This is a genomic window from Oricola indica (assembly GCF_019966595.1).
GTDB lineage: Bacteria > Pseudomonadota > Alphaproteobacteria > Rhizobiales > Rhizobiaceae > Oricola > Oricola indica.
Window position 1 is genome coordinate 181,392 of sequence record NZ_JAINFJ010000006.1, and the last position, 57,392, is coordinate 238,783.

53 protein-coding genes and 1 pseudogene (1 of these 54 only partly in view) are annotated in these 57,392 nt (G+C 60.9%); 37 read left to right on the forward strand and 17 right to left on the reverse strand.

From position 1 onward, the window contains the following. The 4 genes from LC343_RS16585 to LC343_RS16600 all read left to right on the forward strand — a co-directional run. Window positions 1-208: the 3' portion of a sarcosine oxidase subunit delta gene (locus tag LC343_RS16585; protein ID WP_223478275.1), read on the forward strand. The gene continues 125 nt to the left of window position 1, outside the view; only the last 208 of its 333 coding nucleotides appear in the window; the start codon falls outside the window, past its left edge; its stop codon occupies window positions 206-208. Next, the gene (locus tag LC343_RS16590) at window positions 205-3,207 is read left to right on the forward strand and encodes a sarcosine oxidase subunit alpha (protein ID WP_223478276.1); all 3,003 of its coding nucleotides are present in this window, start codon (window positions 205-207) and stop codon (window positions 3,205-3,207) included. Before LC343_RS16585 ends, LC343_RS16590 begins: the two co-directional genes overlap by 4 nt. Continuing rightward, window positions 3,200-3,745 (forward strand): sarcosine oxidase subunit gamma, encoded by a 546-nt coding sequence (locus tag LC343_RS16595; protein WP_223478277.1) that lies wholly within the window; start codon window positions 3,200-3,202, stop codon window positions 3,743-3,745. Before LC343_RS16590 ends, LC343_RS16595 begins: the two co-directional genes overlap by 8 nt. A gap of 88 nt (window positions 3,746-3,833) precedes the next feature. Then, a complete protein-coding gene (locus tag LC343_RS16600) occupies window positions 3,834-4,382 on the forward strand; it encodes a hypothetical protein (RefSeq protein ID WP_223478278.1) in 549 nt (182 codons plus the stop codon). Window positions 4,383-4,403: 21 nt separating this feature from the next. Here LC343_RS16600 and LC343_RS16605 read toward each other — a convergent pair whose 3' ends face one another. Next, entirely contained in the window at window positions 4,404-4,871 is a 468-nt protein-coding gene (locus LC343_RS16605) for a MaoC family dehydratase (RefSeq protein WP_223478279.1), read from the reverse strand. 474 nt (window positions 4,872-5,345) lie between these two features. On the opposite strand from LC343_RS16605, the gene LC343_RS16610 reads away from it, so the two are divergent. From LC343_RS16610 to LC343_RS16620, 3 genes are all read left to right on the forward strand, one after another. Beyond that, entirely contained in the window at window positions 5,346-6,332 is a 987-nt protein-coding gene (locus LC343_RS16610) for a DUF2156 domain-containing protein (protein ID WP_223478280.1), read from the forward strand. Between the two features lie 301 nt (window positions 6,333-6,633). Beyond that, window positions 6,634-7,716: an ABC transporter ATP-binding protein gene (locus tag LC343_RS16615; RefSeq protein ID WP_223478281.1), complete on the forward strand. Its 1,083-nt coding sequence runs from the start codon at window positions 6,634-6,636 to the stop codon at window positions 7,714-7,716. Then, window positions 7,709-8,425, forward strand: a complete 717-nt coding sequence (locus tag LC343_RS16620; protein ID WP_223478282.1) for a hypothetical protein — start codon at window positions 7,709-7,711, stop codon at window positions 8,423-8,425. The genes LC343_RS16615 and LC343_RS16620 overlap by 8 nt, the downstream gene beginning before the upstream one ends. Here the strand turns inward: LC343_RS16620 and LC343_RS16625 are convergent. The 6 genes from LC343_RS16625 to LC343_RS16650 form a co-directional block, all read right to left on the reverse strand. Then, complete coding sequence (locus LC343_RS16625) at window positions 8,422-9,264, reverse strand: carbohydrate ABC transporter permease (protein ID WP_223478283.1); 843 nt, start codon at window positions 9,262-9,264, stop codon at window positions 8,422-8,424. The genes LC343_RS16620 and LC343_RS16625 overlap by 4 nt on opposite strands. After that, the gene (locus LC343_RS16630; protein ID WP_223478284.1) at window positions 9,261-10,145 is read right to left on the reverse strand and encodes a carbohydrate ABC transporter permease; all 885 of its coding nucleotides are present in this window, start codon (window positions 10,143-10,145) and stop codon (window positions 9,261-9,263) included. The genes LC343_RS16625 and LC343_RS16630 overlap by 4 nt, the downstream gene beginning before the upstream one ends. 67 nt (window positions 10,146-10,212) lie before the next feature. Then, window positions 10,213-11,493, reverse strand: a complete 1,281-nt coding sequence (locus LC343_RS16635) for an extracellular solute-binding protein (protein ID WP_223478285.1) — start codon at window positions 11,491-11,493, stop codon at window positions 10,213-10,215. A gap of 51 nt (window positions 11,494-11,544) precedes the next feature. After that, window positions 11,545-13,053 (reverse strand): arabinosylfuranosidase ArfA, encoded by a 1,509-nt coding sequence (gene arfA / locus LC343_RS16640; RefSeq protein WP_223478286.1) that lies wholly within the window; start codon window positions 13,051-13,053, stop codon window positions 11,545-11,547. Window positions 13,054-13,163: 110 nt separating this feature from the next. Further along, the gene (locus LC343_RS16645; protein WP_223478287.1) at window positions 13,164-14,087 is read right to left on the reverse strand and encodes an ArsR/SmtB family transcription factor; all 924 of its coding nucleotides are present in this window, start codon (window positions 14,085-14,087) and stop codon (window positions 13,164-13,166) included. 289 nt (window positions 14,088-14,376) lie between these two features. Further along, complete coding sequence (locus LC343_RS16650) at window positions 14,377-15,960, reverse strand: IclR family transcriptional regulator domain-containing protein (protein WP_223478288.1); 1,584 nt, start codon at window positions 15,958-15,960, stop codon at window positions 14,377-14,379. Window positions 15,961-16,168: 208 nt separating this feature from the next. Here LC343_RS16650 and LC343_RS16655 point away from each other — a divergent pair, with 208 nt between their 5' ends. The 10 genes from LC343_RS16655 (at window position 16,169) to LC343_RS16700 (ending at window position 24,898) form a co-directional block, all read left to right on the forward strand. Further along, window positions 16,169-16,906 (forward strand): ribonuclease activity regulator RraA, encoded by a 738-nt coding sequence (locus tag LC343_RS16655; protein ID WP_223478289.1) that lies wholly within the window; start codon window positions 16,169-16,171, stop codon window positions 16,904-16,906. Next, window positions 16,903-17,367: a nuclear transport factor 2 family protein gene (locus tag LC343_RS16660; RefSeq protein ID WP_223478290.1), complete on the forward strand. Its 465-nt coding sequence runs from the start codon at window positions 16,903-16,905 to the stop codon at window positions 17,365-17,367. The genes LC343_RS16655 and LC343_RS16660 overlap by 4 nt, the downstream gene beginning before the upstream one ends. Then, window positions 17,367-17,666 (forward strand): YciI family protein, encoded by a 300-nt coding sequence (locus LC343_RS16665; RefSeq protein ID WP_223478291.1) that lies wholly within the window; start codon window positions 17,367-17,369, stop codon window positions 17,664-17,666. The genes LC343_RS16660 and LC343_RS16665 overlap by 1 nt, the downstream gene beginning before the upstream one ends. 102 nt (window positions 17,667-17,768) lie before the next feature. Then, a complete protein-coding gene (locus LC343_RS16670; RefSeq protein WP_223478292.1) occupies window positions 17,769-19,292 on the forward strand; it encodes an aldehyde dehydrogenase (NADP(+)) in 1,524 nt (507 codons plus the stop codon). Window positions 19,293-19,374: 82 nt separating this feature from the next. Further along, a complete protein-coding gene (locus tag LC343_RS16675) occupies window positions 19,375-20,343 on the forward strand; it encodes a C4-dicarboxylate TRAP transporter substrate-binding protein (RefSeq protein ID WP_223478293.1) in 969 nt (322 codons plus the stop codon). A 60-nt stretch (window positions 20,344-20,403) separates the two neighbouring features. After that, on the forward strand, window positions 20,404-20,892 hold the full coding sequence (locus LC343_RS16680; protein ID WP_223478294.1) for a TRAP transporter small permease: 489 nt from the start codon (window positions 20,404-20,406) through the stop codon (window positions 20,890-20,892). Further along, complete coding sequence (locus LC343_RS16685) at window positions 20,892-22,178, forward strand: TRAP transporter large permease (RefSeq protein ID WP_223478295.1); 1,287 nt, start codon at window positions 20,892-20,894, stop codon at window positions 22,176-22,178. Before LC343_RS16680 ends, LC343_RS16685 begins: the two co-directional genes overlap by 1 nt. A gap of 1 nt (window position 22,179) precedes the next feature. Continuing rightward, window positions 22,180-22,992, forward strand: a complete 813-nt coding sequence (locus LC343_RS16690; protein ID WP_223478296.1) for an NAD-dependent epimerase/dehydratase family protein — start codon at window positions 22,180-22,182, stop codon at window positions 22,990-22,992. After that, the gene (locus tag LC343_RS16695; RefSeq protein WP_223478297.1) at window positions 22,989-24,077 is read left to right on the forward strand and encodes a mandelate racemase/muconate lactonizing enzyme family protein; all 1,089 of its coding nucleotides are present in this window, start codon (window positions 22,989-22,991) and stop codon (window positions 24,075-24,077) included. Before LC343_RS16690 ends, LC343_RS16695 begins: the two co-directional genes overlap by 4 nt. Next, window positions 24,077-24,898, forward strand: coding sequence for an aldose epimerase family protein (locus LC343_RS16700; RefSeq protein WP_223478298.1), 822 nt, complete (start codon window positions 24,077-24,079; stop codon window positions 24,896-24,898). Before LC343_RS16695 ends, LC343_RS16700 begins: the two co-directional genes overlap by 1 nt. Window positions 24,899-25,948: 1,050 nt before the next feature. Here the strand turns inward: LC343_RS16700 and nagA are convergent. After that, entirely contained in the window at window positions 25,949-27,040 is a 1,092-nt protein-coding gene (gene nagA / locus LC343_RS16705; protein ID WP_223478299.1) for an N-acetylglucosamine-6-phosphate deacetylase, read from the reverse strand. A 108-nt stretch (window positions 27,041-27,148) separates the two neighbouring features. On the opposite strand from nagA, the gene LC343_RS16710 reads away from it, so the two are divergent. The 16 genes from LC343_RS16710 (at window position 27,149) to LC343_RS16785 (ending at window position 43,813) form a co-directional block, all read left to right on the forward strand. Continuing rightward, on the forward strand, window positions 27,149-28,432 hold the full coding sequence (locus LC343_RS16710) for an ABC transporter substrate-binding protein (protein WP_223478300.1): 1,284 nt from the start codon (window positions 27,149-27,151) through the stop codon (window positions 28,430-28,432). 66 nt (window positions 28,433-28,498) lie between these two features. After that, on the forward strand, window positions 28,499-29,389 hold the full coding sequence (locus LC343_RS16715) for a carbohydrate ABC transporter permease (protein WP_223478301.1): 891 nt from the start codon (window positions 28,499-28,501) through the stop codon (window positions 29,387-29,389). Beyond that, on the forward strand, window positions 29,386-30,255 hold the full coding sequence (locus LC343_RS16720) for a carbohydrate ABC transporter permease (RefSeq protein ID WP_428982580.1): 870 nt from the start codon (window positions 29,386-29,388) through the stop codon (window positions 30,253-30,255). The genes LC343_RS16715 and LC343_RS16720 overlap by 4 nt, the downstream gene beginning before the upstream one ends. Then, the gene (locus tag LC343_RS16725; protein ID WP_223478302.1) at window positions 30,252-31,133 is read left to right on the forward strand and encodes an ROK family protein; all 882 of its coding nucleotides are present in this window, start codon (window positions 30,252-30,254) and stop codon (window positions 31,131-31,133) included. The genes LC343_RS16720 and LC343_RS16725 overlap by 4 nt, the downstream gene beginning before the upstream one ends. Continuing rightward, window positions 31,130-31,873 carry a GntR family transcriptional regulator gene (locus tag LC343_RS16730; protein WP_223478303.1) on the forward strand — a complete coding sequence of 248 codons (744 nt, stop codon included), beginning with the start codon at window positions 31,130-31,132 and terminating at the stop codon, window positions 31,871-31,873. Before LC343_RS16725 ends, LC343_RS16730 begins: the two co-directional genes overlap by 4 nt. Window positions 31,874-31,900: 27 nt before the next feature. Beyond that, window positions 31,901-32,695 (forward strand): sugar isomerase domain-containing protein, encoded by a 795-nt coding sequence (locus tag LC343_RS16735; protein ID WP_223478304.1) that lies wholly within the window; start codon window positions 31,901-31,903, stop codon window positions 32,693-32,695. 38 nt (window positions 32,696-32,733) lie between these two features. Next, the gene (locus LC343_RS16740) at window positions 32,734-33,762 is read left to right on the forward strand and encodes an SIS domain-containing protein (RefSeq protein ID WP_223478305.1); all 1,029 of its coding nucleotides are present in this window, start codon (window positions 32,734-32,736) and stop codon (window positions 33,760-33,762) included. A gap of 23 nt (window positions 33,763-33,785) precedes the next feature. After that, window positions 33,786-34,913 carry an ABC transporter ATP-binding protein gene (locus LC343_RS16745; protein ID WP_223478306.1) on the forward strand — a complete coding sequence of 376 codons (1,128 nt, stop codon included), beginning with the start codon at window positions 33,786-33,788 and terminating at the stop codon, window positions 34,911-34,913. A 559-nt stretch (window positions 34,914-35,472) separates the two neighbouring features. After that, window positions 35,473-36,672, forward strand: a complete 1,200-nt coding sequence (locus LC343_RS16750) for a mandelate racemase/muconate lactonizing enzyme family protein (RefSeq protein ID WP_223478307.1) — start codon at window positions 35,473-35,475, stop codon at window positions 36,670-36,672. Further along, window positions 36,653-37,369, forward strand: coding sequence for a GntR family transcriptional regulator (locus LC343_RS16755; RefSeq protein WP_223478308.1), 717 nt, complete (start codon window positions 36,653-36,655; stop codon window positions 37,367-37,369). Before LC343_RS16750 ends, LC343_RS16755 begins: the two co-directional genes overlap by 20 nt. A 40-nt stretch (window positions 37,370-37,409) precedes the next feature. Further along, entirely contained in the window at window positions 37,410-38,723 is a 1,314-nt protein-coding gene (locus LC343_RS16760; RefSeq protein WP_223478309.1) for an ABC transporter substrate-binding protein, read from the forward strand. A 76-nt stretch (window positions 38,724-38,799) separates the two neighbouring features. After that, window positions 38,800-39,657, forward strand: coding sequence for a carbohydrate ABC transporter permease (locus LC343_RS16765; RefSeq protein WP_223478310.1), 858 nt, complete (start codon window positions 38,800-38,802; stop codon window positions 39,655-39,657). A gap of 98 nt (window positions 39,658-39,755) precedes the next feature. Continuing rightward, window positions 39,756-40,559: a carbohydrate ABC transporter permease gene (locus LC343_RS16770; RefSeq protein WP_223478311.1), complete on the forward strand. Its 804-nt coding sequence runs from the start codon at window positions 39,756-39,758 to the stop codon at window positions 40,557-40,559. Continuing rightward, on the forward strand, window positions 40,556-42,298 hold the full coding sequence (locus tag LC343_RS16775) for a GMC family oxidoreductase (RefSeq protein WP_223478312.1): 1,743 nt from the start codon (window positions 40,556-40,558) through the stop codon (window positions 42,296-42,298). Before LC343_RS16770 ends, LC343_RS16775 begins: the two co-directional genes overlap by 4 nt. Then, on the forward strand, window positions 42,298-42,729 hold the full coding sequence (locus LC343_RS16780) for a GlcG/HbpS family heme-binding protein (RefSeq protein ID WP_223478313.1): 432 nt from the start codon (window positions 42,298-42,300) through the stop codon (window positions 42,727-42,729). The genes LC343_RS16775 and LC343_RS16780 overlap by 1 nt, the downstream gene beginning before the upstream one ends. A gap of 25 nt (window positions 42,730-42,754) precedes the next feature. Beyond that, the gene (locus tag LC343_RS16785) at window positions 42,755-43,813 is read left to right on the forward strand and encodes an ABC transporter ATP-binding protein (protein ID WP_238484344.1); all 1,059 of its coding nucleotides are present in this window, start codon (window positions 42,755-42,757) and stop codon (window positions 43,811-43,813) included. A 70-nt stretch (window positions 43,814-43,883) separates the two neighbouring features. On the opposite strand, the pseudogene LC343_RS16790 reads toward LC343_RS16785, so the two are convergent. Both LC343_RS16790 and LC343_RS16795 read right to left on the reverse strand, forming a co-directional pair. After that, window positions 43,884-45,022: pseudogene (locus LC343_RS16790) on the reverse strand (IS3 family transposase). A 913-nt stretch (window positions 45,023-45,935) separates the two neighbouring features. After that, the gene (locus LC343_RS16795; RefSeq protein ID WP_223478314.1) at window positions 45,936-46,802 is read right to left on the reverse strand and encodes a sugar phosphate isomerase/epimerase family protein; all 867 of its coding nucleotides are present in this window, start codon (window positions 46,800-46,802) and stop codon (window positions 45,936-45,938) included. Window positions 46,803-47,037: 235 nt separating this feature from the next. Here LC343_RS16795 and LC343_RS16800 point away from each other — a divergent pair, with 235 nt between their 5' ends. From LC343_RS16800 to LC343_RS16815, 4 genes are read left to right on the forward strand one after another with little or no spacing between them, the layout of a single operon-like run. Beyond that, window positions 47,038-47,925: a sugar phosphate isomerase/epimerase family protein gene (locus tag LC343_RS16800; RefSeq protein ID WP_223478315.1), complete on the forward strand. Its 888-nt coding sequence runs from the start codon at window positions 47,038-47,040 to the stop codon at window positions 47,923-47,925. A gap of 29 nt (window positions 47,926-47,954) precedes the next feature. Next, on the forward strand, window positions 47,955-49,121 hold the full coding sequence (locus LC343_RS16805; RefSeq protein WP_223478316.1) for a mandelate racemase/muconate lactonizing enzyme family protein: 1,167 nt from the start codon (window positions 47,955-47,957) through the stop codon (window positions 49,119-49,121). Window positions 49,122-49,137: 16 nt separating this feature from the next. Next, the gene (locus LC343_RS16810) at window positions 49,138-49,830 is read left to right on the forward strand and encodes a FadR/GntR family transcriptional regulator (protein ID WP_223478317.1); all 693 of its coding nucleotides are present in this window, start codon (window positions 49,138-49,140) and stop codon (window positions 49,828-49,830) included. Window position 49,831: 1 nt separating this feature from the next. Further along, on the forward strand, window positions 49,832-50,809 hold the full coding sequence (locus LC343_RS16815; RefSeq protein ID WP_428982581.1) for an NAD(P)-dependent oxidoreductase: 978 nt from the start codon (window positions 49,832-49,834) through the stop codon (window positions 50,807-50,809). Window positions 50,810-50,815: 6 nt separating this feature from the next. Here LC343_RS16815 and LC343_RS16820 read toward each other — a convergent pair whose 3' ends face one another. From LC343_RS16820 to LC343_RS16850, 7 genes are all read right to left on the reverse strand, one after another. Next, entirely contained in the window at window positions 50,816-51,874 is a 1,059-nt protein-coding gene (locus tag LC343_RS16820) for an ABC transporter ATP-binding protein (protein WP_223478318.1), read from the reverse strand. After that, the gene (locus tag LC343_RS16825) at window positions 51,874-52,965 is read right to left on the reverse strand and encodes an ABC transporter ATP-binding protein (protein ID WP_223478319.1); all 1,092 of its coding nucleotides are present in this window, start codon (window positions 52,963-52,965) and stop codon (window positions 51,874-51,876) included. The genes LC343_RS16820 and LC343_RS16825 overlap by 1 nt, the downstream gene beginning before the upstream one ends. Next, entirely contained in the window at window positions 52,965-53,177 is a 213-nt protein-coding gene (locus LC343_RS16830; RefSeq protein WP_223478320.1) for a hypothetical protein, read from the reverse strand. Before LC343_RS16830 ends, LC343_RS16825 begins: the two co-directional genes overlap by 1 nt. After that, entirely contained in the window at window positions 53,174-54,136 is a 963-nt protein-coding gene (locus tag LC343_RS16835; protein WP_223478321.1) for a carbohydrate ABC transporter permease, read from the reverse strand. Before LC343_RS16835 ends, LC343_RS16830 begins: the two co-directional genes overlap by 4 nt. A 1-nt stretch (window position 54,137) precedes the next feature. Further along, complete coding sequence (locus tag LC343_RS16840; protein ID WP_223478343.1) at window positions 54,138-55,028, reverse strand: carbohydrate ABC transporter permease; 891 nt, start codon at window positions 55,026-55,028, stop codon at window positions 54,138-54,140. Window positions 55,029-55,112: 84 nt separating this feature from the next. After that, complete coding sequence (locus LC343_RS16845; RefSeq protein ID WP_425419996.1) at window positions 55,113-56,372, reverse strand: ABC transporter substrate-binding protein; 1,260 nt, start codon at window positions 56,370-56,372, stop codon at window positions 55,113-55,115. A 340-nt stretch (window positions 56,373-56,712) separates the two neighbouring features. Further along, window positions 56,713-57,339, reverse strand: coding sequence for a TetR/AcrR family transcriptional regulator (locus tag LC343_RS16850; RefSeq protein ID WP_223478323.1), 627 nt, complete (start codon window positions 57,337-57,339; stop codon window positions 56,713-56,715). Window positions 57,340-57,392 lie beyond the last annotated feature (53 nt).

Genomic DNA, 57,392 nt, shown 5'->3' on the forward strand with positions numbered 1-57,392 from the left:
TTACTTCTTCTATCGCGATAATCCGAAGGGTGTGACGTTCGAGCGTTGGCGGCACATGCATGGATGCGGTCGTTTCTTCAATGCGGTGCGTGACAGCGTGTCGGACAAGTTCCTGACGACCTACAAGGCCGGCGAACCGAAGCCCGATATCGCCGATGCGGCAAACGAGAACCAGATCAACACCAGCAAGGGACAAGGCGCGAAATGAGTGCCGCCGGAGCCAATCGCATCGCCGGAGCGGGCCGGCTGACGCCCGCCAATACCGTGCGCTTCACCTTTGACGGGAAGAGCTATACCGGCCTTCAGGGCGACACGCTTGCCTCGGCACTGATCGCCAACGATGTGCATCTGGTCGGCCGCTCCTTCAAATATCACAGGCCGCGCGGCATCCTTTCGGCAGGCCCCGAAGAACCCTCCGCGCTTGTCGGCGTGCGCAGGGACGCATCGCGCCATACGCCCAATATCCGTGCGACCGTGCAGGAGATTCATGACGGGCTCGATGCCGTCAGCCAGAACCGCTGGCCGTCGCTCACTTTCGACATCGGTGCGCTCAACGACATCGGGTCTCCGATGTTTTCGGCCGGCTTCTACTACAAGACGTTCATGTGGCCGAAAGCGGCCTGGAAACACATCTACGAGCCGGTGATCCGCAACGCGGCCGGGCTCGGCGTCGCGCCGAAAGAGGCGGATCCCGACAACTATGCAGCGCGCTATGTTCATTGCGACGTTCTGGTGATTGGTGGCGGCGTCGCCGGCCTGACGGCCGCGCTGTCGGCGGCGGAATCCGGCGCGCGCGTGATCCTGTGCGACGAGAATGCGCATCCCGGCGGGGCGCTGCGCTTCGAAGGCGAGGCGCGGCTCGACGGTATGGCGGGCCATGACTGGGCCGTACAGGCCGCGGGCCGGCTTGCCGCGATGGACAATGTACGTCTGCTGACGCGCACGACAGCGTTTGGCTATTACGCACAGAACTTCGTCGGGCTTGTCGAGCGCGTGACGGACCATCTGGCCGCGCCGGAACCGGACATGCCGCGCGAGCGCGTGTGGCAGGTGCGTGCCGGCAAGGTGATCATCGCCGCGGGCGCGATCGAGCGGCATATGGTGTTTGCCAACAACGACCGGCCGGGCATCATGCTGGCGTCGGCTGCGCGCACCTATCTCAATCACTACGGCGTCGCGGTCGGTCGCAAGGTTGGCGTCTATACCGCGAATGACAGCGCCTATGGCGCGGCGTTCGATCTCAAGCGGGCCGGCGCGGATATTCCCGCCATCGTGGATCTTCGCGACGAGCCCGATGCCGGTCTCGTCGAGGAAGCCGGCGTTCTCGGTATTCGGGTCCTGACCGGCCATGCGGTGACCGGCGCGGGCGGAAAGCTGCGCGTCGCCTCGATGTCGGTGGAACCGAAAAAGGGCGGCAGGACCGAGGTCATCCCAGTCGATGCGCTGATCATGAGCGCGGGTTGGACCCCGTCGGTGCACATGTTCTCCCAGTCGCGCGGCAAGGTCGCTTGGGACGAGGAAACCGGGCGTTTCCTGCCCGGAACCTATGCGCAGGAATGCGCAAGCATCGGCGCATGCAACGGCACGGACGGGCTGGAAGCCACCGTGAACGAGGCGCTCGCCGTGGGCGAGGCAGCGGCGAAGGCCGCTCATCCCAAGGCGAAGAAACCCTCCGTTGCGATCAGTGTCGGCAGCGCCGGAAAATGGGCCGGCGGCATGGTCGGTGCCGGGCCGGGCGCCGAAGCGGGCAAGGTGGTCAAGGCATTCGTCGATTTCCAGAACGACGTGACCGCCAAGGATATCCGATTGGCCGTGCAGGAAGGCATGCACTCCATCGAGCACGTCAAGCGGTTTACCACCAACGGCATGGCGACCGATCAGGGCAAGCTGTCGAACCTTCACGGGCTCGCCATCGCCGCGGAAGCGCTCGACAAGCCGATCCCGAAAGTCGGCCTGACCACCTTCCGTCCGCCCTACACGCCGACCACCTTCGGCGCGATCGTCAATCATGCGCGCGGCAAGATCTTCGATCCGATGCGGCGAACGCCGATGCACGCGGCGGAAGCAGCGGCGGGCGCCGTGTTCGAGGATGTCGGCCAGTGGAAACGCGCCTGGTACTATCCGCGCGCCGGCGAGGACATGCACGCCGCGGTCAACCGCGAATGCCGGACGGTGCGCGAAGTCGCCGGCATGTTCGACGCGTCGACGCTAGGCAAGATCGAGGTCGTGGGACCCGACGCTGCCAAGTTCCTGAACATTCTCTACACGAACCCCTTCCTCAAGCTCGGCGTCGGGCGCTTGCGCTACGGCATCATGTGTCGCGAGGACGGCTTCATCTATGACGACGGCGTCGTCGGGCGCCTCGCGGAAGACCGTTTCCACGTCACCACCACGACGGGCGGCGCACCGCGCGTGCTCCATCACATGGAAGACTATCTCCAGACGGAATTCCCCGACCTGAAGGTCTGGCTGACCTCGACCTCCGAGCAGTGGGCCGTGATCGCCGTGCAGGGGCCGAAGGCGCGCGAAATCGTGGAACCTTTCGTGGAAGGGATCGACCTCTCGAACGAGGCCTTCCCGCATATGAGCGTTGCCGAGGGAACCGTCTGCGGCGTGCCCGCGCGGGTTTTTCGCATGTCGTTTACCGGCGAGGCCGGCTACGAGATCAACGTACCGGCCGATTACGGACGCATGGTCTGGGATGCGATTTACGAACGCGGCGCGCCGATGGGCATGTGCCTGTACGGCACTGAAACCATGCATGTGCTGCGTGCCGAAAAGGGCTACATCATCGTCGGCCAGGACACCGACGGCACCGTGACGCCGCATGATGCCGGCCTTTCCTGGGCCATCGGCAAGAAGAAGACCGATTTCGTCGGCGTTCGCGGGCTGAAGCGTCCGGACCTTGTCGCGGAAGGCCGTCGCCAACTGGTCGGACTCAAGGTTAAGGATGGCAAGTCCGTGCTGGAGGAAGGCGCGCAGATCGTCGACAATCCGAAACAGGCGATCCCGATGAAGATGATCGGCTGGGTTTCATCGTCCTACTGGTCCGAGAATTGCGGCGCTCCGATCGCGATGGCTCTGGTCGAGAATGGCCATAATCGCATGGGCGAAACGCTTTACGTGCCGATGCCGGACGGTGTCATCGAAGTCGAAGTTTGCGGCACCGTGTTTTTTGACGAAGAGGGAGGCCGGCTCCATGGCTGAGGCCCAGATCGCGCGTGAATTGCCGTTGGCAGGACGGGCTGCCGGCGGTGCGTCCGTCTCCATCACGCCGGCGGAACCGGCGATGCGCGTTTCGTTGCGCGCGCCGCAGGAGTCGATTGCTGCCGTGTCCAAGGGTCTCGGGATCGACTTGCCGACCCGGCCCAAGCAATCCGCGGTCGCCGGGGCGCGATCCGTGCTCTGGCTGGGGCCGGACGAATGGCTGGTGATCGAGGAAGGCGACCGGGATCCGATGGCCGATCTCGCCCGCGCGACCGCGCTTCATTCGGCGGTGGACGTGTCGCACCGCAATACCGCGATCCTCGTGACCGGAACGCAGGTGGCCGATGTGCTCAATGCCGGCTGCCCGCAAGACTTGTCTCTCGAGGCGTTTCCCGTCGGCGCATGTTCGCGCACGGTGATGGGCAAGATCGAGGTCGTCCTTTTCCGTACGGCGGAGGATGCGTTCCGGGTCGAGTGCTGGCGGTCGTTTTCCGATTATGCCTTCGAGTTTCTGCGAGACGCCGCGCGCGGACTCTAGGCACCGTCATCGCGATTTCCGTACGGTCAACTCCGTCTTAAGCCGATTGTGTTCGACTCGCTGCGGGGCTGACACACCGGGATGAGACATGCTGGACACGATAGCCGCCAGAATGGCGAAGGAAGCGGGCGTACGGCCCGTCGCGGATTTTGGCGAGGTTCATGCGGGCAAAGTCGGCCACACAGATTGCACCGTGCTCGCCGGTCTCGAATCCTGGAGCGGGTGCGAGTTCATGCGCATCACCGTCGTGCATACGCGCGGCAGGACATCGCGACGGACGCGTGTCATCAAGTGGCCCTATGCAAAGGGCGATCCCCGCGCGCTTGGACCGGTTCTGCGCGATCTCGATGCGTTTCTGGATGCGCCGACAACCGGTATTCTGACCGATGACCGCGGTGCGGTCGGCCGGGTTTTCGACCGGCTCACGCGGACGGACTATCTCGGCCGGTACGATTTCAGATCGCCGATCGATGAGCCATACGAGAATTCCCTCGATGGCACGGTCGTCCGGTTCTGGGATCAGACCGAGGCGACGCTGACGGCGCGGCGGCCGGGACGCGGGTTCATCTTCGGGCAAATGCCGCTCGCGGCGATCGGCGAGGTCGCGAAAGCGCTTCGCGCATATCAGCAGGGCTGACGACCGGCCGTACCTGCCGTGTCAGTCGCGTTCCAGAATGGACATGGTGATCCATGTCGCGGTCAGGGCAGGCTTGACGCTGTTCTCGATCTCGATCTTGACGTCATACGTGTTGAGAACACGGCCCGACGGGCGAATGTCGGCTTTCGTCAGAATGAAAATGGCACGGATGCGCGATCCCGTGCGCACGGGCGCCATGAAACGGACCTTCTCGAAACCGTAATTGATGCCCATCACCGATCCCACGAGGGTCGGCAGGGCCTCGAAGGCCAGGGTCGACAGCATGGACAATGTCAGGAAGCCATGCGCGATGGTGCCGCCATAGGGCGTTTCCTTCGCTGCGCGCTCGGGATCCTGATGGATCCACTGGTGGTCATTCGTCGCGTCCGCGAAACGGTCGATCATGTCCTGGGTGACGGCGCGCCATTCGGACCGGCCAATCTCGGTTCCGACTGCGCCGGGGATTTCGTCGACGGTGATTGTCTTCATGTTGATTGCGAACGCGCTTTCCCTGCTGAGAGCCTCATGCCTTACGCATCGCAGGGTTGGCGATCAACCCCAAGACCTGTGGACAGGGCCGGCGCGATCCGATCCCTGATCGCGACATGGGGGCAAACGGTGGGTTGCCCCTGCCGAATCCGGTCTTCGAACGCGCTGAGAAGCCTCTGCCAAACCGGTGTCGCCAACCCGCTCGAGATCGGTCATAATCGTGCACGATTTATGTCGTGTTGGTTGCATTCTGTTTGAAACGGCAGGTTATCCCTCGATGTTTACCGATCTGAGTTTCCAGAATTACGAGGCGCCAGCAGTATTTTTGGTGACGCTGTCGGGCGGGCTTTGATGATCTGTATGGTCGTGAAGAGATTGCGGTCGTCTTGTTGCCGGGAAATGCACTGGTTGCTTCCGGCACGGGTTCCCCGCGCTTTCGCTCCGCATTGCGAACGATCCTGAGCTCGCCGCGCGATGGAGACTATCCCGGAGGACATTCGCTACAGGTTGCTTGAACAGCATGGCGGATTCGCTCTCGCCTATTCGGTCGCATTCCAGCCGGAGCTTTCGCATTTCGGAGACGAGCGGGGTTTCCTGTCTTACTGCAAGGTCGGAAATACGGCGTTCGTACTTGCTGATCCGATTGCCGACCGCGCCCGACATGAGGAACTGATAGACGCCTTTATCGCCGCGCACCCGGATGCCGTCTTTTGCCAGGCATCCCTGAATACGGCGGAAATCCTTTCGCGGCGGTCCTTCTGGGTGAACCAGTTTGGATGCGAGAATATCATCGATCTCGACACCTATTCCTTCGATGGTCCGAAACGGCGCAGTTTCCGGACTGCTTCAAACCGGTTTTCCGCCGGCGGATACCAGGTGCGGGACATGTCGTTGAGCGACCTCGATCCCGCTGACGTGCGGGCAATCTCGGATCGCTGGCGACGCACGAAAGTGACAAAGCGCCGGGAGTTGCACTTTCTCGTTCGCCCCGTAGTGCTAGCCGACGAACCGGGCGTCAGAAAGTTCTTCCTTCTCAACCGCGATGGCGAGCCGGAAGGATTCGCCTTCTTCGATCCGGTTTTTGAGAAAGGACGGATAAAAGGCTATCTCTCGACGACACGGCGCTGGTTGCCGACGACGGATTCGCTTGCTTCCTATTTCATGGTTCGCACCGCGATCGAGACGTTTCAGTCCGAGGGCGTCGCAACGCTGAACCTCGGTCTCTCGCCGTTTCACCACATCGAAGACAAGGTCTTTCAAAGGAACCGGTTGGCAAGGCGCGCCTTCAGGTTCATGTACCGCAATTCTCTCACAAACCGCTTCGTCTACCCCGTGCGAAACCTCGCGAAACACAAGGCGAGTTACGGCGGTGTCGAGAGCCAGACCTTCTATGCCTTCAACACCTTGCCGAGCATACCCAGGCTGCTGAAACTGATCCGGGCCTGCCGGATCATCACTTAGGCCGCCCGGAGGAGGCTTCCATGAAGGAATCCGGCCTGTCGAAACAATCGCAGAGCTACTTGTCATCGAGTGAATCGGGTTCGCAATGGCGAACCGAATTGCACTTTGGCAAGCGGCGGTATGCCCCCGAGGCTGTCTCGCATTGAAACGCCACAAGCAGGTCGTCTCGCCGATGCGTGACGCCCGTGACCGATGACCCGTTGGTCGCCGAGCCGGAAAGCGGTGTAGTGCGAACAGTTAAATACCTTGACTCTGGATGTGTACCCGAAAAAGTGGTTTCATGATCGCTCGGGAGGAGTTCATGGCGAATATCGAATTGGCGAATGTGTCGAAGAGTTTCGGCAGCGTGAAGGTCATCGACGACCTGTCGCTGGTGGTTCATTCGGAGGAGCTTGTCGTTTTTCTCGGTCCTTCGGGGTCGGGGAAGTCCACGCTTTTGAGAATGATCGCGGGCCTCGAGACAATCGACAGCGGCACGCTGACCATCGGCGGGAACAGATGCGAGCAACTCGCGCCGGGCCAGCGTGGCGTCGCCATGGTGTTCCAGAACTACGCGCTCTACCCGCACATGACGGTCCGCGATAACATGGCGTTCGGGCTCCACAATATCGGGATGTCCAGCAGCGAAATTGAGCGTCGGGTCAAGGACGCGGCGCGTATCCTCGAGATGGAGGAACTGCTCGAACGGCGGCCGTCGCAGCTTTCGGGCGGGCAGCGCCAGCGCGTTGCGATCGGCCGTGCCATCGTGAAGGAGCCGAAGGCTTTTCTTTTCGACGAACCGCTGTCCAACCTCGATGCGGCCTTGCGCGTGCGCACCCGGGTCGAACTGGCGGAACTTCATCAGCGCATGAAGGCGACGATGATCTACGTCACCCATGACCAGACCGAGGCCATGACGCTCGCCGACCGTATCGTCGTCCTGAACAACAGGCGGATCGAGCAGATCGGGACGCCGATGGAGGTCTATCTGCGACCGGCTTCGCGATTCGTGGCCGGCTTCGTCGGCAGCCCGGGGATGAATTTCCTGAAAGCTGACGTGGCGGCGAGCGACAACACCGTGGCACGGCTTCCCGACGGGACGGAAGTGCCGCTTCATGTCGACCATCCCGGCTCTGGCGCTTACGAACTCGGCATCCGTCCTGAAGGCATACGCGTGGCAGGTGCCGGCGGCGATCCAGCCACCACCCGCGCCACTGCCGGGGTCGTTGAACGGCTCGGCGAACGGACGCTGATCCATTGCGCCTTGCGGGACGGCAGCGAACTCATCGCGCAGGACAGCGGCAAGTCCGAAGTGGCTCCGGGCGACGACATCGATCTGACCTTTGATCCGTCAGCCGTGCACCTGTTCGATCAGTCGGGCCAAGCCTACCACGCCCATGGGTGAGCGCGGCGATCCGCGCATCGCCCTGGCGTGGGAGAACAACGCCGATCTCTACGAAATTGTCTTTAACGCCAACGGTTTACGCTATTGGCGCGAAGAACGCGCGTTCGTCGCAATGGACCCGCCGCCTCCATACTATTCGGACCTAAGTCTCCTGCCGCGAGCGGATACGAGCGACGCATTGGACGCCATCCGGACGCGCCTGACGCGGAATCCGGACCCTTTCTCTGTCAAGGACGGCAACAACCGGCTCGATCTGGCCCCGCTCGGCTTCCGTGTCCTGTTCGACGCATCCTGGGTCCGGGCGGATGGCGATGCGATTTCACACGCAGACGAAGGATGGATGCGGATCGAAACGTCGCCCGCCCTCGAGCACTGGGAGACTGCGTGGAACCGCGGCGGATCACCCGCAGACCGGCGTATCTTCGTGCCCGACATCCTGAATGACCCGCGGATCGCCATATTCGGGCGCGCGGACGGCGTGGGCTTCTTGGCCGGGTTCATCGCCAACCGGTCTTCGGACTGCGTTGGCCTCTCAAACCTGTTTGGCCGTCCGGACTCGGAGGTAATTGCCACCGCGGCCGCTTTGTCCTCCGATTTCGGGGACGGACTGCCGGTCGTCAGCTATTCCAGCGGCGATGAACTCACGGCAATGATGCGATACGGATTTCAGGAACTCGGGCCGCTCAGGATCTGGATTAAAGACCTCTAGCCCTTGATGCCGGCCGATAGCGTGATCGCTTCGGTCACCCTGCGTTGGAACAGAAGATAGGCCAGTGCGACCGGCAAGCCCGCCAGCACCGCGGCGGCCAGTTCGCTCGCATAGTAGACGCCAAAGCTGTCATTCGTCTGCGTAATACCGACCGTGATCGTCATCATGTCGGTCTTGGTGACCGCGAGGAACGGCCACAGGAATGCATTCCATGCCCAGATGAAGGTGACGATCGACAGGGCCGTCGTGACACCCCAATTCATGGGGATGTAGACCTTGAAAAGGATCCGCCATTCCGACGCGTTGTCCATGATAGCCGCTTCGCGGAAATCATGCGGAACCTGGTCGAAGAATTGCTTGTAGACGATGATCACGACCGGATGGATGAGCTGCGGCAGGATGATACCGGCCCAGGTGTTCAGAAGGCCCATATTGGCCATCAGCACGAAGTGGTTGATGATCAGCACTTGGGTCGGCACCATGAAGCTGGCGAGGATCAGCCACCACAGCGGACGCCTGAGCGGGAAGCGCAGCTGCGAGATCGCGTAGCCCGCGAAGACCGATGTGCCGACGGTGAGAACCGTGACGCCGATCGCGGTGGCGATCGAGTTCACGTACCAGTAACCGATTTGCGTTTGCGTCAGGGCGAATATGTAGTGCTCGAAAGTGAGTGTGTCGGGCCAGAGTTCGATGTAGGACCGTACGACCTCGTCGTCGGGCTTCAGTGAGCTGACGATGCCCCAGTAGATCGGAAACGCCCAGATCATGGCGCAGATCACGGTAATCGCGGTGATCGCCGCGCCGGCGGCGTTGAAACGGCGGGCGTTGGCGGCGTTCATCGGTTGCGGCCCCCGCTTAGCCGCATCAGCTGGAAGTTCAGCACCGACACGATGATGACCATGATGAAAAGCACAACCGCCACGGCAGCGGCGCGGCCGCCCTGGTCGGACTGAAACGCGCGCTGGAAAATATAGTAGACCATGACGAGGTTGTCGTTCGGCCTGCCGCCGGTCGAGAACAGGTAGACCTGGTCGAAGATCTTGAGCTGCACGATCAACTGGATCGTCAGCACCAGCGACGTGACCGGCCAAAGCAGCGGCCATGTCACCTTCCGGAACGTGGTCCAGCGCGTGGCGTTGTCCAGCGACGCGGCCTCGTAGATTTCGCGCGGGATGGCGCGCAGTCCGGCGAGGAACAGCAATACGGAAAAACCGCAGGTCCACCAGACCGTGACAAAGGCGACCGCCGGCATGAACCAGGCTGTCACCTTGAAGATCGGCACCCGGTCCATGCCGAAGAAGTCGAAGAGATGCATCGCAATGCCGAACTGGAAATTCAGCGTCCAGTCCCACAGGCGATAGACCACGGATACGGGCAGGATGTAGGGCAGGAAGAAAAGCGCCAGGACCAGCGCCTGCAGCCGCCCCGACAGCCGCGTCACACCCAGCGAAATGCCGAGCGCCACCACTGTACCCGGGATCACGGTGAGCAGGACGAAATAGGCGGTGTTCCAGAACGCGGTGTCGAAGCGTCGATCGCGCGGCAGCCGTTCGTAATTGTCCAGCCCCACAAAGTCCCCGCCGCCGATCAGCCCGGCGTCGGTGAACGAAAGCAGGAACATCTGCACGGTCGGATAGATGAAGATCAGTGCGTAGACCGCGACGAACGGTGCGATCAGCAAATAGGCGACCAGCGCTTCTTTTCCGGGATTACGGATCAATTTCCTTCCCCTGCGCCGCTAAATGGAAATCCGGGGCGACACAAAGGCCGCCCCGGCCGGGAGTAACCTACTGCATGTCGTTCAGTTCATACTGGATTTCCTCGACCGCCTCGGACGGTTCCATTTCGCCGTTGAGCGTCGGCACAAAATAGGTCGACATGACGTCGAAGATCGGGCCGGCGACCCCGGCAAGCGGCGTCTTCGGGTCGAATATCATGTTCTCGGTCAGGCTGGAGTAGGTGGCGTTCGGTTCCATCGCCTTGTACTCGTCGGACGCCGTGACCGGGCCGTAGGCCGGGATGTGTCCGGCGGTTGCCCAGAACAGCGAATTCTTCGAGATCCAGCTCATTACTTCCAGAACCGCCGCCCGTTTCTCGGGCGTCATCTCCTTGCCCTTGTTGGCCGGAATGGCGAAGGCGTGGCTATCGGCATAGGTCGACGCATGGTCGAAGATCACCGGCAGTTCCACAGCTCCCCATTCGAACAACTTGCCCTGCTCGTGCAGGTCGGTCATCGTCGGAACTTCCCAGACGCCGTTGATCATCATCGCAGCTTCGCCGCTGGTGAACAGCGCCACGGTGGCGGGATAGTCGGTGTAGGTGGATTGCAGGCCCTCATTGGTCCATTCGGCCAACACGCCCAAGGCGTTCTGCAGCTTTTCCTTGTTGTCGCCGGCAAGGAACTCGCCGTCGGTCATCAGTTCGCCGTCCTGCTGGCCCATCAGGGAATAGATGGTGCGGAACATGAAGTTGCCGTCGGCTGTCACGCTGCCAAGCGGGAACTTGACGGAACCGGCATCCTTGAGCGCCTGCAATGTCGCGGTGAAGCCCTCGCGGCTATCGATGCCCTTTGGCGTTCCGTCGTCGTTGAGAAGGCCTGCCTCGGCGAGCACGTCCTTGTTGTAGTAGAGAACGATGGGGTGGGTATCGAGCGGCACGGCGTATTGCTTGCCGTCGATCGTCACGGCATTCCAGGTCGCATCGGCATAGTCGTCCTCGGACAGGCCCATCGTGGCCCAGTCGTCGGCGGTGATTTCCTGCAGGATACCCTGGTCGACGGCCAGCGGAATGCGGCTGGCATGGTAGGTCATGATGTCCGGCGCCTCTCCCACGGCAGCCGAAGTCTGGACCTTCGAGTAGAACGGAACGCCCCATTCCAGCGTGGTCGCGTCGATGGTGATCTCGCCTTCATGCGCGGCATTGAAATCCGAGATCATCTGTTTCATGCGCACGCCGTCGCCGCCGCCGAGAAAATCCCACCAGACAACGGTTTCCTGCGCCTGCACGGATGTGGTCATCAACGCCGTGGCGACCAGCGCAGTTTTTGCAAAGCTACTGTAGTTGAACATCTGCTTCTTCCTCCCTGGGTGTGCGGCCTCCCAGCCGCGGTAAAGTCTTTCCTAGAGCTGCACCCTGATCATTGAGTAGGAATGCTGCGGTACGGTGACCGCGACCTTGCCGCCGGAGATCGAAGCTCCTCCCTTCGTCTCGGGCTTCACGTTTTCAGGGTTCGCCTCGGTATTGGTTGCTTCGAGATCGTCATGCTTGATCAGCGTGTGCTCGATAGATTTCGCCTCCCCGAAACCTTCGACGGAAATCTCGATATCCATCGGCTCCGCGCCGTTTCGGTTGACGGCGAAGAAGGTCAGCGTTCCGGCATCGCTGTCATGGACGCCGGCGATATCCAGATAGCTGACGCCGCTTGCTATGTCGGCGTCGTAGGACGGGCAGTCCACATCGAGCTGAAGCGCGGTGCCGCGCCCGAAGCGCGAGGCGAAATGGAAGGGATGGTAAATCGTCTGCTTCCACGCGCCGCCGCCGGGCGAGGTCATGATCGGCGCGATGACGTTCACGAGTTGGGCGATACACGCGATGCGGACCAGGTCCGAGCGCCGGATGAAGGTGTTGAGGATGCAGCCGACCTGCAGCACGTCCTCAAAATTGTAGATGTCCTCCAGAAGCGCCGGGGCATGGGGCCATCCCCATTCCTTCATGCGTTTCGCGTCGTTCTTGCGCTCGTGGTACCAGACATTCCATTCGTCGAAGGAAATCTTGACGTCGTGCTTCGCGCGCCGCTTCGCCTTGACGTAATCGATCACGCCGCCGACCGTGCCGATATAGCGGTCGAGTTTCTCCGGCAGGGCGAGATACTCCGCCGTGTTTTTCTCGTAGTTCTCGAAATACATGTGCAGCGAAATGAAATCGACCTGATCGTAGGTGCTTTCCAGCACCGTCGCTTCCCACTGCGGATAGGTGGCCATGTCCGAATGCGACGAGCCGCAGACAATCAGGTCCAGCTTGTCGTCGAATGCACGCAGCGCTTTGGCCGTCTCGTTGGCGAGATGGCCGTATTCCGCGGCGCTCTTGTGTCCGACCTGCCAGGGGCCGTCCATCTCGTTGCCGAGGCACCAGAGCCTGACATCCCACGGGTCTGCCCGACCGTTCTTCTTTCGAAGGTCGGACCAGTAACTGCCGCCGGGATGGTTGACATATTCCACGAAGTTGCGGGCGTCATCGAGCCCGCGCGAACCGAGATTGACGGCCAGCATCATCTCGGTGTTGGCGGCTTTCGCCCATTCGGCGAATTCGTGAATGCCGACCTGGTTCGATTCCGAGGTATGCCACGCCAGGTCCAGCCGGGTCGGGCGTTCGTCCTTCGGCCCGATGCCGTCTTCCCAGTTGTAAGCCGAGACGAAATTGCCGCCCGGATAGCGGCAGATGGGCGTGTCCAGTTCACGAACGAGGTCGATGACGTCGCGGCGCATGCCGTTTTCGTCGGCTGTCGGGTGATCGGGTTCGTAGATACCGGTGTAGACCGCGCGCCCCAGATGTTCGAGGAACGATCCATAGAGGCGGTTGTCGATATCCGCGATCACATAGCGCGCATGCGCCGTGACGTGTGCCTCCACGCCGCTCCTCCCATATTTAAAACACAAAATCCGGTTTGTACCGGCTATTGCGTTAGAGTAAGCGTGAGGAGCGGAGCTTAGTCAAGCCCAATTTCGAGGGGTTCACCCCCTCAGGTGGTGATGCGCAGCACGATATCCTGGTCGTAATTGCCGAAGCCCTTGCCGAAAATGTTCATCCCTCCGGGATGTTCGGCGTCTTCCTTCACGCCGATCCGCATGCGTATGGATCGGTGGTGGTCGATCTGCAGATCGTCGAGCGTCACGTCGGAAATCTGAACGCCGTCGATGAAGCTGCCGCTGCCGTTGATCCGCCAGTTCTTCAGCTTCCCATACTGCGATCCCGCGAGCTTCCACCAACTGGGCGTATGAACGCCGCGCTTGTCTCCGAAGTCGCCCGGTGATGTCCACGTCCCGATTTCGACGCCGTTGACCTGCAGGAATATGTCCGACGGCCAATCGGCCGCCGTGCCCGGCACCTCCGAACTCAGCTCCATGGAGAATTCCAGCGCTGTCGGCTTCGTGCGGTTGAGCTTGGTATTGTTCGGGAACTGGTACTCGACATATCCCCTGGTGAACCACAGCAAACCGGCCTTCATGCGATCCGGCTCGAGGAAGGTGTTGGGCACGTCGAGCAGTCCGATGACGCCCTCCGCCGAGCACAGGCCGCACGGCGCCGTCACCTCGCAGGTCGTATAGAGGCCAAGCGGCATGGAGACTTCGATCGAGCCATCTCCCGCCTCCTTGAGGTCGTCGTGAAAGCCCACCAGGATCTCCGAAAAGGCCGTCCGGCAAACCTTCTGGCTGCCCTTGCGCGCCTTTCTGCTCTCCGTCGTCACGAGGCCTACGTCCTCCAGCACCTGGAGGTTGGAGGAAACCGTCGATTGCGGAAGCCCCAGCCGTTCGGCGATCTGGTTGACGTTCTTCTCCTCGCCGTCCCGAAGGAGCTTGAGAATGGAAATGCGAACCTCGCTGGCGAGTCCCCGTATGAGGTCGGGCCGCTCCGATGGATCGACTACAAGGACGTTGCCGCTCATGTCTGGTCCGTGTGATTGATGGAAAATGTTGGATATCAGCATATCTGATATAAATAAAGTGCCGTTGATGAGTCGATCTGTGCCTCAATTTCTTCGCGTCACGCTAACTCGTTGCGAAGATCTGTTCGATCCGCGGTTCCTGCCGTGTCGCCGCCTGATTGCTCAAGCGCAAGCTTGGACTACAGAGCCTGATCGCAGTCCAACGCCTCTATCAGGCTAGGTGCGATCCAGCAGAAGCCATATGGCTTTCGGAGCGGGCGCTCTGGTTACCGGCCCGTCCTCTGGCTACCTAGCGGACGTGCACCTGCAGGAGGTGCCCGGAAAGCGGAGCGGTGGTCAGGTCGTCCTGTGTGAGTTCGTAGCGCGACGAGGTGACGAACAGCGTGCGGTTGTCCTCTCCTCCGCAAGCGATGCCCGTCGGATGCCTAACGGGCAGGGGCAGCGAGGCCTCGATCTCGCCGACCTCGTCCAGTTGCACCACGTTCCAGCCGTCTTTCAAGGCGAGCCACAGTCGCCCCATGCCATCGACGGAGAGGTCCACGGGCTGGCCGGCGGCGCGGGGGATCTCGGCAAAGCGCCGAAGGCGTCGCGTCGGCAGGTGTAAGTGGTAGATCGTACCGGTGTCTTCCAGGCAGAGATATATTTCTTCGTCGTTCAACACGGCAACCCCCGCGATGGGACCGGGAACCTCGACATGATCGCCGAACTGGCCACTCGCCTCGATCCGCGCAAGCGCGGAATGCCGCGCCGGCGATGACAGTCCGGCCCAGAGGGTTTTTCCGACCGTGGCACTCGTGGTCACTCTCGTTCCCGTAACGGCTTGGCTGCGGGACAGGTCCAGGAAATCGATCCTGTCGGGAAAAAAGACCACCGTGCCCCAGTGAGGATGAACGCTGACCGCCCGGATCGGGTCTGCAAAGCCGGCCAGTTCCCTGGTCGTTTCGCCTTGCGTTTCGAAGAGCGCCGGAGCGAAACGGTCCGCCCAGACCAGTCTTCCGCCCATCGCGTCCCACTGTGGAGAAATGCCGTGAAACGCGGGCGCGGAGGTGAGGGCCTGATGTCCATCGACCAGATCTGTCCGCGCCGTGCGGGCGTTGAATATCTCCGAGACCTGCTGGGCGACCGCGGCGACCTCCTTGCCCAGAAACTCGGCGCGTTCCATCGTCATGCGAAAGGTCGGTCCGGCGACAGAGATCGCGGCGACGGGAGCGCCATTCTTGTCGAGGATCGGCGCGCCGACGCAACGGGTTCCCATAAGGATTTCCTCGTCGTCGATGGCGAAGCCGCGATTACGGATGCGGGCAAGTTCAAGCTTGAGGAGTGTGGCGTCCGTGATGGTTTTTTCGGTCATTCGCTCGAGCGGTGAGGGTAGCAAACGCGCCCGCTGATCGTTCGGCAGATAGGCGAGAATCGACTTGCCCTGGCTGGTGCAATGCAACGGCTTGACCGCGCCAGGCTGTGCCGCAGAGCGCTGTGTATGCGCGCCCTCCGACCGTGCGATTGAAAGAACGCCGCCTTCGCGCATGACGGCCAGATAGGCCGTTTCGCCGGAAAGGTCGCGCAGCCGGCGCAATTCCGTCGCCGCGAGGATTGGCAGATCCGAGCTTGCCCACACATTCATCGCCATTTCGACGATCTGGTATCCGAGTGAATAGCGATGTCGGTGGCCGTCCGAACGCACCAGTCCGCGCGCCGAGAGCGCCGCGAGGATGCGGTAAAGCGTCGGCTTCGGGATGCCTGTCAGTTCGGCCAGTTCGGAGCTCTCGATATCGCCTGGCCGGCCGGCGATCATTTCCAGGACATCGATTGCCTTGGTGAGCAGTCCGGTTCCGGCAGGCGTTCTTGCCGGCGGATGGAAGATCTTGTCGTTCACCTTATCCTCCCGCTAAATGTATTACATTATGATATTGTGCTTAATTTATCCGAGCATCAATGCACCCAAAACTTAATGCATATCACATGATGATACAAAGCGATTGCGCTCCGTTTGCCTCCAACTGACCTCGCGGTTACGAGTTTCTCCGAAACGCGAGCCGATGTTGAGGATCCGCTCGCCGCAATAGCAGCAGGAGGAGCAAGCGGTGCAGCCGGCGATCGACATTTCCAGGGATACGTTGGAAAAACTCAAGAAATGCAGCCAGGGCACCCTGACCACCCAGCTTTTCAAGCGCGGCTTTCGGCAGCAATTCCTGGTAGGATTGTCGCCGCTCAATCGCGACGCGGGCGCCTTTGCGGGTGAGGCTTTCACGCTTCGGTTCATTCCGAGCCGCGAAGACAAGGACTGGAGCCTCGAGGACCTGAAGGTTCGCGGTGAGGACAACCTGCAATGGGAGGCGGTCGAGGCAATCGGCGAGGGCCAGGTCATGATGATCGACAGCCGCAACGATCCTTCGGCTGCGTCGGCCGGCAACATGTTGATCACCCGCATGATGCGCAAGGGCGTTGCGGCGGCCGTCACGGATGGCGCTTTCCGCGATGGCGCCGAGATCGGCACGATGCCCTTTCCCGCCTATTGCCGCCTGAATACCGCGACGACGCGACCTGCCTATCACCGGGCAATCGCCATGCAGGAGGCGATCGGCTGTGGCGGTGTTGCCGTCTATCCGGGGGATATCGTTGTCGGAGACGCCGATGGCGTCACCGTGATCCCGCGCGCGCTGGCGGCGGAGATCGCCGAGGACAGCTACGAGCAGGAGCGGCGGGAGCGTTTCATTTTCACCAAGATCGATGCCGGCGCTTCGCTCTTCGGCACCTATCCGGCGGGTCCGGAAACGCTCGAGGAATACAAGGCCTGGCTGGCCGAGGGGAACGACCTGTGACCGCGGCGGCCGCCAAGGCGGAGGCGCTGATCCGCCATTACTTCGACATGTGCAATGCGGCCGATCTCCAGGGGTTGATCGATTGCTTCACGCCGGATGCCGTACACTACTTCCCGCCCGGCTTGCCCGGCGCGCCCTGGCGAGGCGCGAAGGCGATTGCCGAGGGGTGGGGCTGGTGCGTGGAAACCCTGGGCAGCAAATGGACCATCGAAAAGGTGTTGTGCACGGCCGACGGGCGTGAAGGGGTGATCGAGTGGACCCATTGGAAGACCGCGATCGGTGAAGTGCTGCGCGGTGACGAGTGGTACGTGTTCAATGACGACATATCCCGCATCGTGGAGATCCGGGCTTATTACGCCAGTCCGGTGGACAAGAGCGCACCGGTCAACAAGCTCCATGAGTTCGACTACGAGAAGCGCGGCTATCATCTTGGGCCCCCGCTCGTGAAGGGGAGGGCGTGATGGATTTCGCCCTGATCTGTCGGGATGCGCCCGGCCGACTGGCCCAACGCATGGCCGCCCGGGCCGAGCACATGGCCGGCCTGAAGGACGAGAAGCTGGCGGGCACGATTGTCGATGGCGGCGCGATTCTGGACAGCGATGGCGAAATGGCCGGGTCTGTCGTCCTGTGCCGCTTTCCTGACCGGGCTGCGCTGGACGCCTATCTGGAGCGCGAGGTTTACAGCCGCGAGGGCATTTGGGGCGATATCGAGGTCCTTGAGATGCGCTTCGTCGACTGGGGGAGCCTGATGGATGCATGACATGCGCAACATCCCGGCTCGACCGTCCGGGAGAGTCTACGGCGTGCAGAGGTGGCGATCGGTGCCGACTTTCGGGGCGGCGCGGTCCGCGGGGGTATGACAATGATTGACGCGCCTCATGGCCGGAACCTGATCAATGGAGAGTGGGTCGCCACTGACCGGACGTTCATGTCGAACCCGGCCAGCGGGAAGGCGCATCAGGTCTTTGCCGGCAATGCCGGGCTGGTTGATCGGGCCGCACAGGCTGCGGAAGAGGCGTTCTGGTCTTATGGCTTCAGCCGTCGCGAGGACCGTGCGGCGTTCCTGCAAGCGATCGCCAACGAGATCGAGGCGCGCATCGAGCCGATCACGCGGATTGGCTCGCAGGAAACCGGTCTTCCCCTTGTCCGTCTGCAATCCGAATTCGGACGCACCACAAGTCAATTGAGGCTGTTTGCCCGGCACATCGTGGACGGCGCGTATCTGGACCGCCGGGTCGATCCTGCGCTTCCCGATCGCCAGCCGGCCCCCCGGCCTGAAATCCGAATGATGCAGCGTCCCGTCGGACCGGTCGCGGTTTTTGGCGCCTCGAACTTTCCGCTCGCCTTCTCCACGGCGGGCGGCGATACGGCGGCCGCGCTGGCGGCGGGCTGCCCGGTGCTGGTCAAGGGGCATCCCGCGCATCCGGGGACGGGCGAAATCGTGGCCGAGGCCATTCTCGCAGCAATCAAGTCGCAGGGGATTGCGCCCGGCGTCTTCAGCCTGATCCAGGGAGACGACCGCAGCGTCGGCGAGGCGCTTGTGCTGCATCCGCTCGTCAAGGCCGTGGGTTTCACCGGTTCGCTGGCGGGTGGTCGTGCGCTTTTCGACCTTTGCGCCTCGCGCGCCGAACCCATTCCGTTCTTCGGCGAACTCGGATCGGTCAATCCGGGTTTCGTGCTGCCGGCCGCGCTCGATGCGCGGGCGGAAGAGATGGGCCGGGGCTGGGCGGCGTCGCTTACCATGGGCGCCGGGCAGTTTTGCACCAAGCCGGGCATTGCCTTCGTGCCCGCCGGCGATGCCGGTGATGTCTTCGTGGCCGCTGCGGCCGACGCGCTCGCCGCCGTCTCGCCCCAAACCATGTTGACGGACGGAATCGTTGCGGCCTTCTGCGCTGGCAAGAAGGCTTTCGACGACTCCGATGTCATTCGCAAGGTGGTGGCGAACAACGTTCAGGGACGGGCCGCCGGGGCCAGCCTCTACGAGATCTCCGGCGATGCATTCGGCGCGGACGATACGCTCGCTGAAGAGATATTCGGTCCGATAGGTCTCGTGGTTCGCGTGGCGGGCCCGGAGGCAATGCTGCCCCTGGCGCATGGTTTGAGCGGACAGTTGACCGCGACTCTCCAGATCGATGACGGCGACATGCCCCTGGCGGGCCGGTTGCTACCGGTTCTGGAACGAAAGGCAGGGCGCGTGCTCGTCAACGGCTATCCGACCGGTGTCGAGGTCGTCGACTCGATGATCCATGGCGGCCCTTATCCCGCTTCAACGAATTTCGGCGCGACGTCGGTCGGCACTCTGTCGATCCGTCGCTTCCTTAGGCCGGTCGCATATCAAAACGTTCCGCTTGATCTGCTTCCGGAAGACCTGGCTGCATTCTCATGACGGCCAGAACTCCCATGCATTGCGGAAAATTCATCGCCGAAGGGGTTGAGCCACGGCGTACCATCCAGAAGAGGAGGAAAACATGAAACATTTTGTGCTTGCAACCGCGCTCGCGGTCTCTGTGGTGGCGGGGCCTGCCATGGCCGCCGACGTCACGCTGCGGATCGGTTCCGTCCAGGCCGAGAGCGATCCGATCATCAAGGGCTTCAATATCTTCAAGGATATTCTGGCCGAAAAAACGGACGGTCGTATCGAGGTCAAGGTGTATCCGAACGGTCAGCTCGGTGACACGCAGGAACTGATGGACCAGGCGCTGGCCGGTGCCGACGTGGCGGCCTTCACCGATCCCAACCTGCTCGCGGCCTTTACGCCGGAACTGGGTATCATCGGTGCGCCCTATGTTTTCGCGAGTTACGATGAGGCTGATCGTTTCACCTCGTCGGCAACGTTTGACGAATGGGCCGAGCAACTGCGACAGGACAGTGGTTTCGTCACGCTGGCTTTCAACTGGTATCAGGGTCCGCGTAACCTGATGACCAACAAGCCGATCAATGCCAGGGCCGATATGGAAGGTGTCCGTCTGCGCACGCCGGGTGCGCCGGTCTGGGTGGCCGCCGGTCGGGCCCTCGGCGGTGTTCCGACGCCGCTTGCCTGGTCCGAGATCTACTCGGCGCTGCAGCTGGGCGCGATCGACGCCGTGGAGTCGCAGCCCGCCGGCGCGGTAGGCTCGCGCTTCTACGAGGTGACCAAGTATCTGACGAAAACGGAGCACATTCAGCTGATCACCGGAATCGTTGTGGGCGACGTCTGGTGGAGCCGGCTCAGCGCGGAGGATCAGGCAATCGTCGCCGATGCAGCCAAGGAAGCCGGACGGCAGATGTCGGCCATGACCATTGCCCAGATGGATTCGGACTATGCCTTCATGGAAGAGAAGGGCATGACGATCTCCGACATCGACAAGACCGAATTCCGCGCCGCGGCGGAAGCGGAGATCGAGGGGCTTGGCCTGTCTGACGCTCTTGCCGCCGTCCAGGCGGAATTGAACCAGTGACATCATGCCCGCTTCCCGGCCGGGTGGCCGGGGAGCGGGGCTTCTTGAGGGGAGGACGATGTGAACCGCGTCTATAACGCCTTCCGTTTTGCGGAAGTCATCGCTGCGGCCGTTTGCCTGGCCACGGTCATCGGTCTTGTCTTCTGGGCGACCGTGACCCGGTTCCTCGCCACCCCGAATATTTGGGTTATCGAGATCACGCAGATCTTCTTCGCGTGGACATGCGCCCTGTCGGCGAGCATCGCCTTCCGGCGCTCGAGCCATTTTTCGGTGGACCTGTTGAGCGGCTGGCTCCCCGAAGGCAATAAATTCTGGATGGGCATCCTCCGGAATGTCCTCGTTTTCTGCCTGGTCATGGGCGTGGTCTATGTCTCGCTCGACTTCGTTCATCTGTCGCGGCGGCGGCCTCTGCCGCTGACCCGAATTCCGTTTTCATGGGTCGCGGCCAGTATCAGCGTCGCCTTTGCGATGATGGGCGTGACCTGCATCGAGAATATCGCGAGGCTCGTGACGGAGCGCCTCGGTTCTCGTGCAAAGGGAGAATTGTAATGCTCCTTCTCGGCGTCGCTCTGTTTGTCGTGGCCGTGATCCTGGGGCTTCCGGTCGCAATCGCCCTGCTTCTGGCCAGCGCTCCAACTTTTCTGACAGGCGACTATCTGCCCAGCTCCATCGCCGTCCAGAAGATGGTCGCCGCCACACAATCCTATCCGCTGATGGCCATTCCCTTCTTCGTGATGGCCGGCAACATCATGGTTGCATCGGGTATCGCCGGACGTCTTGTGCGTTTCAGCCGGGTTCTTGTCGGCTGGTCGGTTGGCGGACTGGCGCAGATATCGATCGTACTCAGCCTCCTCATGGGCGGTATTTCGGGCTCTGCCGTCGCCGATGCGGCGATGCAGGCGCGTTTGCTGGGCATGCCGATGATCGCCAGGGGGTACTCCAAAGGCTTTACCGCCGGTGTGATCTGTTATTCGTCGATCATCACGGCGACGATCCCTCCCTCCATCGGCCTGATCGTCTACGGCTTTATCGCCAATGTCTCGGTCGGCAAGCTGCTTCTTGCCGGCATCATTCCGGGCATCCTCCTGACGAGTGTGCTCATGGGCTATACCTATTTTGCCGCGCGCAAGCATGGCTATGGGGCCGATGACATGCCTGTGCCGACGCTGCGTGAAGTCGGCAGCGCGGCGCTTAGCGCCTTCTGGGCGTTGATGTTCCCGATTTTCCTTCTGATTGGGTTTCGGTTCGGTCTGGTGACCGCGACCGAGGCGGGCGCCTTCGTGATCTTGTACTCGATCATTGTCGGTGCCCTCATTTACCGCGAGCTCACCTGGGCGAAGCTCTGGGATGCGACCATGCAATCGCTCTCCGATATTGGCATGATCATGCTGATCATTATCGTGGCGGCAGTGCTTGGCTACGTCATCGTTCTGGAACAGGCGCCGGCGCAGCTGGCGGATGCGATCACGCATCTGACCACGAATCCGACGCTTACGCTTCTGCTGATCCTCGGCTTTCTGGTTCTCGCCGGCACGGTGATGGAGGCGACCGTGAATGTCCTGCTCCTGACACCGCTCTTCACACCGATTCTTGTCAATATGGGCTTCGACCCGATCCATTTCGGTGTGCTCATGGTGACGATCGTGACGATGGGGTCGAACACCCCGCCAATCGGTGTTTCGATGTTCACGGTTTGCGGCATGCTCGATTGCTCGGTCAAAGAGTATATTCGCGGCAGCACGCCGTTCCTGCTGGTGATGCTGGCCACCTTCCTGTTGATGGCGCTGGTGCCGGGGATCGTGACCTGGCTGCCGAACACCGCGATGGGGAACTGACATGAAAATTTTGGTGACCGGAGCAAGAGGCATTGTCGGCACGGGCCTGCGCGAAGAGCTGGCCCGCGACCACACGCTGAGGCTCTCGATGCGCGCGCCGTCCCCGGAGTGCGAAGGATACGAGGTCGTCGTTGGAGACATCACGGACCCGGCCGTGATCGAACGCGCCGTCGAAGGCGTGGATGCGATCCTGCATCTTGCGGCCTCGCACGGGGAGGCGATCACCTTCGAGGAAACGCTCGACGTCAACTATCGTGGTCTGGTCGCAATGATGGACGCCGCAGTGCGTCATGGGGTCGGGCAGGTCATTTACACCAGCTCGAACCACGGTTGGGGGTTCTGGCCCCGCAGTTCGACGCCGCTGGCCGAGACCGCGCCTCCGCGCCCTGACGGATGGTACGGCGTCTCCAAGATTTTTGGCGAGGCGGTGATGGCCTATTATGGCGACGCGCACGGCCTCAGTACGACCAGTCTCAGGATCGGTAATTGCGGCTCGGAGGTGCCGGACGAACGCCGCCGGCATATGTGGATCAGTTTCCGGGATCTTGCGCGCCTGATCGGCAAGGTTCTCGAAAGGCGCACGCCGGGGCATGCGGCGCTTTTTGCAACCGCGCCCTGCGAGGCTCCCTTCTTCGATAATTCGGGTCTTGCCAGACATGGTTTCCAGTGCGCGGACCATCCCGATGATCACCTCGCGGACCCCTCCATTCGCGGCGCAGTGCCTGTGTCCGGTATTGCGGGGCTCGCCGTTGGCGGTGGATATGCAGCGGCAAACTTCGCGGCCGATATCAACAAATGGAGATCGGGCGAATGAAGATCGCCGAGGTCGAAACGCTGCTCCTGTCGATCCCGTTCACCGACGGCGGAAAGGGCGAGGGGCTGACCCCCGGAACGTGGAACACGTTGGAGACAGTACTCGTTCGCGTCGTTACCGAAGACGGTATCGAAGGTTGGGGCGAGGCGTTTGGATATTTCTGCGGTGCGGCGGTCAAGGCCATGCTGGACCGTTCGGTCGTACCGCTTCTGATCGGCTGTGAGTTTGAAGACCCGGCCGAGATTTCCGGGATGTTGCAGCGTCGGCTGGCGCTTTTCGGGCGGTATGGCATCACGATCTTTGCCCTGTCCGGGGTCGATCTTGCTTTGTGGGACATCAAGGCCCGCGCGGAACGGGTGCCGCTGCACCGGCTGATCGGGCCGCAGTGGCGCGCGAAAGTGCCGGCTTACGCCAGTCTCGTGCGCTATGGCGATCCGCAAGTCGCCGCCGGTTTCACCGAACGCGCCGTTCGAGAAGGCTATCGTCACATCAAATTGCACGAGATCACGCGCCCGGACATCGAGGCCTGTTACGCGGTCCGCGGTGACGCCGAGATGATGGTCGATGTGAATTGCAGCTGGAGTGCGGAGGAAGCGTGCGACATGGCCGCCTGGCTGGCGGAGCGTGACACATTATGGCTCGAGGAGCCGACATTTCCACCCGAGGACATGACGCCACTTGCCGAGGTTTCTCGTGCGGGGGTCGCCCTGTCGGGCGGAGAGAATCTGTGCACCTCCTGGCAATTTCGCGAGATGATCGCTTCCGGGCTGGTGCGGTATCCGCAACCGAGCGTGACCAAGGTTGGCGGTCTTTCGGAGATGACGAAGGTGCTGCGGATGGCGGAAGAGGCGGGTCTGTCGGTCATGCCGCATTCGCCTTACTTCGGGCCCGGATATTTCGCGACGCTGCATGTGTGCGCCACTTTGCCGGAACCGGTGCTGTTCGAGCACCTTTATGTCTGGCCGGACGCTTATCTCTATGCGGACATGCCGCTTCCCGTCGACGGTGAGATCACCGTTCCCGATGCACACGGCCTCGCTCCTGCGCCAGACGCCGAAACGATCCGTCGCTATCGCATCGCCTGATGCGTGTTCGGCTGGTCAATGGCGGTCTCGAAGTTGAACTCGCGCCCGACCTCGGTGGACGGGTTGCGCTGTTGCGCCATGACGGGCGAGACGTACTTGTGCCGATGGGTACGGAGCCTTTCGATCCGGACTTCTGGCCCAAGGCGGGCGCCTATCCGCTCATCCCGTTCCACAATCGCATAGTCGAAGCGCGGTTGGCGTTTGGAGGTCGAGTCGCGCATCTGCCCGTCCATCCGGAAAGCGCGCCGCATGCGCTCCATGGCATGACCAGCCGGTTCGCCTGGGAGATCGAGACGTGTTCGGAGACTGCCGCAACAATGCGGTTTGACTGGACCGCCTCGCCGGTCTGGCCGTGGTCATTTCGCGCCTGGCAACAGTTCGAACTGACCGGGACTTCATTCGTGCTGACCCTTTCGATCGAAAACCGCGACACAGTGCCGATGCCGGCCGGGCTCGGCTGGCACCCCTATTTCAGGGGTCCGCTGAATATGACGGATGATGCTTCGAGGCTCTGGCCGATGGGTGCGGACTATTTGCCGACCGGGCAAAGCCGCAATGCGCAGCCTGTCGATGCGGAGATGAAGACCCGTTACCTGTCTAACTGGCGCAGGGTGGCTGTCCGTTGGGCCGGGGGAACAAGCATGGAGCTCCGCGCGCGAGGGCTTTCCCATCTTGTGATTCACGCGCCGGACAGCCGCTACACATGCATTGAGCCGGTTAGCCATTTGGCGGGGTTGGTCGATCACGAGATCGAAGGGATGAGTTCCTTGTCTCCCGACGCCGTTCAGACGTCCCAAATTCGCCTTTGCTTTGGCGTTTGACGGAGAGTTTCGGCACGTAAGGATTTATCGGCAGTGCCGGCAATCTGGCGGGGCATCGTCGTGACCTGCCACTTAGCTTTTGTCTCGCGTAGCGGGGTGGACTATTGCTATGCTCAGGAGCGGCGCGTTCGCCTTTTTTCTTTTCGCCGAACAATGTTTGTAGATGGCGCGACAGATGTCCTGCATGACTTTCTGGGCGACTGTTTCTGTGTCGCGGATTTCCGGCTCATCCTCGCTTCTTGAGAGGCTGAGGTGAGCTGGAGGCTCTCCTCCAATCATTGAGCCGATATAATCCGTCAGGCGCTGAACCCGGACAGAGGACAGGCCCATAAACCTCAATCCCAAAGGTCGAAAGCAGACCAACAAATTCCGTCCGGTTGTTCCGATAACAAGCACCCTGCTGCCGTTCCTGCAAAGCCGCGAACTGCGGAGGTTCGTCAATTGGCATGGGAAGCCGATAAAGAGGATCGGTAAGAGGTTCAAAAACTGTCGTAAGAGCCGAAGGCCTCTCCGAAGAAATTGCTCCCTGCAGCCTCCTTCACACGATGGCATTCGAGCTCCGGAAAGATGCTGTACCACCTTGGGAGGTTGAGGGGCTCCTGGGTCACCGGAGACCGGGCCCCACGGAAGTTTATACGCAATTCTCTCCCGACTATCTCTCGTTGGGTCGGGAGGCGATTGATGCGTATTTCGCGGAATTGGGGCTTGAGCTTTCAGCGCCTGCCTATCTGCGTGTCAGGCAAACATTGAAGGCACTCCGCTGAATGCGGAAAACTCAATTTTATCAAGGGGTGGAATGGTGGGCGGTACTGGGATTGAACCAGTGACCCCTACGATGTCAACATTCCGGCCCTACCGGAACTCTCTGCAATTCTGGGAAAAGAGCACTTCGTAGAAGGGCGTTTTAGGCAATTTCGGCATGAGATTGAGGTTCAGAAGGTTCAATGACCCTACCGGGAACTACGTATGCCGAGTGTTTTGACCTGGAGCGGATGTTCGATGACGAACCGGTTTGTGAGCCGGTTGTTCTGAACGGCTAAGCTCAATTTACTATCCGCTGAACTCCGTTCCCCGCAAGATAACTGTCTTCAACTCGAGAGATCCGTCGAGAACTACGAGATCCGCAACCGCACCGGTTACGATACGGCCTCGGTCGCCAAGGCCCAGATACTCCGCCGCAATGGTTGATGTCCTGCGCGACGCCTCTTCCGGCGAAAGCCCGATTTTCACAAGATTGCGGAATGCCTGGTGCATCGTGAGGCTGGAGCCGGCGAGCGTTCCGTCCTCGAGCCGGACGCCATTGCCGCATTTGCGCACATGCTGCGTGCCCAGACGGTAATCGCCATCGGGCATACCCGATGCCGGGGTCGCATCGGTGACGGCATAGACGTTCGGGATGGCCCGGAGAGCCGCCCGAATGGCGCCCGGATGGACGTGCAGGAGATCGGGAATGAGCTCGGCATGGTCCGCATGGGCGAGAGCGGCGCCGACAATGCCCGGTGCGCGATGATGTAGCGGCGACATCGCGTTGAACATATGGGTAACGCCGTGGCGACCGCCCTCGAAGCATTTCGCGGCAGTTTCGTAATCGCAGGACGAATGCCCGATTTGTACGCGGACGCCACGATCGCGCAGCCAGCCTGTCATCGCGCCGTCCGGATCCGCTTCCGGCGCGCAGGTCACCACGCGGATATCAGCAAGCGCCATCAGCCGCTCCATCAGCGCCGTGTCGCCCTCGATCGCGAAGTCCGGCTGCGCGCCGAGCTTCTCGCGATCGATGAAGGGGCCTTCGAGATGGACGCCGAGAATCGCGGCCTCGTTATTCCGCAGGTTGTTTGCGCAATCGTGGACGGAAATTAAAGCTGCCTCGATGTCGCCGAGCGGTGCGGTCATCGTGGTGGCCAGAAAAGATGTGGTGCCGTTTGCCGCGTGCGCGCGTGCGACACGGCTTGGGGCGTCGCCGGCCTCCATCACATCGGCTCCTCCGCCGCCGTGGCAATGCAGGTCGATAAAGCCAGGCAGGATCAGGTTGTCTCCCGCCACGCTGCGCTCCTCGATCCCGGTGATCTGTCCCTGCTCGACCGACACCCTGGCGTTACGGAGGCCGTTCGGCATGAGCACCCGCCCCTCGATGACTGTCATGGCAAATTTTCTCCGAGATGATTTACAGGTGAGTTGTTATGTGGTTATAACCTATTTCAGGATTGGTTGTCACCACCTATCCACGTCACATTCCGAGGGAGAACCGGCATGAACGCAATGACCAAGATCCGCATGGCAGCTTTCGCCGCCACTGTATTGACGCCCTTTGCGGCCGCCGCGCAGGACGTAGAACTCACCTATTTGACGCACTGGGCTCCGGACACCGTCAAGCTGCTCGAAGAGGCTGCAAGCGCCTATAGCGAGCAAAATCCCGGTGTTGCTATTTCCGTCCGCGCGGTGCCATTCGGGGATCTTCTGACGACGATTCGCTCCGGCGGTTCGGGCGATGGACCGACCATCGCGAGCATCTACGATCTTTGGCTTCCCGAACTTGTTCGTGACGGACTTGTCGCGCCTGCACCGGACGCAGTTTCCGGCGAAGTGACGTCCGAGTGGCCCGAGGGCATTGCAGCCGCGGCGGCCGTTGATGGCCAAGTCTACGGCATCCCCAACGAAATCAACGTCTACGCCCTGAACTACAACAAGGCGATGTTCGAGGAAGCGGGCATTTCCGCGCCGCCGAAAACCTGGGCCGAACTCCAGGATGCGGCCGCGAAGCTGAGCACGGACGGTAAGCAGGGCTTTGGCCTGATCAATTCCTGGGCGGCGGGCGTTGTTCATCCCTTCGCATCTCTTCTTGCCTCCAATGGAGGAGCGCTGATCGCCGATGGCAAGCCGCAGCTCGACAGCCAGAAGGCGCTCGAGACGTTCGAACTCTACGAGACCATGATCAAGGAAGGGTACACCGACCCCGCGATGGGAACGTCGGATGCCAACACGACCGGTCCGTTCCTCGACAATTTCGTGTCCGGCAATACGGGTATGATCATCATGGCGAACTGGTGGGAAAGCGCGCTGCGGGCCGGCATGGGCGACGATTTCGCCAATATCGGCACCGCGCCGATTCCGGTCGGACCGAGTGGCGATACGGCGCGCTCGATTTCCTATTCCTGGATGACTGTGGTCAACGCCGGAGCCGAGGACGCGGAACAGGCAGCCGCCTGGGACTTCCTACAGTGGCTGGACGGACCTGATTCCGGCGAGAACGGCGCTTCCGCGATGGCTGGAATCCTGCAGTCGATGGGTATCCTGCCGTCGAGGACCTCCGATGTCGCGGCGTTCGAAGAAGCGCTGGGCCGCCCGTTCCTTGAAGGCTACGTCTCGTCACTCGAGAATGCGCGTGCGTTCCCGGTCGTTCTTGGTGGCCAGGAATTTTCCGACGCGCTCCAGCAGGTGATCGAACAGCTGGAGTATGGACAGATTTCGGCGCAGGAGGCTCAGCAGAACGCACAGGCCGACGCCGAGTCCATCCTCGAACGCGCGCAGCGCTAAGTCGAGGCGATAACCTCACCGGCGGGCGCGTTTCGGCGCGCCCGCGTTTTTCGGGTCTGTAAATCGATGCGCGCTGGGAAAAAGTCGGCCTGGATCATGGTGTCACCCGCGGTGGCGCTGATCGGCGTCTTCATTTTCGTGCCGATGGTGCTGACGATCTGGTTGTCGTTTCACCAGTGGTCGACGCAGACCGGGTTCGAGGCGGCGCGTTTTGTCGGACTGCGTAACTACGAAGATATTCTCGGTCCGATATCGGTGGGGCGCGATTTCAAGCGTGCTTTCCTGAACACGGCCATCTACACGGCTCTCTCAGTCGTCGCGATCCTGCCGCTTTCGGTAATTTTCGGGCTTCTTGTCTATCAGAGCCGTGTCGCAGGAGGACAGTTCCTGCGTACGATCCTTTTTTCCACATACATGGTGCCGATGATCGCCGTCGCTCTGGTCTGGTCGAAGCTCTACTCGCCAAGCGAGGGGCCGTTGAACCAGATTCTTTTCTGGGTCGGGATCGGGCCGCAGTCATGGCTGTCATCGCCAGATACGGCCCTCTATTCCATCGTCATTTTGAATGTGTGGCAGCAGGTCGGTTATTTCACGGTTCTCGCCATCGCGGGTCTTACGCAGATTCCGTCGTCGCTTCATGAGGCGGCCAGGATCGATGGAGCGAACCCGGTACAGGAATTCTTCGGAGTGACCCTGCCGCTTTTGCGACGGACCTTGCTGTTCTCGGCGGTCATTGCCGTGATTAACGCGGTCCAGGTCTTCGAACCAGTTGCGTTGATCACCCAGGGCGGCCCCGCCAATTCGACGAATGTGCTGACTTTCCATATCCGACGCGTGGGCATCGAGCGCGCGCAGGGCGGGCTTGGTTCTGCCATGGCGGTGATGCTGATGCTCTCGTTGATCGTCGTGATCGTGCTGATCTTCTCGCTCGCGCGTCAGAAGGAGGAGAGGGCATGACTGCGATGTCGCCCGGAAGGCGCAGCCTGCGCAGAATTCGCCGTCGCACCGGCAATTCTCTTCTCTTTGTCGCGATCGTCGCCATTTCGGTGATCGCCGCGTTTCCGCTGGTCTGGATGCTGCTGTCGAGCCTGAAGACGCCCGCCGAAAGCATGCAGACTCCACCTGTCTGGATCCCGTCCACGCCGTCACTGACGGCCTATCGCGAAGTCGCCGACGTTATTGATGCAGCACGATCATTCTGGAATTCCGCAGTGATCGCCACGGTAACGACGGCCGGTATCCTCGTGACCAGTCTCATGGCGGGCTATGCCTTTGCGAAGTACCGTTTCCGCGGCCGGGATTTGCTGTTTGCCGTCCTGATATCGACGATGTTCCTGCCCCCGATCGTGGTGCTGATCCCGCTGTTCCGGATGGTCACCTATATGGGTCTCGATGGCCACCTTTTCGGTGTTATCGTTCCCTATCTGGCAAACGCGTTCGGCATTTTCCTGATGCGGCAATTCATTGCCGGCGTACCGGACGATCTCATCGATGCCGCGCGCGTCGATGGCGCGTCGGAGTTGCGGATCGTTTTCTCGGTGGTCGCGCCTGCCGTGATCCCGGCTATTGCAGCCCTTGCACTGTTCGCGTTCGTCTATCACTGGAACACATATCTCTGGCCGCTCACCGTGTTGCAGGGCAACACGGAAGACTACCCGATCGTGCTCAGCCTTGGCCGTCTCCTGAGCTACAACAGAGGCGCGATGAACACCGGTCTCGTGATGGCGGGGGCGACGCTGGCCGTCTTGCCGCCGCTGGTACTCTTCGTGTTCCTCCAGCGCTTCTTCGTCGACAGTATTGTCAGCACGGGGGTCAAGGGATGAGCGTGACCCTGTGCATCGATCTCGGAGGGACAAATCTCCGCGCCGGCGTGATTGCCGAGGGTTCCGCGGCGGAGCCGCAGCCCGCCGGCCACTGGTCCGCCCCCGAGAGCCTCGGCGCTCTGCGTGACCGAATCCATGGTCTCGTCTCCGCACACAGTGCTTCCCGCATCGGGATTGCAGTGCCCGGTCTCGCGACCGGTTCGCGCTGCGTCTGGGTACCCAATCTTCCCTATCTCGACGGGGTCGATCTGGCCTCCGCCTTCCCGGATGTCCGGCTGGCGCTCGGAAACGATGCCCAGCTGGCGCTTCTGGCCGAGGCGGCACATGGCGCGGCGCAAACCGTTTCCAATGCTATCCTCCTGGCCATCGGCACAGGGATCGGTTCGGCTGTTCTTGCCGACGGGCGCATCCTTCGTGGGGCGAACGGCGCCGCGACATCCTTTGGATGGGCCAATGCCGACATGCGCGACGGCGGCGACGACTCGCATGGCTGGCTTGAGCGGCAGGCTTCGGGGCGGGCGCTCGATGCCCTTGCCGGTCGCGCGCAATTGAAAAAGGGGGCCGATCTCATCGCCGCGGCGACTGACGGCCAAGCCGACGCCAAGGCGATCCTGGCAGGTCCGGCGAATGCCCTTGCCTCTACGCTTGCCGGAGCGGTCGCTCTCCTGGGCAGCGAGGCGGTGATCGTTTCCGGAGGCGTCGCCGAGGGCATCGGTGTGCTTGCGCCGATGATCCTGCCTGCATTGAGGCGTCAATTGCCGCCGCATCTGCGCGCAATCGAAATCGTGACAGGACGTTTTGGGCCGCGCGCGAGCCTGTATGGCGCCGGGCTTGCGGCATGTGAGCATGCACTTTGGACGGGCAGGGGGACCTCATGAAAATCGGCAATATCGCTCGGCCGGACCGGAAGCGTCCGGAACCGCTCTGGCACCAGGCGGAATCGGCGCTGCGGTCGCTTATCGCCGACGGGACCTGGCCGGACGGCACACAACTTCCCAACGAGGGGAAACTTAGCGAGATGCTGGGTGTCAGCCGCATCACGATCCGGCACGCGCTCAGCAACCTTGAGGAATCGGGCCTGCTGCGACGTGAACACGGACGCGGAACCTTCGTGCGCAGCTCGACGGTTATCGCCGGTGTTCGCGGTCTGACGAGCTTCACGCAGGAGATGTCCGATCGGGGACTGGTGGTCGGCTCTATGATCCTGGAGATGATCGAATTGCCTGCCGATACGGAGGTCGCGTCCGCGCTGGAAATCCCGGAAGGCTCGCCCGTCGTCAAGCTCCGCAGGTTGCGGGCGGGCAACAATCAGCCCATCGGCATCCAGACGGCTTACCTGCCGTCCGGCCGCGTTGAAGGGCTGCTGGAAATCGCAGAACCCATTCTCTCGCTCTACGACATCCTTCGCGACCGGTTCGCGATCGAGCCGAAGCTGGCCCGCGAAATCTATCGCGTGGGTACGGTGTCGGAGCAGGACGCGGCGCTGCTCGATGTCGAGACCGGCAGCCCTGCCTTCATCGTTCGCCGGATCACCTCCGACAGCAAGGGTCCATTCGAGTTCGCGGTCTCGACCATGCGGGGAGACCGTTACGAGATCCGTTCCAAACTGCACATTTGAAATTGTAAAAGAAAGGCATCCATTACAATGACCACACTCTATATCAGCCGTTTGCTCGAACTGGCGGAACGCGCAGCCAAGGAAAACGCACAGGCGTTCGAGGCCGCATCGACCGCTCTTGCCGAGACCCTCGCGGGCAAGGGTCTGATCCACCTCTATGGTTCCGGCCATTCGGTTCTGCCGGCACAGGAAACTTTTCCGCGCTATGGCAGCTATGTCGGCTTCAATCCGCTCACCGATCCGCGCCTGATGTGGCACAATGTGCTGGGTGCCGGCGGCGTGCGGGAGCTCCTCTGGCTGGAGCGCACAGAAAACTACGCCGAGAAGTTTCTCGATCACCAGCCGCTTAATCCCGGCGACAGCATCGTGATCTTCGGCCACAGCGGACGCAATGCTTCCGGCATCGATACGGCGCTCTATGCGAAGAAGCGCGGCATGACCGTCATCGCAATCAACGCGAAAGCCAATCTGGACAAGCCGGCGACGCACTCCTCCGGCCAGCGTCTCGCCGACGCCGCGGATGTGGTGATCGACACCTGTGCGCCGATCGAGGACGCCATCGTGCCCGTGGACGGCTGGTCGCGTCCGGTGGCGGGATCGTCGACCGTGCTGGCGATGATGATGATGCATGAACTGGTCGCGCAGACGGCCCAGAAACTCGCCGACAAGGGCATTGAATTGCCGACATTCGCGTCGCCGACGATCGAAGGTGTGACGCTGCACGACACCGATCAGATCTACGGCGAGTATCGCGCCCGCATGATCGACGCCCAGGAGAAGCATCTCGACTTCTTCAAGTCGCGGATGAAAGGGGATGCCTGATCCAGGCGGCTCGCGCGCGGCATGGTTCGGAGACCCGAATGGCTGAGACGATGATGGCGCGCGAGACCCGGGAGATTCCCGAGGTCTCGCGCCGACAATTGGCAGACGGGCTGGACGCCTACCGCGAGATCGGGGCGCGTTTTCGGCGCCTCGATCCGCCGGTGCTCGTGACGGCTGCACGCGGTTCTTCGGACCATGCCGCGGCCTACCTGAAATATGTGGTGGAGACGCATGTCGGGCGGCCTGTCGCGTCGCTCGGCCCTTCAGTGGCTTCGGTTTATGGAAGCCGGTTGCGTCTGGACGGCGCGGCGCTGATTGCGATCTCGCAGTCCGGCGCTAGCCCCGATCTTCTGTCGCTTGTCACCGCGGGCGCACAGGGCGGGGCGACGACGGCCGCACTGGTCAATGCCGGCGGATCTCGGCTCGAGGAACTGGTCGACCTGCCCGCTCCGCTGCTTGCGGGACCGGAGGTCTCGGTGGCGGCGACGAAGAGCTATGTGGCGTCGTTGATCGCGATGGCTTGCATCGTTGCGGAATGGACAGGCGACAGCGCCCTGGAAACGGGGCTCCAGGCCTTGCCGGACGCGCTCGACCGCGCAGTTGCAGCTGACTGGATAGCGAGCGACGAGGCTTTTCGGGCGCACGGACCGATTTTCTGCGTGGGTCGCGGTATGGGCTTTGCGGTCGCGGCGGAAGCGGCGCTGAAGTTCAAGGAGACCTGTCGTCTCCATGCGGAGGCATATAGTTCCGCGGAAGTCCTTCATGGTCCGATCGCGCTCGCCGATACGGGATTGCGCGGGCTCTTCTTCGTGCCGTCGGACGAGAGCCGCGGAGGTGTCCTGGAAACTGCCCAAAGTATGCGTGACGCTGGCGCAGATGTCTGGCTCGTCGACGATGTCGATCGGGAGAATGCCGGCCATCTTTCAAGCGCCGCTGCTCCGCATCCGCTCTTAACGCCGATCTGCCAGGCGGTTTCCTTCTATGTCTTCATCGAGCGTCTGTCGCGCAAGCTCGGAAATGATCCCGACAATCCGCGCCATCTCAGGAAAGTGACGCGGACAGTGTAGGTCCGCCTGGAAAGACGAATTTCATGGCCACGCTTCAACTGGAAAATATCTCGAAATCCATTGGCGCCATCGACATTATTCGCAATGTCGATCTCGAGGTTGCCGATGGCGAATTCATAGTTTTCGTTGGGCCTTCGGGCTGCGGAAAATCGACACTGTTGCGGATGATCGCCGGTCTCGACGACGTCAGCGACGGCAATATTCGCATCGGTGGCGAGATCTGTAACGACGAGTCTCCCAAGGAGCGCGGCATTGCCATGGTCTTCCAGACCTATGCGCTTTATCCGCACAAGACGGTCTACCAGAACATGGCGTTCGCCCTCAAACTGTCGAGACGACCAAAAGACGAGATCGACCGGCGCATCAGGGACGCAGCGAAGATACTCCAGATGGAGCAATTGCTTGAGCGAAAGCCTGGGCAACTTTCGGGCGGCCAACGGCAGCGCGTTGCGATCGGGCGCGCGATCGTCCGCAATCCAAAAGTATTCCTGTTCGACGAACCGTTATCGAACCTTGATGCGGCCTTGCGCGTGAGCATGCGCCGAGAGATCGCCCGGCTGCATGCCCGACTCGAAGCAACGATGATCTACGTTACCCATGACCAGGTGGAAGCGATGACACTCGCGGACCGCATCGTCGTGCTGGATGCCGGCGAAGTGCAGCAGGTCGGAACGCCGCTGGAGCTCTATCATGCGCCACGCAATCTGTTCGTTGCGGGGTTCCTGGGATCTCCGAAGATGAACTTCGTCGATTGTCGAGTGGTCTCAGCGGATGCGACAGGTTTACGCGTGGCGAGCGACGAATTCGGCGAGAGCCACATCCCGGTTGGAGACAGTCGGGGGGCGAGAGCGGGGGAAGGTGTGACGCTGGGTATCCGGCCGGAAGATCTGGTTCTCGAGCCTGCGGAAAAAGAAACAGGAAACGCGACAATTTCCCTTGTCGAAGAACTCGGTGACGAAACGCTTGTGGAGGCGGTTTCTCCGATGGGTACCGAGTTGGTCATCAAGGCGCGCGAGCGATCCGAATTGCATGCGGGTGACGAGGTCCGTCTGACTTTCCCGTATTCTGCCGCACATCTCTTCGATGCAAATGGACTTGCCTTCGAGAGAAGCGAGTCAGCGCATGCAGAACTGCCTGTGGTTTCCTCGTGACCGTATATCGGCGCCGCGAGGCACCGGGTGTCGGCGTCGACCAGTCCTTTCGTCATGCAGAAACCTTCCCTGTTGGCATCGTCGATCGCCTGGATGAAATTATCCAGTTCGATTTTGCGCATCGGGAAGGACAAGATCTTCCGGTGAAACGAGGTTTTCGATTTCCGCTCGGCCCAAGGCAGGCAATAGTCGGCCCGATGCGGTACAATGAATCGGTATCTGTAGGCCAACGGCCGAACTGATCCAGAAGAGGCTCGAACCGGGCGCCATCTGGATGATCGTGTAGCGCCCGCTCGGCGTCATTCAGAATTCGGCGGTCTTGGGGGCTCCGATCAGGTGGTCCAGGCTGAAGGTTAGCGCATGGTCGCTGTCGGTCCATGTGGATGATGATGCTTTCCGGTGCGGTTGGACCGTCTCACGAATTCAAGGAATCAGATTCTCGGGTGATCGCCTGCTGTGCCGGGAGATTGGCGCATGCAGACATCGGCTGCAAATTTCCGTTTGATTTTTTATTTTTTATTTTTTACAAACTGCGAAACGATATGGGAGGCCGCCTCGAATGCGGATCAAGTCTGTTCGCGCAATTCCGCTTTATGTTTCCTTCGCCAAGATGTGGGGTGGGGCGGACAAGGTTCCGGACTCCGTGCTCCGACCGGCGGCGCATTTTCGGCGCATACCTCGTTCCGGTCAGTTCTCCACGATCATCCTTGTCGAGGAGGAGGGCGGGGTTACGGGGACCGGCGAAGCGTTCGGTCTTCCCTACTCTCCGGCTACGACCGCGCTGATCAACAATCTGATCGCTCCGGCGCTCGTGGGGCGTGAACTGGACAGTCCGTCCGAGTGTCTCGCGGATTTCTACAATTACTTCATTTCGATGGGGCACACTCGGGGGTTCTCGATGGAGGCCCTCGGTGGCATCGACATCGCGTTGTGGGACCTTAAGGCCCGGGCGGCGGGGCAGCCGCTGGCGGTGCATCTCGGCGGCAAGATCGCGCCTGTGCCGCTCTATGTCAGCCCTATTCCGTTTCTCGAGAAGGAAGAAGAGTCGGCGCAACGTGCGCGCGAGTTCGTCGAGAGCGGATACCGTGCGGTCAAGCTCAAGATCGGCCGCGCGGTGGCGCAGGACATCGCCCATACGGCTGCCGTAAGGGATGCTGTCGGCCCGGATGTCCAGGTGATGCTGGACGCGAATTGCGGCCACGAAGTCGACGACGCGATTGATCTTGCCAAGGGTCTCGACGGTCTCGATGTCGCATGGCTCGAGGAGCCGATAAAGCCCGAGCGCTCCCGTGATCTCGCCCGCATTCGCGAGGTTGCGACCATGCCCATCGCAGCCGGTGAAAACGACTATGTTCTGCCGAGTTTCGAGGAGCTCGTGCACAGCGGGGCCGTCGATGTTCTGCAGCCGAATATCACCCGGGTCGGCGTTTCCGGCATGATGGCGATTGGCGAATTGTGCAAGAGGCACGGCCTTGATCTTGCGCCCCACGGAGTGGGGTCCGGGATCGGGGTCTCGGCCGCTCTCCATACCTGTTGTGCGGCGCAGGCGTTCAGCATCTACGAGGCCAATCGTCTCCCCAATCCGCTGCGTGACGACATTCCGGTGTACCCGATCGATATACGAGACGGTCTCGGCTTTCTGTCCGACAGGCCGGGCCATGGTTGCGAAATCGATTGGGATCGCGCGGCGGAATACGAGGTCGCCGACGGTAACATCCTTGGTGAGCAGGAGGGCCGGAATGCAACAGTCAAACAGTAGTGATGATGACCGCGGGACGCTGATGGGCGCGCCGGGAGAGAAGCTCGCCGATGCGCTTTACGCGAGCATCCGCGACGAGGTTATCTTCGGAACCGATGTCGGCGCCGGAGAGCGCATTTACCCCAAAGGTTTGTCGGAACGGTTCAACGTCAGTCCGACGCCCGTTCGCGAGGCGCTCATGCGGCTGGCCGCTGAGGGTTATATCGAGAGTATCCCGCGTCGGGGTTTTCGAATCCGCAAGCCGTCACCGCAACAGGTGCGGGATCTTTGGGAGGTCCGTCTCGGGCTGGAAGTGAATGCCGGAGAGCTTGCCATCATGCGAATGAAGGCCGGCGAAATCGTCGCCGATGTCGTCAAGCCGCTGCTGCAGATCGTGGAGCAGGCGGATAGCGACTGGGAGCGGCTTTCGGGGCGTCAGCAGATCGAACTGAATACGAAGTTTCATTCGCGGATCGTCGAATTGTCCGGGAACGCGATGCTTCAATCGATCTACCAGAGCATCCAGCTTCAGTATGTCAGCAGCCGCGTGCGCCATGGCGTCGACAGTTGGCGCGAACGGCGTGAAATCGAAATCCGCGAACATCGCGCAATTGTCGCCGCACTCGCCGATCGTGACGAGGACGCGTACCGCATCGCGGCAAAGTCTCATGTCCTGCGATCGCTGAACGACGCTCTGAACGACGTTACCGCGCTCTGAGCGTCAGTCTGCATTCACATCAAACAGGGAGGAAAATGTGATGAAACGAACGATGAAAACCATGCAAAGGCTTGCTGTTGCGGGCTTGCTCGCGGCATCGACTCAATTGAGTGCCGTCGCCGCGCAGGCCGAAACGACAGTGCGCATGTGGACATTCCTCAATCCGGAAGGCACGTCCCCGCGCGAACTTGCGCTCAATCAGATCATCGAGAATTTCGAAGCGGCGAATCCTGAAATCGACGTCGTCGTCGAACCCCAGGTCTGGGATCAGATGACGCCGAAATTTCTTGCCGCACATGGTGCGGGGAATGCGCCGGATATCATCTGGGTCGTAACCGACCTGCTGGGCGAGGCCCTGGGATCGGGCGCCCTTGCCGATCTCAATCCGCTGTTTCTCGACTCGTGGCCGGAAGAGGCAATCAAGGAGCGTCAGGACGGTTACTGGGAACGCTGCGCATGGGAAGGTGGAGTCCATTGTCTGTTCCACTCCCGTAATTACTACGGCGTGATTTACCGGAAGGATTTCCTTTCCGAGGCCGGTATCGATCCTGCTTCTCTGACCGACTGGCCGACCTTCATCGAAGCGGGCAAGAAGCTCACCATACGCGACGATTCGGGCAATGTGAGCCGGTGGGGCTTTGGGCAGCAGTTCAGCGAGGACCGTGCCGACGCCCAGATGATGACATCCGTGATGCTGTCCCGACAGGGCGATCTCTTCCATGAGGACGGTCGTGCCATGTGGGCCAACCCGATCGGCGCCGAAGCGCTCAAGCTTCAGACCGAGATGGTGACCGAACACGAAATCACGCCGCCCCAGGCCGTCACCTGGAGCGCGGAGGATCTCTACGAGCAGTTCGCGGCCGGACGTCTGGCGATGTTCACGGGCGCGGTCGTTCGCGTGTCGACCATGCAGGCGAAAGTTGGCAAGGAGAATGTCGGGTTCATGATCTGGCCGGGCGTCGACGGCAAGCCGCATTCCCCCGCGGTGATGGCTGGCTGGGCTGTCGGTGTGTGGTCGGGCAGCAAGCAGATCGATGAAGCAGCCAAATTCCTCGAATACATGGCGGGCCCGGAAGCCGACAAACTCTGGATAGAGGTCGGTGGGCAGATCCCTGCCTCCGCGAAGAACATGAGCGAAATGACCGATTTCTTCGCCAAGCCCGAGAACCAGTACATTGTCGAAGCAGCCAAGGGCATCGCCAATTACGGATGGATCAGTCCGGTCAAGTTCGCGGTTGGCGGTTACCGCCAGGCTTTGAACAAGGCCGCGCAGAATGTCCTTTCGGGAGGAATGGACCCGATGGAGGCCCTCGAGGAAGCCGAGAAGCGGTTTAATCAGCAAAACCGGCGCTGATCGCCGGAAAAACTGGCGCGTCGCGAAGCTGAGGCTTGCGCGACGCGCTTCTCAAACCGTCCCAGGGAACCTTGAAATGAAGTCGAATACCGCGGCCTTCACGTCCGTAGCGCCTGCCTTCGTGTTGACTGGCTTCGTGCTTTTCTCGCCAGTCGTCTATGCGATCTGGTTCAGTCTGCACGACATCCGATATGGCGCGGTTGGGCCGTTCGACGGGGGCGCGAACTATCTTCGGTTGTTCCAGGACTACACGTTGCCCGGGACAATGCTGCGCACGGTCATCCACACGGGTGCGTCGGTCGTGATCACGGTGGCCATTGCCCTGGCTATTTCGGTCGGAATCGACAGGATGAAACCGCGTGCGGCAATGATTGCGAAGATGATCGTGATCCTGCCCTGGATCACGTCCGCGGTCGTCGCCACGCTTCTGTTCAGATGGGTGTTCATCAACGATATCGGCGTTGCATCCTATGCAGTCGGAACGTTGGTTGGCGGTGAATTCACGCCGATGACCAATTCGACCGGCGCCATGGGGCTTCTCATCTTCGTATCGGTATGGAAGCGGCTGGGCTATGCCGTGATCGTTCTCCTCGCCGGTCTCAAGAGCATTCCCAACGAGTGCATCGAGGCGGCGCATGTCGATGGGGCGACACCCTGGCAAGTGTTCCGGCTGGTCACGCTGCCGCTTCTCAAGACCCCCATGTTGCTCGTCGTCGTCGTGCTGATGCTGGCGAATATCAATACGGTCGAAACTCCGCTTGTCCTGACCGGGGGTGGCCCAAACGATGCCACCCGCATTCTCGCCCTCGAGGTTTATGAGCGTGCGTTCGCCATCTTCGATCTCGGCTCCGCTACGGCGCTTGCCTTGGTCATGTTCGCCGCGAACATCTTCATGGTTCTCGCTTACGTCCGCCTGACCGGCTGGAAGGCTTGAGGAGAATGTCCGTGCAAGCTCAAACTGCTCGCAAGTCTGCTCCAGGCACGCGCATGTCGGCCCGGCGCAGGGCGGCGAAGGTCTCGACTCAGACGCTCGTGGTCGCGCTCGTCATACTGCTGGTTGTCCTCAATGGGCTCCCGTTTGTTTGGGGAGTTCTGACCTCGCTGAAGTCCGAGCAGGATCTGTTCCGTTTTCCGCCTGCATTCTTCGATTTCGCGCCGACCCTCGACAACTATCATCGTGTCGCCGCGACGGGCTTTTTCGGTAACATGCTCACGAGCTTCATCTATTGCGTCGTTGCGGTTATCACGGTTGTCGTGGTGGGGTTGCCGGCTGCATACGCATTCGATCGATACAGTTTCCCGCTGCGGCGCCCGCTGTTTCTGCTGATCATCGCCAGCATTCCGCTTTCCATCGGAGCCGCCGCGCTGCTGATCCCGACCTATATCTACTTTGTACGTCTCGGTTTGACGAATACGCCATACGTATTGCCGCTGATCTATGCTGCACACCAGCTGCCGATGACGATCTGGATCTTGAAAGGGGCCGTCGAGAGCATTCCGCATGAGCTCGATGAGGCTGCCATTGTCGATGGCATATCCAGGGTTGGCCTGTTGTGGCGCATCGTGCTGCCGCTTTCGCGGCCCGCGCTCGCTGCGGCAAGCATCCTGGCGTTTGTCGGAACCTGGAATGAGTTCGTTGCCGGCTCGGTCATGGTCGATAGCCCCCAGCTCAAGCCGATCCAGCCGCTGGTCTACGGTTTCATCGGATTCTTCGGTCGCGAATGGGGACCTCTGACCGCCTCTGCGACCCTCGCCATGCTCCCGATCCTCTTCATTTTCATACTTTTCGGTCGGCAATTCGTAGCCGGCCTGACCAAAGGAGCAGTCAAGGGATGAGTGTTGTGTGGGATGTTGTCATAGTCGGGGGAGGAAGCGCCGGATGTGTATTGGCCAATCGCTTGTCCGCGTCCCCGAACCGCAAGGTCCTTCTGATCGAAGCGGGGGCGGATATCCCGCCGGGCTCGGAATCGGATGCCATTCGCGACATCTATCCTGCACGAGCGGCATTCGATCCGGATAACCATTGGCCCGAGCTCAAGGCCTACCGCCAGCCATTCGGAAACAACACCGCAGACCGCCCGCCACTGCTCAAATACGAGCAGGCGCGCATTCTTGGCGGCGGTTCGAGCATCAATGGGCAGATGGCGAACCGCGGAACGCCGGACGATTACGACGAATGGCAGGAACTCGGTGCCGATGGCTGGACATGGGAAACGGTTCTCCCGTTTTTCCGGAAACTGGAAACAGACATCGATTTCGACGGCCCGCTGCATGGTAAGGACGGTCCGATCATCATTCACCGGGTGCCTGAGGCGCAGTGGCCGGAATTCGCCAAGTGCGCGAAGTCTGCCATCGAAGCCGCCGGCTATCCAAATCTGGGTGATCAGAACGGCGTTTATACGGATGGCTGCTTCCCGATGTCGCTGTCGAACGATGGTAAGGACCGTGTCTCGACGGCGCGCGGATATCTCGGCTCGGACGTGAGAGCTCGGTCGAATCTCGAAGTCATGGCGGACACCTGCGCGAGGCGGCTCCTCACGGAAGGCCGGCGTGTCACGGGTATCGAAGTCGTCCGCAACGGCCAGCGTGTACGGATCGCTGCCCGACGTGTGGTCCTGGCCGCGGGCGCATTGCATTCTCCCGCGCTGTTGCAGAAGGCGGGTATCGGCGATGCCGGGCTTCTGCGCGAATTGGGCATCGACGTGCTGACGGATCTGCCGGGCGTCGGCGAAAACCTGCAGGAGCACCCGGGTATCTCGGTATCAGCGTTTCTCAAGCCCCATGCGAGGCTTGGTGACACGACAAGACGTCATATGCTGTTCGGTCTCCGCTACAGTTCCGACCATGCGGAATGCCCGCCATCGGACATGTACATGGCGGTAGTCGCGCGCTCTGCATGGCATCCTCTCGGACACCGTATCGGCACGATGATCTCCTGGCTTAACAAGGTGCATTCGCGCGGCTGGGTTCGAATCCAGAGCGCGAGCCCGGACGACGAGCCGGTCGCGGCGCTCAATTTCCTGAGCGATGTTCGCGATACGAACAGGCTGATCGACAGCGTGCGTCTGATGGCGACGATCCTCGCACGCCCTGAACTCGCAGAGGCAATTCAATGTGCGTCGCCATCGGCCTATAGCGGATTTGCAAAGGCGCTCGGAAAGGTAACTTTGCGCAACTATCTGCTGACCGCACCTGCCGCTGCGGCGCTCGACGTCATGCCGTTCATAAGGGACCGGTTTTTCCGCACCTTTCTCGGCAACGGTAGGTCGCTCGCGGAGATCGTCGATGATCGGGAGGCTCTCGAACAGTTCGTAAAGGCCAATGCCATCGCGCAATGGCATGTTAGCGGCACCTGCCGAATGGGTCGTTCCGACATCCGCGAAGCCGTCGTGGATCCCGCGACGATGGGAGTACACGGTGTTGAAGGCCTCCACGTCGCGGATGCGTCGGTGATGCCAACGGTCCCGCGCGCAAACACGAACATCCCGACAATCATGATTGCCGAACGTGCTTCCGAACTGATCATCGCGGAAGAGGAGGCGGCACGGCCTTCTGTCGCAGGAGTATCCGCCTGATGCAGACGAGCTTCAACCTGGACTCAGCTGATGCCACCCTTCTGATTCAGGGCGCGATCGCGCGTTCAAACGAAATCGATGTTCCTCAGAACATCGCCGTGGTCGATTCCGCGGGCCATCTGCTTGCGTTTCACCGCATGGATGGCGCCAAGTTCATTTCGATCGAGATAGCGATTGCCAAGGCTTTCACGGCATCGGGCGCACGCAAGGCAACCGCGGAAATTGGCCCTGCAACCCAACCGGGACAGCCGGGATTTGGAATCCAGAATTTGCAGGCAGGGCGCTTCACGACCTTGCCCGGAGGGATTCCGGTGGTCATCGACGGAGAGGTCGCCGGCGCAATCGGTGTCAGTTCCGGCACAACTGCGCAGGATGCGGATGTCGCGGAACACGCCATTCGATCATTCACTACGATGAGAACCGCCGCTTGACCGGCGAGATACAGGAGATTTGGAGTTGGCGGACGTAAGCATAGATCAAGTACGCAAGGATTTTGGGGCGATTTCTGTGCTCCACGGCGTCTCCGTCGATATCGACGACGGCGAGTTCGTCGTTCTCGTCGGCCCATCGGGATGCGGCAAATCTACACTGCTACGCATGATAGCGGGGCTCGAAGAGATCTCCGGTGGTGAGGTCTCGATTGGCCGGCAAGTCGTCAACGACATCCTGCCGAAGGATCGGGATATTGCGATGGTGTTCCAGAGCTACGCCCTCTACCCGCATCTGACAGTCGCCGAGAATATGGGGTTTTCGCTGCGGCTGAGACGCGCACCGAAGGAGGAAATCGCCACGCGTGTGAACAAGGCCGCGGACATCCTCGGTCTGCAGGACCTCCTTGAACGTTATCCTAAGCAACTTTCGGGTGGCCAGCGCCAGCGCGTCGCCATGGGCCGCGCGATCGTCAGGGACCCGCAGGTATTCCTGTTCGACGAGCCTTTGTCGAACCTCGATGCAAAGCTGCGCGTGCAGATGCGCACCGAGATCAAGGAGCTTCATCAGCGTCTCAAGACCACAACCATCTATGTCACGCACGACCAGATCGAGGCGATGACAATGGCCGATCGCATTGTCGTGATGCAGAACGGCGTTATCGAGCAGGTTGGTACGCCGCTGGAACTCTACGACACGCCCGCGAATCTGTTCGTGGCAGGATTTATCGGCTCGCCTGCCATGAATTTCCTGCAGGCCAATCTGTGTGGCGGCGATGTGCCGTATCTCGAAATAGATGCTGCGACAATTCCCGTGCCCTCCGCACCTGCTTCTCATATTGGACAGCGTGTCGTCGCGGGGATCAGGCCGGAGCATCTGGTGCTACAAGAGACGGGAATCCCGGCAACTGTCACGGTGGTGGAGCCCACGGGATCCGAACTCCACGTTTTCGCGACGGTTGCAGGGGTTCAAGTCACCGCGGTTTTTCGCGATCGTCATGAGCTTAGTCCCGGCGATGAAATTCACCTGGGCGCCGCTTCCAACTCGGTTCATTTGTTCGACATGGAAAGCAAAAAACGACTGTAGTTGCGGATGAGGTGAGCTGCTCTAGATGTGGATTGCGGGATTGCTTGGCACCTGAATTGCCCCGAGTTTTCTAGGCGCCCTCGGTGCTCATTTGCTGCTGCCGTTCGAACTCGACGGGCGACAGCATCCCGTTCCTGACATGCTTGCGCTTCGGGTTGCAGAACATCTCGATGTAGTCGAACACGTCCTGCCTGGCTTCGGCTCTCGTCTTGTAGGTCTGGCGCCGTATCCGCTCCCGCTTGAGCAGATTGAAGAAGCTCTCGGCAACCGCGTTATCATGGCAGTTTCCGCGCCGGCTCATCGAGTGTTCCAGATTGTGAGCCCTGAGGAATGAGGCCCAGTCCATGCTGGTGAACTGGGAACCCTGGTCCGAATGGATCAGCACCCGGCTCTTCGGCTTCCGTCTCCATACCGCCATCAGCAGCCTGCAGGACCACGTCCGTCGTCTGACGGCTCTGCATTGCCCATCCGACAACACGCCGGGAATAGAGATCGATGATGACGGCCAGATAGGCGAAGCCTTCCAGTGTTCTGATGTAGGTGATGTCGGTGACCCAGATCCGGTCCGGCGCATCCACATCAAACTGTCGGTCCAACGTGTTGTTGACGACCAATGATGGCTTGCCGCCATGGCTGCCCGGCCGACGCTTGTAGCCGATCTGAGCCCTGATTCCTGCCAAACTGGCCAGACGTGCAACGCGGTTCGGGCAGCACGTCTCGCCCTGATCCAGCAGATCATCGTGGAGCTTACGATAGCCATACACCTTGCCGCTGTCCTTCCATGCTGTCCGGATGAGTTCGGTCTGGCGCGCGTCTTCGCGGGCGCGCTTGCTCAACTCATTCTTGAGCCAGGCGTAGAAGCCGCTCGGATGGATGCACAGGCAGCGACACATCGCCCGCACCGAAAACAGTGGGCGATGATCGGCGACGAACGCGTATCTCAATTTGCATTCTTGGCGAAATACGCGGTGCCTTTTTTTCTAGAATGTCGCGCTCCTCGGTGACCCGGACCAACTCGCGCTTCGACCGCCTGATCTTGGCGTCCTTGTCATCGTCACCAGAAGGCTGTGAGAACTTCTTCTTCCACGCGTAGAGCGAGTGCGGACTGACGCCCAGCCGCTTCGCCACCTCCGCGACCGGATAGCCTCGCTCGGTGATCTGCGCCACCGCTTCCCGTTTGAAATCCTCGCTGAAATTGGCTTTACCCATCATGGCCTCCTTACCTCAAAATTGGGGAAGAAGGCGTCTACAAATCTAGGGGCTATTCAGCCTTCAGTCGGAACTTCAGCTGTCCTGACCTGCAAAGATTGACTTCCCCCAGCAGGATACTGTGAACGACTTTGCGCTCAAGAACCTGCGAGGGGATCATGTCGAGAGTCTGCATCGACAGTGTTGAAGAGCGTAGCCTTGTCAGGGCGACCAGGCGGGATGCGTAACCTGATCATAAGCTCCGAATCCCGAGCCATTCGGCTCCATCCGGTTAGCAGCGACGTCGAAACGACACTGCATCATCGCGCCCGGCTTCACTCCAACCGGCACGCAATATTCGGTCGTGTTTACCAACACGTTGCCGCGATCTTGTTATGGGTCCTTTATAGTCCGGCGACAACTGTTGCGGGCGTCCGAATATCCCTATCCGGGGAGCGTGCGCCACAATCTTCCGGTCGGCTGCGGCTGCCTCATGGTGCCCCTATGGGATAAGGGCTTAGCCGTTGATCTCGAGGCCGCTATGGTTCGCATTCCGGGAAAGGAAGCGGCACGTCGCCTAATGGACAATTATCGACGTTCGCATTGTTCGTACGTTCGCAAGCAGGTCAGCAAGTTCGTTCGGTCGTAAGCGCGTTCGTGCCCTAGTCGGCGAGTTCCACGGAGCCGCATGACGTGGCGGGGATGCCCTTGCATGGATTGGCTTTTTATTAGTGTTCACTTAGCTAATGGCAATCCGGTTTCGCGCTGAAGTGTTTGTTCTGGCGAGTGGTAATCGAAATCTTTTCTTGGTTATAAAGCGACTCGATCGATGTCGGCCATGGCGTAAGGTATGGGTCGAGATTGCAGACAACTCCCCGACGAGGCAATAACGCGCTTCTTTGGCCATATAAGATTCTGCGTCGGCTTAGCGCCCTCAGCCATTCGCGTAAGATGCACCCTTCGCCAGATACCCGGATATATGTGCAAAGCCGTTGCGATAGACCGCTTCGGGGCTTTCGGCGAAATCGCGCCAGACTTTCGTCGCCGCGGCGAGATCTGGCAGCCCGCGACCGAACGCCTCTATGGTCAGCCAGTCGTCGTAACCGATCGACCGGATTGCTTCGAAGATGGCGGACCAGTCGATATTGCCCCTTCCCGGTACGCCGCGGTCGTTCTCAGAAATGTGTATGTGGGTGATCTGGTCCTTGTTGCGCGTCAAAGCGCCAACGGGATCGGTCTCCTCGATGTTGCAGTGGAACGTATCGTACATCGCCTTGATGTTCGGATTTCCGACTCGTCGCACGAGGCCGCACAGGTCGTCCATCGTGTTGACGAGGTAACATTCGAAGCGATTCAGTGCCTCGAGCCCGACAGTAACTTTGCAGGCGCTCGCGATCTCACCGACGCGCCGCTGGCTTTCGACGGCGCGTTCGAACTCGTCGACCGTTGGGCTTGCGCCGGAGAACTGGCCGAGCACCGAATGCAGTGGACCGGAAACCCTGTCGGCGCCCAGCGCACGGGTACATTCAAGCACCCATTTCATGCGGTCGACTGCGTCGTTTCGAACATTGATGGAGGGTGATATCAGGTCATGCGCAGGATCGCCGAGAGCCGAAACCGCCGTGCGTTCGAGGTCGAGCGAATCGAGCAATTCGCCGAGTTTCGCGTAATCCTCCGGCTCGCCCTCGAAGACCGGAATCTCGACGCCGTCGAAGCCGGTTTCGCGGATGTCGGCGAGTAGCGCCTCATGCTCCGGCCCAACGCTGGTCGTCCAGAGAAACATGCACATTCCAATTTTCATATGAATTCCTCTTCTCGCCATCCTGGTACTACCAAAATGGCGGTAAATCGACCAGCGGAAAGTTTTATGATTCCCGAATGTAAATCGGTTTTTCAAAAAAATGCCGATTCTAAAAGCATCACCACCTAGAAGCGTCTCTTGACCGCCATCGCAATCCGGCGCTATCTGGTATAACCAGAAGGGATTGGCCGGCACTCCAAGAAAGCTGGCGTATTCAAATAAAGGGAGGACGGAAATGCATCTTTCAACCCACAACTGGATGCGGGCGGAGCCATTGGAAACGACGGTGCGCCGGATCAAGCAATATGGCTATGAGTCCATCGAGATTTCCGGCGAGCCGACGCAATACGACGTCAAGGAAACGCGGGCTCTTCTGAAGGAAACCGGCATGCGCTGCTGGGGCGCGGTCACACTTACGCTCGGCGAGCGAAACCTCGCTGCAAAGGACGAGGGCCAGCGCGCACGATCTGTCGACTACGTGAAGTCGGTGATTACCATGGTTTCCGAACTCGAAGGCGAGATCGTGACGCTGGTTCCGGCCACCGTTGGCAAGGTAGTGCCGGACGGTACCCCCGAAGAGGAATGGGGCTGGGTCGTCGAAGCGACCAAGGAATGCTTCGCGCATGCGCAGAAGAAGGGCGTAAAGATTGCGGTCGAGCCGCTGAACCGCTTCGAAACCTACCTGTTTAACCGTTGTGCGCAGGCGCTCGCACTGGCCGATGCCGTCAGTCCGGAATGCGGCGTCTGCCTGGATGCGTTCCACCTCAATATCGAGGAGAGCGACATCTACGAGGCCATCCGCCTCGCCGGCGATCGTCTGTTCGATTTCCATGTCGCCGACAACAACCGTTTCGGCGCCGGGTTGGGGCACCTCGACTGGCCGAAGATCGTGAACACGCTGAAAGACATCGGCTATGACGGCGCGCTTACCAACGAATTCGTCGCTCCGGTCGACCGGACACCGGCGACAATGTATCCGGACATGGTCGAGACCAATCCCGTCGACATCTCTCCGGAACAGCTCAAGTTCATCCAGGATCATGGATCTTCTCTGCTGACAGAAGAGTTTTATGCCGACCAGATGCGGATCACCGCTGAGACCCTCTTGCCGCTGATGAAGTGACCGGGCCAGGCGCGGCAGGAGGACATCCGATGCGTATCAAGTCGATAGAAGCCCGCTGGATACAGATCCCGATCGAGGAGTCGCGCCAGCACGTGAGTGACTTCGGCCGGCTGAGGACATTCGACGCGGCTATTGTAAGGGTAGAGACGGAGGACGGCATCGTCGGATGGGGCGAAGGCAAGAACGCCGCCGGCAGCGCCGGTCAGTATGCCGCCCTGGTTCATCTCATCAACAAGGAAGTCGGGCCGTTTCTCATCGGCTGGAACGCGTCGCAGATAACTGCGATTTGGGAGGCGCTTTATAATGGTTCACGGCGCGAAAGCGCCGCCGCCGGCGGGCATGTTTTCCCGGAACTTGCCCGCCGGGGACTCTCACTCGCGGCAATCAGTGCGATCGACATCGCGTTGTGGGACATCAAGGGAAAGGCGCTCGGCGTGCCGGTCTGGTCGCTTCTCGGGGGTCGGTCGGCGGACCGGCTTCCGGCCTATGCATCCGGCGGCTGGGCTAATGCCGAGGGTATTGGCGATCAGTTGCGCTCCTATATCGATTCCGGCGGGTTCAAGTCCGTCAAGATGCGGGTCGGCGCAATGGACGGCGCGCCACATGTCTCGGCGAAGCGTGTGCGGGCAGCTCGCGAGGCGATCGGACCAGATGTCGACCTGATGGTCGACGCGCATGGCACATACACCGTGGCGCAGGCAAAGCGTTTCGCTGCCATGGTGACCGATTGCGATCTCGCCTGGTTCGAGGAGCCGATCACCGGAGACGACGTGCCGGGGCTGGCGGAATTTCGCCACGCGACGCACATCCCGGTCGCCGTCGGCGAATCGGAATGCACCCGGTTCGACTTCCGCGACATCATGGTTTCGCGCGCCGCCGACATCCTTCAACCGGACCCCGCATTTTGCGGCGGTATCACTGAGGCCATGCGCATCGCGGCGATGGCCTCGGCGTTCAATTTGCGCCTCGCACCGCATCTTTGGGCCGGCGCGCCGGCATTCTTTGCCGGGCTCCATGTTGTGGCGGCTGCGCCCGCGGGTTTTATCGTCGAGTATTCGCTGGGCGCCAACCCGATGATCCACGACCTGTCTCGAGAAAAGGTGTTCGTGAAAGACGGAATGATTTCTGTGCCCGATGCGCCCGGGCTTGGGCTTGACGTGGACACCGATATCCTTACGCGTTTCTCGAAATTCTGACGCGAGCGAACATACGATGCAGGGACAGGAAATCCTTCCAGCCATAGCTACCCACCTGCTGGACAGTGCTCGCACGAATGGCGGGAAGGCGCCGTCTGAACGCGACCTTGCCGAACATTTTTCCGTGAGCCGGGGACAGGTGCGCGAAGCGCTGGCGATCCTGGAGGCGATGCAGGTCATCGAGCGGCGCGCGAAATCTGGCATCTACGTCAATACCGACAATACCGGCATCGAGGCGATGGCTTTTCTTGCGCGGGCAGGGCTGCCGCTGGAAAACCGCCAGATCTACGAGGCCGTCGAAGTTCGCAAGATCCACGAAATCAAGGCGGCTGAACTTGCTGCCGCGCGCGCTGACGACGAGAATTTCGACCGTCTGCGCGACATTCTCGTCCGTTCAGAGGAACGCATTGCCCAAGGGGAGGGTATAGACGGGCTAGACCAAGAGTTTCATCTGGAGATCGTCCGTGCGACCCAGAACACGCTGTTTCTCAACATCTGCACCGCCTTCTACGAACTGGGCGGGAACCGCCTCAAGGTGTACTTTCGCGATCCCGATCGCAACCGGAAGTCGCACGAGGAACACAAGCAGATTTTCGAAGCGCTTGTGAATCGGGATGCGGCGCTGGCTTCCGCCCTCATGGTTTCGCATCTGCGTGGCGCCATGAGTTATTGGAGCGAACTTCTGCAGCCGGCCGAGCTCTCCGACTGACATGGCCGGCCTGTCGATTTTCTCGACCCATCACCTTCACCCGGAAGTGACGGAGGCGCTGTCCGGCATCGGCGCCTATCGCGTTGCAAGCGCACCGACGCCCGAGGCGATCGTCGCCGAAAGCACGGGAGCGGAGGTCATTGTGGTCAGGGCTCCAATACCGGCCGAGGTCATCCAGCGGGAACAGGGACTGAAGGCGCTGGTGCGGCACGGCGCCGGGCTCGACATGATCCCCGTTGATGCGGCCACGGATGCCGGGGTGCTGGTTGCCAATGTGCCGGGCGTCAACGCGCTCAGCGTTGCGGAGCATGTGATCTGGACCGCTTTGGCGCTGCTTAAGCGCTACCCCGAGGTGAACACAGACCTAAGGGCGCGGGGCTGGGCGGCGGGCCGTGCGCATTCGGATTTCGGGCGGGAGCTCTCCCGTCGGACCATCGGCATTGTCGGCATGGGCAATGTCGGCCGAAACATCGCACGAATCGCGCAGAGTGGCTTTGCGATGGACGTGGTCTGCCATACGCGGAGCGCCGGCAATGTGCCCGAGTCCATGCGCGCCGTTTCGCTGGAGGACCTGCTTTCTGAAGCTGACATCGTCGTTCTTTGCTGCCCGTTGACCGCGCAGACACGCGGGCTGATCGACGCGATTGCACTGGAGCGGATGCGGCCTGGTGCGCTACTGATCAATGTCGCGCGCGGACCGGTGGTCGTGGAGAGCGCGCTGATCGAGGCCCTGGAAACCGGCCATCTCGGCGGCGCGGCGATCGATGTATTCGACACACAGCCCCTGCCGTTCGACCACCCGCTGCTGGCGCTTCGAAACGTTATCCTGACGCCCCACATGGCCGGAATCACCGAGGAAAGCATGTTGCGCATGGGCCAGGGCGTCGTCGCCGAAACGCGTCGTGTCGCGGCCGGCGAACTGCCGGAGCAGCTCGTCAACCCCGATGCGGTCCCCCGCTATCGCCAGCGTTTCGCCTGAAAGGCTCTAAAGCGCGAGGTTTCGTCCGGTCTCCGGATCGAAGGACAGCACGCGCTCCGGCTTCCAGCCGAAACGGACAACTTCGTCGCGATTCACATGCGTGCCCGCCGGGACAGTGGCGTGCAGGCGCGTGTCGCCCATGTCGAGCGCGAGAATCTTGATAACGCCCTGGTCCTCGATATCGAAAACGCGCGCTTCGGCCGGTGCGCCGGACTGTATGACGATGTTCTCGGGCCGGACTCCGAAGGTGACCTTCTGTTCGGAGTTCGCCGGCGAGCTGACCGGCAGCACAAACGAACCAAGCCGTGCGCTCTCTCCATCCAGCCTGCCCTCGATGAGGTTCATCGGCGGCGTACCGACGGACCGGGCGACGAAGGTGTTGTGCGGACGCTCGTAGATTTCGGAGGGCGTGCCGACCTGAACGAGGCGGCCGCTGCGCAAGACGCCGATCTTGTCGCCCATCGACATCGCCTCAACCTGGTCGTGGGTCACGAACAGGAAGGTCGCGCCAAGATCCTGATGCAGCTTCTTCAGTTCGACGCGCAGCGCCTCGCGCAACTTCGCATCGAGCGCGGACAGCGGCTCGTCCATCAGGAAGACGCGCGGATCGCGCACGATGGCGCGACCGATGGAAACGCGCTGCATTTCGCCGCCCGATAGCCGTTCCACCTTGCGGTCGAGCAGATGTGTGATCTGGAGGGTCTTGGCGGCGCGGTCGACCCGGCGCCTGATCTCGTCTTCGTTCATGTTGCGAACCTTGGGACGCAACGGGAATTCCAGATTACCGCGCACTGTCAGGCGCGGATAGAGCGAGTATTGCTGCAGCACGAGCGCGACATCACGCTCGGCTGCAGTCCAGCTTGTGACGTCAGAATCGCCGATGAAAACGCGCCCCTCGTCGGGTTTTTCGAGCCCCGCGACGACCCTGAGCGTTGTCGTCTTGCCCGCGCCGGTGCGACCGAGCAGCACGAAGAACTCGCCATCCTCAACGGTCAGGCTGAGATCCTTCAAAGCGCGCGTACCGCCATAGCGCTTGGTGATGTTCTGCAGCTCGATACGTGCCATCAGGCAGATCTCCTCAGCGAATTTCCGGACGCGGCATCGAAGAAATGCGCGCGGTGCGGGTCCAGCGCGACCCAAAGCTTCTGGCCCTCGCCGCCGGTAAAGCCGGATTCGCAGCGTGCGCGGAGCGTCTCGTCCCCGACACGGACGTCTACGATGTCGTGGCTGCCGAGTGGCTCGACATTGGTCGTCTCAGTCTCGATGTAGCCGTCTTTGGCATCGTGAGACAGCATGACGGCTTCAGGGCGGATACCGAGCTTGGCAGGCGATCCGTTTAGATGCGATACCGTTTCGGATGGCACGCGAAATCCGTTTGCGCCGCCGATCCGCAGCAGCGCGTCCGTGCCTTCGCTCTCGACGGTGACATCCGCGACGTTCATGACCGGAGAACCAACGAACTGGGCCACGAAAAGGTTGGCGGGACGAAGATAAACCTCCTCCGGCGCGCCGACCTGCTGCAGCAGGCCGTCATGCATGACGACAATCCGGTCGGCCAACGACATTGCCTCAACCTGATCGTGGGTCACGTAGACGCTTGTCGATTCACGCGCGATGTGCAGCCGCTTGATTTCGGCGCGCATCTGTTCGCGGAGCTTTGCGTCGAGCGCACCGATGGGTTCGTCCATGAGCAGCGCCTTCGGTCGACGGACGAGCGCCCGCCCGATGGCGACGCGCTGCATGTCGCCTCCCGACAATGCGGACGGCCGGCGCGGCAGAAGCTGTTCGATACCAAGGAACCGGGCGACTTCCTTCACTTCGGCCTCGCGTTCGGCCTGTCTGCTGCGCACGGCGCGAAGGGGGAACGCGATATTCTCTTCCACCGTCATGTGGGGATAAAGCGAGAATGACTGGAAGACGAAGGCGATATCGCGGTCGGCGGCCTTGAGGTTCTGGACTTCCTTGCCATCGATGGTGATCGTCCCGGAAGTGATGGTTTCGAGGCCGGCAATCGCGCGAAGCGTGGTGGTCTTGCCGCAGCCGGACTGGCCGAGCATGACGACGAATTCGCCGTCCTCGATGACGAGATTGACGTCCCTGAGAACCTGGACGGCTCCGAAGAATTTCTGGACGTTGGTGAGTTCGATCCGGGCCATCAGATCAGCTCTTCCTCTTCCTCTGCTTCAGCCTCGGGTTCGGGCGGAATGTGGGCAGTCACCAGGAATCCGATCAGCCCGATGATGGTAATCGTCAGCCCGTAGCGGTGCAGGAGTTCCACCCAGGGCTGGCAAAGGCACACCAGTCCCCCGATCATCACCCACTGCGCAGTCGGTTCGAACAGTTTCGTATTCAGTTCACGAAAGGTCATTTGCGGATCGCTCCGAAGGACATGCCTCGCAGCAGATGGTTGCGAAGGAGGAACGTGAAGATGGCGACCGGCAGCAGGAACAGGAACGCTCCCGCTGCGATCACGCTCCAGTCGGGCAGGCCGGACCCCACCTGCGACGGGATGTAGGGCGGCGCGGTCTGCGCGTTGCGCGAGGTCATCATCAAGGCAAAGGCATATTCGTTCCAGGCGATGATGAAACAGAAGACGGCAGTGGCGGCAATGCCTGTAAGGGCCTCCGGCAACACGATCTTCCAGAAGGCCTGTAGCCGTGTGTAGCCGTCCACCAGCGCCGCCTCCTCGTATTCCCGGGGAATCTCGTCGACGAAGCCCTTCATGATCCAGACCGCAAAAGACAGATTGAACGCCGTGTAGAGAATGATCAGGCCGAGATGCGTGTCATGCAGGCCGACCGTGCGGTACATCAGGAACATCGGGATGGCGACGACGACAGGAGGCAACATGCGCGTACTGAGAATGAAGAACAGCCAGTCCTGCTCTCCTTTCACCTTGAAGCGCGAGAAGCCGTAGGCCGTCAGCGTGCCCATGGATACAGCGAGGAATGTCGAGATGATCGAGACGATCAGCGAGTTCTTGTAGCGATCCCAATAGCCGGACGACGTGATCGCGCCGGTCTTGCGGTTCTTCACGACCTGCTCGCCGTCGTCATAGATCAGCTTCTCCCACCAGGGCGCGGCTTCGTAGACATCCTCTTCCACCGGCTGGCGCAGCTGCGAACGCTTGGTGAAAAGCTTCGCGAAGGGCGTCAATGTAGGCTCGAACATCACGGTCGGCGGGACGGTGGTGGCCAGACTGCGCGGCTTGAAGGCGGTCGAGGCGATCCAGTAGATCGGCGTCAGCATGACGATCAGTGCGACGACGACGGCAACGATCGCCACGCGATTGAGAACGACCTCGCCCTTTGTTTTGACTTCGGCCATCTCAGCGCGCCTTTGCCTTGTTGAGATACTTCACGTAGATGTTGGTGATCGCGACCACCATTATCAGGACGATGTAGGCGAAGGCGGAGCTCAGGCCCGTCTGCCACTCCAAGAACGCCATCTTATAGAGACGGATCGCGATCAGTTCGGTCGTCGGCTGCGACGAGAGAATGTAGGCGTGGTCGAATGTCTTGAACGCCTCCATGGTTCGGAAAATGATCGCGATCATCAGGATCGGCGCGACCAGCGGAAGCGTGATCCGGAAGAAGGTGTAGAAGGGTCCAGCGCGGTCGATCTCCGCCGCTTCGTAGAGATGCTTCGGCACGGCCGACAGGCCCGCCAGCGACAGCAGCATCACGAAGGGCGACCACATCCAGATATCGACGAGAGCGACTGCGTAAAGCGCGACCTGAGGATCCGCCAGCCATTCGAATTTTCCGAGACCGAGGAAATAATTGATGATGCCGAAGGACGGATCGTAAAGCAGCTTCCAGAACAGGCCGACGACGGCCATGGAGAGCATCATCGGCAGCAGCAGCAGCGTGGTAATCAATCCCTTGAAGGGAATTTGGCGGTTCAGGAGCATCGCGAGCCCGAAGCCGACCACCACCTGTCCCGTCACGGAGATCAGCACGTATTTCGCGGTGATCGTGAAATTGCGCCAGATGAAGGGGTCGTTGAGCAACTCGCGGTAATTGGCCAGTCCGACCCAGTTTGCCGGCGCCGTGGTCGAAGCGCGGAAATCGGTGAACGATGTCCAGAGCGAATACAGCAACGGAAATACGTTGAAGATAATCAAAAAGGCGATCGTCGGAATGATGAACAAGTTCCGGATCGTGAGGTCGGAAAACCCGCGCGAAGCGGCGCGGCTTCCCGGCTCAAGCCTGGTCATAACGTCTGTCACGGTTTGTCGCTTCCTGGCTGGGAACTGGCGGGCGCCAACAGCGCCCGCCGCTTAGTCAGATGATCAGCCGGCTTATTCGGTGCGGCCGTATTTCTTGAACGTATCGACCCAGTCCTGGGCAAGCGCATCCAAGGCTTCTTTAGCCGTGCCCTCGCCACCGACGACATAGGGGTAAATGCGCTGGTTGGCCGCCGTCAGGAGCTCCGCATATTCCGGAACAGCCCAGAAGTCCTTCACCTTGAACATGGTCTGGTAGAAGGCCTCATTGTACGGGGTGGCCTGCCGGAACTCCTGGCTTTCGAGGGTCTTGGCATGCGCGGTGTAACCGCCCAGTTCTGCCCAGCGCTTCTGCACATCGTCCTGAATGAACCACTCGAGGAACTTGTAGCTCTCATCGATATTGTCGGAGTACGAGACGATCGATATCCCCTGACCGCCGAGCGCTGCATACTGGTCGCCGTCCGGCCCGGCCGGGTTGGCGAAGAAGCCGGTATTGGCTGCATTCGGGTTCGTCGCCGGGTTCACCAGAGCCGGGAAGAAGGCGAAGTAGTTCATCGACATCGCCGCCAGACCTTCGGTGATGGCCTGGTTGTTCTCGACAAAGAAAGTCTTCGACCAGCCCGGAGGCGTGTACTGGTAAAGCTGGCGATAGGCTTCCAGCGCCTGTACAGCCTTATCGGAGTTGAGAATGCCCTCAACTTCGTAGGTCTCGTAGTTTCCGAGCTCGGCGCCATAGGAGAACAGCGCGTTCTCGACGCCCATGACAAGGCCGTCATAGGAGTTGTCGGTGTAGATCGCGATGCCGTAGCGGTTCTCATCGGGGCGATGGAAGAACTCGGCAATGTCGAGCAACTGCTGCCAGGTCTCCGGAACGGCGAGCGGATAGCCATACTTGGCCTCGAACGCCTTCATTTCCTCCGGATCTTCGAACCAGTCCTTGCGATAGGACCAACCGACGGCGTCGCCCTCGGCGGGGATCGCCCAGTAATTGCCAGAGTTGCCCGGATATTCGGCGTAGTACTTGACCGTCGCCGGAGCCATCACGTTGCCGAGATCGTGCTTCTGGAAGAACTCGGTCAGGTCAACATAGTGGCCGCCTTCGGACGCGGCGCCCAACCACTGGCTGTCGCCGACGATCATGTCGTAGGCCGAGCCCCTGGCGTTGAACTCCGTGAACGCCTTGGTCTGGAAGTCCTGCCAGGGCGTAGTTTCCACCGTGACCGTGACGCCTGTCTCGGCTTCATACTCGTTGACGAGTTCCTGCAGGTAATTGGCCGGATCCCACTCCGCCCAGAAGATTGTCAGTTCCTGCGCTGACGCCGCAGGCACCATGAACGCAAGCGCCGCTGCTCCAGCGAGCAGCCGGTAAACATATCTTTTCATTTCGGTTTCCTCCCATTTGATCTGCTTGGTAGTCGTGGACTGCTGGTATTCTCCCGTCTCTCCTCCGATCGACCGAAATTCATCGTCGTCGCGATAACAATTTTGGTATTACCAGATTGCCTGGGTTGTCAAGGTTGTGTTTAACTTGCCGCATGCACGCGGGCGACCTGAAAAACCAATGAGACATAAGCTTTTTTTCGCATATGAAGCAGGCAATGCGGACGTCGCTTCCGCAACTGTCGGCCGTGCTATCGTCACAACAGGTATTGCATATCTGGCCGGACCAGTTTCAACTTTCCTCATTGCCATCGCCACCCGCTTCCCGCATCGCGGCCTCTATCATCGCCTGCGCGGCCCAAAGCGCCGTGCTTTGCGCCTCGTCGTCGCTCAAGCCCCAAATGTCCCTGAGAACAATCATCGCCTCGACACCAAAAGTCAGGGACAGCGCACGGATCAACCGATCGGCTTTCCCTTTCGGCAGTCCGAGGTCGCGGATTGCGCTGGCGAGCAACTGTCGCCTATGGCCGCGGCCAAGCGTGGCGTCGGCGCCGTCGGCCTCGAGGGATTGACGCAGTGCCGCGCGGAACGTGGCCTCGTGCTCATAGAGCCTCGGAAAGGCGGCCGCATAGAGCGCAGTGATGCGATCGCTGCCGTTCATCCGATCTTCCCAATCCAGGATCGGGCCCAAGGCCTCGGCCACGACGGCGCGCACCATGTCGGACCGGTTCGGGAAATATCGGTAGGCGGTCGAGCGCGAAACGCCGGCGGCTTCCGCGACCTCGCTGACCGACGGAGACATGCCATCGCGCATCATCGCATTGGCCGTCGAAACCATAAGGGAATGTGTGCGCGCCGCGGCTCCCTTGAGCGGTTTGGCTTTTTCGGCAGCTTCATCTCGTTGACGCGGGACTGTCATCCCAATATGGTACTCCAGTCCCATTCAGGGTCAAGGCGGTTTTTCAAACGGCC

Excerpts from the sequence above, each read along its gene's own strand:
- LC343_RS16590 (WP_223478276.1), top strand. The coding sequence starts at position 205 with ATGAGTGCCGCCGGAGCCAATCGCATCGCCGGAGCGGGCCGGCTGACG.
- LC343_RS16595 (WP_223478277.1), top strand. The coding sequence starts at position 3,200 with ATGGCTGAGGCCCAGATCGCGCGTGAATTGCCGTTGGCAGGACGGGCT.
- LC343_RS16600 (WP_223478278.1), top strand. The coding sequence starts at position 3,834 with ATGCTGGACACGATAGCCGCCAGAATGGCGAAGGAAGCGGGCGTACGG.
- LC343_RS16605 (WP_223478279.1), bottom strand. The coding sequence starts at position 4,871 with ATGAAGACAATCACCGTCGACGAAATCCCCGGCGCAGTCGGAACCGAG.
- LC343_RS16610 (WP_223478280.1), top strand. The coding sequence starts at position 5,346 with ATGGAGACTATCCCGGAGGACATTCGCTACAGGTTGCTTGAACAGCAT.
- LC343_RS16615 (WP_223478281.1), top strand. The coding sequence starts at position 6,634 with ATGGCGAATATCGAATTGGCGAATGTGTCGAAGAGTTTCGGCAGCGTG.
- LC343_RS16620 (WP_223478282.1), top strand. The coding sequence starts at position 7,709 with ATGGGTGAGCGCGGCGATCCGCGCATCGCCCTGGCGTGGGAGAACAAC.
- LC343_RS16625 (WP_223478283.1), bottom strand. The coding sequence starts at position 9,264 with ATGAACGCCGCCAACGCCCGCCGTTTCAACGCCGCCGGCGCGGCGATC.
- LC343_RS16635 (WP_223478285.1), bottom strand. The coding sequence starts at position 11,493 with ATGTTCAACTACAGTAGCTTTGCAAAAACTGCGCTGGTCGCCACGGCG.
- LC343_RS16645 (WP_223478287.1), bottom strand. The coding sequence starts at position 14,087 with ATGAGCGGCAACGTCCTTGTAGTCGATCCATCGGAGCGGCCCGACCTC.
- LC343_RS16665 (WP_223478291.1), top strand. The coding sequence starts at position 17,367 with ATGGATTTCGCCCTGATCTGTCGGGATGCGCCCGGCCGACTGGCCCAA.
- LC343_RS16670 (WP_223478292.1), top strand. The coding sequence starts at position 17,769 with ATGATTGACGCGCCTCATGGCCGGAACCTGATCAATGGAGAGTGGGTC.
- LC343_RS16675 (WP_223478293.1), top strand. The coding sequence starts at position 19,375 with ATGAAACATTTTGTGCTTGCAACCGCGCTCGCGGTCTCTGTGGTGGCG.
- LC343_RS16685 (WP_223478295.1), top strand. The coding sequence starts at position 20,892 with ATGCTCCTTCTCGGCGTCGCTCTGTTTGTCGTGGCCGTGATCCTGGGG.
- LC343_RS16690 (WP_223478296.1), top strand. The coding sequence starts at position 22,180 with ATGAAAATTTTGGTGACCGGAGCAAGAGGCATTGTCGGCACGGGCCTG.
- LC343_RS16695 (WP_223478297.1), top strand. The coding sequence starts at position 22,989 with ATGAAGATCGCCGAGGTCGAAACGCTGCTCCTGTCGATCCCGTTCACC.
- LC343_RS16700 (WP_223478298.1), top strand. The coding sequence starts at position 24,077 with ATGCGTGTTCGGCTGGTCAATGGCGGTCTCGAAGTTGAACTCGCGCCC.
- nagA (WP_223478299.1), bottom strand. The coding sequence starts at position 27,040 with ATGACAGTCATCGAGGGGCGGGTGCTCATGCCGAACGGCCTCCGTAAC.
- LC343_RS16710 (WP_223478300.1), top strand. The coding sequence starts at position 27,149 with ATGAACGCAATGACCAAGATCCGCATGGCAGCTTTCGCCGCCACTGTA.
- LC343_RS16715 (WP_223478301.1), top strand. The coding sequence starts at position 28,499 with ATGCGCGCTGGGAAAAAGTCGGCCTGGATCATGGTGTCACCCGCGGTG.
- LC343_RS16720 (WP_428982580.1), top strand. The coding sequence starts at position 29,386 with ATGACTGCGATGTCGCCCGGAAGGCGCAGCCTGCGCAGAATTCGCCGT.
- LC343_RS16725 (WP_223478302.1), top strand. The coding sequence starts at position 30,252 with ATGAGCGTGACCCTGTGCATCGATCTCGGAGGGACAAATCTCCGCGCC.
- LC343_RS16730 (WP_223478303.1), top strand. The coding sequence starts at position 31,130 with ATGAAAATCGGCAATATCGCTCGGCCGGACCGGAAGCGTCCGGAACCG.
- LC343_RS16735 (WP_223478304.1), top strand. The coding sequence starts at position 31,901 with ATGACCACACTCTATATCAGCCGTTTGCTCGAACTGGCGGAACGCGCA.
- LC343_RS16740 (WP_223478305.1), top strand. The coding sequence starts at position 32,734 with ATGGCTGAGACGATGATGGCGCGCGAGACCCGGGAGATTCCCGAGGTC.
- LC343_RS16745 (WP_223478306.1), top strand. The coding sequence starts at position 33,786 with ATGGCCACGCTTCAACTGGAAAATATCTCGAAATCCATTGGCGCCATC.
- LC343_RS16750 (WP_223478307.1), top strand. The coding sequence starts at position 35,473 with ATGCGGATCAAGTCTGTTCGCGCAATTCCGCTTTATGTTTCCTTCGCC.
- LC343_RS16755 (WP_223478308.1), top strand. The coding sequence starts at position 36,653 with ATGCAACAGTCAAACAGTAGTGATGATGACCGCGGGACGCTGATGGGC.
- LC343_RS16760 (WP_223478309.1), top strand. The coding sequence starts at position 37,410 with ATGAAACGAACGATGAAAACCATGCAAAGGCTTGCTGTTGCGGGCTTG.
- LC343_RS16765 (WP_223478310.1), top strand. The coding sequence starts at position 38,800 with ATGAAGTCGAATACCGCGGCCTTCACGTCCGTAGCGCCTGCCTTCGTG.
- LC343_RS16775 (WP_223478312.1), top strand. The coding sequence starts at position 40,556 with ATGAGTGTTGTGTGGGATGTTGTCATAGTCGGGGGAGGAAGCGCCGGA.
- LC343_RS16780 (WP_223478313.1), top strand. The coding sequence starts at position 42,298 with ATGCAGACGAGCTTCAACCTGGACTCAGCTGATGCCACCCTTCTGATT.
- LC343_RS16795 (WP_223478314.1), bottom strand. The coding sequence starts at position 46,802 with ATGAAAATTGGAATGTGCATGTTTCTCTGGACGACCAGCGTTGGGCCG.
- LC343_RS16800 (WP_223478315.1), top strand. The coding sequence starts at position 47,038 with ATGCATCTTTCAACCCACAACTGGATGCGGGCGGAGCCATTGGAAACG.
- LC343_RS16805 (WP_223478316.1), top strand. The coding sequence starts at position 47,955 with ATGCGTATCAAGTCGATAGAAGCCCGCTGGATACAGATCCCGATCGAG.
- LC343_RS16810 (WP_223478317.1), top strand. The coding sequence starts at position 49,138 with ATGCAGGGACAGGAAATCCTTCCAGCCATAGCTACCCACCTGCTGGAC.
- LC343_RS16815 (WP_428982581.1), top strand. The coding sequence starts at position 49,832 with ATGGCCGGCCTGTCGATTTTCTCGACCCATCACCTTCACCCGGAAGTG.
- LC343_RS16820 (WP_223478318.1), bottom strand. The coding sequence starts at position 51,874 with ATGGCACGTATCGAGCTGCAGAACATCACCAAGCGCTATGGCGGTACG.
- LC343_RS16825 (WP_223478319.1), bottom strand. The coding sequence starts at position 52,965 with ATGGCCCGGATCGAACTCACCAACGTCCAGAAATTCTTCGGAGCCGTC.
- LC343_RS16830 (WP_223478320.1), bottom strand. The coding sequence starts at position 53,177 with ATGACCTTTCGTGAACTGAATACGAAACTGTTCGAACCGACTGCGCAG.
- LC343_RS16835 (WP_223478321.1), bottom strand. The coding sequence starts at position 54,136 with ATGGCCGAAGTCAAAACAAAGGGCGAGGTCGTTCTCAATCGCGTGGCG.
- LC343_RS16840 (WP_223478343.1), bottom strand. The coding sequence starts at position 55,028 with ATGACCAGGCTTGAGCCGGGAAGCCGCGCCGCTTCGCGCGGGTTTTCC.
- LC343_RS16845 (WP_425419996.1), bottom strand. The coding sequence starts at position 56,372 with ATGGTGCCTGCGGCGTCAGCGCAGGAACTGACAATCTTCTGGGCGGAG.
- LC343_RS16850 (WP_223478323.1), bottom strand. The coding sequence starts at position 57,339 with ATGACAGTCCCGCGTCAACGAGATGAAGCTGCCGAAAAAGCCAAACCG.